The 57,239-nt window shown below is 71.0% G+C and carries 51 protein-coding genes (1 of these 51 cut by a window edge); 26 read left to right on the plus strand and 25 right to left on the minus strand.

Going from position 1 to position 57,239, the window contains the following annotated elements; genetic code table 11:
• Positions 1-163 precede the first annotated feature (163 nt).
• Complete coding sequence (locus ACFU9P_RS06065; RefSeq protein WP_384077992.1) at positions 164-1,666, minus strand: helix-turn-helix domain-containing protein; 1,503 nt, start codon at positions 1,664-1,666, stop codon at positions 164-166.
• Positions 1,667-1,782: 116 nt separating this feature from the next.
• On the opposite strand from ACFU9P_RS06065, the gene ACFU9P_RS06070 reads away from it, so the two are divergent.
• Entirely contained in the window at positions 1,783-3,474 is a 1,692-nt protein-coding gene (locus tag ACFU9P_RS06070; protein WP_384077993.1) for a DUF6350 family protein, read from the plus strand.
• 68 nt (positions 3,475-3,542) lie between these two features.
• Here the strand turns inward: ACFU9P_RS06070 and ACFU9P_RS06075 are convergent, their stop codons facing one another.
• On the minus strand, positions 3,543-4,682 hold the full coding sequence (locus ACFU9P_RS06075; RefSeq protein ID WP_384077994.1) for a hypothetical protein: 1,140 nt from the start codon (positions 4,680-4,682) through the stop codon (positions 3,543-3,545).
• Positions 4,683-5,088: 406 nt separating this feature from the next.
• On the opposite strand from ACFU9P_RS06075, the gene purN reads away from it, so the two are divergent.
• Positions 5,089-5,688 carry a phosphoribosylglycinamide formyltransferase gene (gene purN, locus ACFU9P_RS06080; protein WP_384078365.1) on the plus strand — a complete coding sequence of 200 codons (600 nt, stop codon included), beginning with the start codon at positions 5,089-5,091 and terminating at the stop codon, positions 5,686-5,688.
• A complete protein-coding gene (gene purH, locus ACFU9P_RS06085) occupies positions 5,685-7,313 on the plus strand; it encodes a bifunctional phosphoribosylaminoimidazolecarboxamide formyltransferase/IMP cyclohydrolase (protein ID WP_384077995.1) in 1,629 nt (542 codons plus the stop codon). Before purN ends, purH begins: the two co-directional genes overlap by 4 nt.
• Positions 7,314-7,445: 132 nt before the next feature.
• Here the strand turns inward: purH and ACFU9P_RS06090 are convergent, their stop codons facing one another.
• Entirely contained in the window at positions 7,446-8,033 is a 588-nt protein-coding gene (locus ACFU9P_RS06090; RefSeq protein ID WP_384077996.1) for a hypothetical protein, read from the minus strand.
• 287 nt (positions 8,034-8,320) lie between these two features.
• On the opposite strand from ACFU9P_RS06090, the gene ACFU9P_RS06095 reads away from it, so the two are divergent.
• The 9 genes from ACFU9P_RS06095 to ACFU9P_RS06135 all read left to right on the plus strand — a co-directional run bounded on the left by ACFU9P_RS06095 (position 8,321) and on the right by ACFU9P_RS06135 (position 18,494).
• Positions 8,321-9,184, plus strand: a complete 864-nt coding sequence (locus ACFU9P_RS06095; protein WP_376379941.1) for a bifunctional methylenetetrahydrofolate dehydrogenase/methenyltetrahydrofolate cyclohydrolase — start codon at positions 8,321-8,323, stop codon at positions 9,182-9,184.
• A 29-nt stretch (positions 9,185-9,213) separates the two neighbouring features.
• Positions 9,214-10,122 (plus strand): DUF3017 domain-containing protein, encoded by a 909-nt coding sequence (locus ACFU9P_RS06100; protein WP_384077997.1) that lies wholly within the window; start codon positions 9,214-9,216, stop codon positions 10,120-10,122.
• Positions 10,123-10,521: 399 nt separating this feature from the next.
• Positions 10,522-11,295: a peptidoglycan-binding protein gene (locus ACFU9P_RS06105; protein WP_384077998.1), complete on the plus strand. Its 774-nt coding sequence runs from the start codon at positions 10,522-10,524 to the stop codon at positions 11,293-11,295.
• Complete coding sequence (locus ACFU9P_RS06110) at positions 11,292-12,200, plus strand: helix-turn-helix domain-containing protein (RefSeq protein ID WP_384077999.1); 909 nt, start codon at positions 11,292-11,294, stop codon at positions 12,198-12,200. The genes ACFU9P_RS06105 and ACFU9P_RS06110 overlap by 4 nt, the downstream gene beginning before the upstream one ends.
• Before the next feature lie 364 nt (positions 12,201-12,564).
• A complete protein-coding gene (locus ACFU9P_RS06115) occupies positions 12,565-13,824 on the plus strand; it encodes a helix-turn-helix domain-containing protein (RefSeq protein ID WP_384078000.1) in 1,260 nt (419 codons plus the stop codon).
• Positions 13,825-14,087: 263 nt separating this feature from the next.
• A complete protein-coding gene (locus ACFU9P_RS06120; protein ID WP_376379926.1) occupies positions 14,088-15,077 on the plus strand; it encodes a malate dehydrogenase in 990 nt (329 codons plus the stop codon).
• Between the two features lie 227 nt (positions 15,078-15,304).
• Positions 15,305-17,113 carry a hypothetical protein gene (locus tag ACFU9P_RS06125; RefSeq protein ID WP_384078001.1) on the plus strand — a complete coding sequence of 603 codons (1,809 nt, stop codon included), beginning with the start codon at positions 15,305-15,307 and terminating at the stop codon, positions 17,111-17,113.
• Positions 17,100-17,525, plus strand: a complete 426-nt coding sequence (locus ACFU9P_RS06130) for a hypothetical protein (protein WP_376379920.1) — start codon at positions 17,100-17,102, stop codon at positions 17,523-17,525. Before ACFU9P_RS06125 ends, ACFU9P_RS06130 begins: the two co-directional genes overlap by 14 nt.
• 3 nt (positions 17,526-17,528) lie before the next feature.
• Complete coding sequence (locus tag ACFU9P_RS06135) at positions 17,529-18,494, plus strand: hypothetical protein (protein ID WP_384078002.1); 966 nt, start codon at positions 17,529-17,531, stop codon at positions 18,492-18,494.
• Positions 18,495-18,533: 39 nt separating this feature from the next.
• Here ACFU9P_RS06135 and ACFU9P_RS06140 read toward each other — a convergent pair whose 3' ends face one another.
• Positions 18,534-19,043 (minus strand): carboxymuconolactone decarboxylase family protein, encoded by a 510-nt coding sequence (locus tag ACFU9P_RS06140; RefSeq protein WP_384078003.1) that lies wholly within the window; start codon positions 19,041-19,043, stop codon positions 18,534-18,536.
• A gap of 47 nt (positions 19,044-19,090) precedes the next feature.
• On the opposite strand from ACFU9P_RS06140, the gene ACFU9P_RS06145 reads away from it, so the two are divergent.
• From ACFU9P_RS06145 to ACFU9P_RS06160, 4 genes are all read left to right on the plus strand, one after another.
• Positions 19,091-20,551 (plus strand): PLP-dependent aminotransferase family protein, encoded by a 1,461-nt coding sequence (locus ACFU9P_RS06145; protein WP_384078004.1) that lies wholly within the window; start codon positions 19,091-19,093, stop codon positions 20,549-20,551.
• Between the two features lie 137 nt (positions 20,552-20,688).
• Entirely contained in the window at positions 20,689-21,078 is a 390-nt protein-coding gene (locus ACFU9P_RS06150) for a VOC family protein (RefSeq protein WP_376379908.1), read from the plus strand.
• A 107-nt stretch (positions 21,079-21,185) separates the two neighbouring features.
• A complete protein-coding gene (locus ACFU9P_RS06155) occupies positions 21,186-21,470 on the plus strand; it encodes a hypothetical protein (RefSeq protein ID WP_376379905.1) in 285 nt (94 codons plus the stop codon).
• A 39-nt stretch (positions 21,471-21,509) separates the two neighbouring features.
• A complete protein-coding gene (locus ACFU9P_RS06160; protein ID WP_384078005.1) occupies positions 21,510-22,691 on the plus strand; it encodes a glutathionylspermidine synthase family protein in 1,182 nt (393 codons plus the stop codon).
• 98 nt (positions 22,692-22,789) lie between these two features.
• Here the strand turns inward: ACFU9P_RS06160 and rocD are convergent, their stop codons facing one another.
• Complete coding sequence (gene rocD, locus ACFU9P_RS06165) at positions 22,790-23,998, minus strand: ornithine--oxo-acid transaminase (protein ID WP_376379899.1); 1,209 nt, start codon at positions 23,996-23,998, stop codon at positions 22,790-22,792.
• A 211-nt stretch (positions 23,999-24,209) separates the two neighbouring features.
• On the opposite strand from rocD, the gene trpS reads away from it, so the two are divergent.
• Positions 24,210-25,223, plus strand: a complete 1,014-nt coding sequence (gene trpS, locus ACFU9P_RS06170; protein WP_376379897.1) for a tryptophan--tRNA ligase — start codon at positions 24,210-24,212, stop codon at positions 25,221-25,223.
• Between the two features lie 312 nt (positions 25,224-25,535).
• On the plus strand, positions 25,536-26,126 hold the full coding sequence (locus ACFU9P_RS06175; protein WP_384078006.1) for a 2'-5' RNA ligase family protein: 591 nt from the start codon (positions 25,536-25,538) through the stop codon (positions 26,124-26,126).
• A gap of 51 nt (positions 26,127-26,177) precedes the next feature.
• Here the strand turns inward: ACFU9P_RS06175 and ACFU9P_RS06180 are convergent, their stop codons facing one another.
• Positions 26,178-26,933: a decaprenylphospho-beta-D-erythro-pentofuranosid-2-ulose 2-reductase gene (locus ACFU9P_RS06180; protein ID WP_384078007.1), complete on the minus strand. Its 756-nt coding sequence runs from the start codon at positions 26,931-26,933 to the stop codon at positions 26,178-26,180.
• A 62-nt stretch (positions 26,934-26,995) separates the two neighbouring features.
• A complete protein-coding gene (locus ACFU9P_RS06185) occupies positions 26,996-28,426 on the minus strand; it encodes an FAD-binding protein (protein ID WP_384078008.1) in 1,431 nt (476 codons plus the stop codon).
• A gap of 134 nt (positions 28,427-28,560) precedes the next feature.
• Here ACFU9P_RS06185 and ACFU9P_RS06190 point away from each other — a divergent pair, with 134 nt between their 5' ends.
• A complete protein-coding gene (locus tag ACFU9P_RS06190; protein WP_376379885.1) occupies positions 28,561-29,577 on the plus strand; it encodes a YihY/virulence factor BrkB family protein in 1,017 nt (338 codons plus the stop codon).
• On the opposite strand, the gene ACFU9P_RS06195 is transcribed toward ACFU9P_RS06190, so the two are convergent.
• Positions 29,525-30,832, minus strand: coding sequence for a D-alanyl-D-alanine carboxypeptidase family protein (locus ACFU9P_RS06195; protein ID WP_384078009.1), 1,308 nt, complete (start codon positions 30,830-30,832; stop codon positions 29,525-29,527). The two genes, ACFU9P_RS06190 and ACFU9P_RS06195, sit on opposite strands and share 53 nt — an antisense overlap.
• A 238-nt stretch (positions 30,833-31,070) precedes the next feature.
• Between ACFU9P_RS06195 and ACFU9P_RS06200 the strand changes: the two genes are divergently transcribed.
• From ACFU9P_RS06200 to ACFU9P_RS06210, 3 genes are all read left to right on the plus strand, one after another.
• Positions 31,071-31,319: an SCO4848 family membrane protein gene (locus ACFU9P_RS06200; RefSeq protein ID WP_046501654.1), complete on the plus strand. Its 249-nt coding sequence runs from the start codon at positions 31,071-31,073 to the stop codon at positions 31,317-31,319.
• Between the two features lie 104 nt (positions 31,320-31,423).
• Positions 31,424-32,746, plus strand: a complete 1,323-nt coding sequence (locus ACFU9P_RS06205) for a metallophosphoesterase (RefSeq protein WP_384078010.1) — start codon at positions 31,424-31,426, stop codon at positions 32,744-32,746.
• Positions 32,747-32,940: 194 nt separating this feature from the next.
• Positions 32,941-34,491 (plus strand): ABC transporter substrate-binding protein, encoded by a 1,551-nt coding sequence (locus ACFU9P_RS06210; RefSeq protein WP_376379875.1) that lies wholly within the window; start codon positions 32,941-32,943, stop codon positions 34,489-34,491.
• Between the two features lie 22 nt (positions 34,492-34,513).
• Here the strand turns inward: ACFU9P_RS06210 and ACFU9P_RS06215 are convergent, their stop codons facing one another.
• Together ACFU9P_RS06215 and ACFU9P_RS06220 are read right to left on the minus strand one after the other, a co-directional pair.
• A complete protein-coding gene (locus ACFU9P_RS06215; protein WP_384078366.1) occupies positions 34,514-36,064 on the minus strand; it encodes a sensor histidine kinase in 1,551 nt (516 codons plus the stop codon).
• Between the two features lie 17 nt (positions 36,065-36,081).
• Entirely contained in the window at positions 36,082-36,789 is a 708-nt protein-coding gene (locus tag ACFU9P_RS06220; protein WP_384078011.1) for a response regulator transcription factor, read from the minus strand.
• A 186-nt stretch (positions 36,790-36,975) separates the two neighbouring features.
• On the opposite strand from ACFU9P_RS06220, the gene ACFU9P_RS06225 reads away from it, so the two are divergent.
• A complete protein-coding gene (locus ACFU9P_RS06225; RefSeq protein WP_384078012.1) occupies positions 36,976-37,380 on the plus strand; it encodes a carboxypeptidase-like regulatory domain-containing protein in 405 nt (134 codons plus the stop codon).
• Between the two features lie 13 nt (positions 37,381-37,393).
• Here the strand turns inward: ACFU9P_RS06225 and ACFU9P_RS06230 are convergent, their stop codons facing one another.
• The 7 genes from ACFU9P_RS06230 to ACFU9P_RS06260 all read right to left on the minus strand — a co-directional run bounded on the left by ACFU9P_RS06230 (position 37,394) and on the right by ACFU9P_RS06260 (position 43,313).
• Positions 37,394-38,167: a TetR/AcrR family transcriptional regulator gene (locus tag ACFU9P_RS06230; RefSeq protein ID WP_384078367.1), complete on the minus strand. Its 774-nt coding sequence runs from the start codon at positions 38,165-38,167 to the stop codon at positions 37,394-37,396.
• A 70-nt stretch (positions 38,168-38,237) separates the two neighbouring features.
• Complete coding sequence (locus ACFU9P_RS06235) at positions 38,238-38,837, minus strand: hypothetical protein (RefSeq protein ID WP_384078013.1); 600 nt, start codon at positions 38,835-38,837, stop codon at positions 38,238-38,240.
• Between the two features lie 117 nt (positions 38,838-38,954).
• A complete protein-coding gene (locus ACFU9P_RS06240) occupies positions 38,955-39,713 on the minus strand; it encodes a succinate dehydrogenase iron-sulfur subunit (RefSeq protein ID WP_376379863.1) in 759 nt (252 codons plus the stop codon).
• Entirely contained in the window at positions 39,713-41,467 is a 1,755-nt protein-coding gene (sdhA, locus tag ACFU9P_RS06245; protein ID WP_384078014.1) for a succinate dehydrogenase flavoprotein subunit, read from the minus strand. Before sdhA ends, ACFU9P_RS06240 begins: the two co-directional genes overlap by 1 nt.
• A gap of 22 nt (positions 41,468-41,489) precedes the next feature.
• The gene (locus tag ACFU9P_RS06250; RefSeq protein WP_376379857.1) at positions 41,490-41,984 is read right to left on the minus strand and encodes a succinate dehydrogenase hydrophobic membrane anchor subunit; all 495 of its coding nucleotides are present in this window, start codon (positions 41,982-41,984) and stop codon (positions 41,490-41,492) included.
• A gap of 10 nt (positions 41,985-41,994) precedes the next feature.
• The gene (sdhC, locus tag ACFU9P_RS06255) at positions 41,995-42,375 is read right to left on the minus strand and encodes a succinate dehydrogenase, cytochrome b556 subunit (protein ID WP_079124857.1); all 381 of its coding nucleotides are present in this window, start codon (positions 42,373-42,375) and stop codon (positions 41,995-41,997) included.
• Positions 42,376-42,545: 170 nt separating this feature from the next.
• Positions 42,546-43,313 (minus strand): 2-oxo-4-hydroxy-4-carboxy-5-ureidoimidazoline decarboxylase, encoded by a 768-nt coding sequence (locus ACFU9P_RS06260; protein ID WP_384078015.1) that lies wholly within the window; start codon positions 43,311-43,313, stop codon positions 42,546-42,548.
• Positions 43,314-43,516: 203 nt separating this feature from the next.
• On the opposite strand from ACFU9P_RS06260, the gene ACFU9P_RS06265 reads away from it, so the two are divergent.
• A complete protein-coding gene (locus tag ACFU9P_RS06265; RefSeq protein ID WP_376379850.1) occupies positions 43,517-45,118 on the plus strand; it encodes a glycoside hydrolase family 20 protein in 1,602 nt (533 codons plus the stop codon).
• 242 nt (positions 45,119-45,360) lie between these two features.
• Complete coding sequence (locus tag ACFU9P_RS06270; RefSeq protein WP_384078016.1) at positions 45,361-46,005, plus strand: hypothetical protein; 645 nt, start codon at positions 45,361-45,363, stop codon at positions 46,003-46,005.
• A 155-nt stretch (positions 46,006-46,160) separates the two neighbouring features.
• On the opposite strand, the gene ACFU9P_RS06275 is transcribed toward ACFU9P_RS06270, so the two are convergent.
• From ACFU9P_RS06275 to ACFU9P_RS06310, 8 genes are all read right to left on the minus strand, one after another.
• Positions 46,161-48,272 (minus strand): ArnT family glycosyltransferase, encoded by a 2,112-nt coding sequence (locus ACFU9P_RS06275; RefSeq protein WP_384078017.1) that lies wholly within the window; start codon positions 48,270-48,272, stop codon positions 46,161-46,163.
• Positions 48,269-49,678, minus strand: coding sequence for a glycosyltransferase (locus tag ACFU9P_RS06280; protein ID WP_384078018.1), 1,410 nt, complete (start codon positions 49,676-49,678; stop codon positions 48,269-48,271). Before ACFU9P_RS06280 ends, ACFU9P_RS06275 begins: the two co-directional genes overlap by 4 nt.
• A gap of 56 nt (positions 49,679-49,734) precedes the next feature.
• Positions 49,735-51,342 (minus strand): sensor histidine kinase, encoded by a 1,608-nt coding sequence (locus ACFU9P_RS06285; protein ID WP_384078019.1) that lies wholly within the window; start codon positions 51,340-51,342, stop codon positions 49,735-49,737.
• 101 nt (positions 51,343-51,443) lie between these two features.
• Positions 51,444-52,181: a response regulator transcription factor gene (locus ACFU9P_RS06290; protein ID WP_384078020.1), complete on the minus strand. Its 738-nt coding sequence runs from the start codon at positions 52,179-52,181 to the stop codon at positions 51,444-51,446.
• Between the two features lie 166 nt (positions 52,182-52,347).
• Positions 52,348-52,998, minus strand: a complete 651-nt coding sequence (locus ACFU9P_RS06295; protein WP_384078021.1) for a response regulator — start codon at positions 52,996-52,998, stop codon at positions 52,348-52,350.
• Positions 52,995-54,248, minus strand: coding sequence for a sensor histidine kinase (locus tag ACFU9P_RS06300; RefSeq protein ID WP_384078022.1), 1,254 nt, complete (start codon positions 54,246-54,248; stop codon positions 52,995-52,997). The genes ACFU9P_RS06295 and ACFU9P_RS06300 overlap by 4 nt, the downstream gene beginning before the upstream one ends.
• A 282-nt stretch (positions 54,249-54,530) precedes the next feature.
• The gene (locus tag ACFU9P_RS06305; protein WP_384078023.1) at positions 54,531-55,295 is read right to left on the minus strand and encodes an ABC transporter permease; all 765 of its coding nucleotides are present in this window, start codon (positions 55,293-55,295) and stop codon (positions 54,531-54,533) included.
• Positions 55,296-55,357: 62 nt separating this feature from the next.
• Positions 55,358-56,296, minus strand: a complete 939-nt coding sequence (locus ACFU9P_RS06310) for an ABC transporter ATP-binding protein (RefSeq protein WP_384078024.1) — start codon at positions 56,294-56,296, stop codon at positions 55,358-55,360.
• 676 nt (positions 56,297-56,972) lie between these two features.
• On the opposite strand from ACFU9P_RS06310, the gene ACFU9P_RS06315 reads away from it, so the two are divergent.
• Positions 56,973-57,239: the start of an RNA polymerase sigma factor gene (locus ACFU9P_RS06315; protein WP_384078368.1), read on the plus strand. It continues 561 nt past the right edge of the window; 267 of the gene's 828 nt are visible here — the first part of the coding sequence; the start codon lies at positions 56,973-56,975; its stop codon lies beyond the right edge, outside the window.

Consider the following 57,239-nt stretch of genomic DNA (forward strand, 5'->3'; position numbering starts at 1 on the left):
TGTTTTCTTTTGTTGTGGTGGTTTTCTTTTTTTCCTCTTTTTTCTTTGTGGGGGGGGTGGTGTGCTCGTGTTCCTTTTTTTGGGTGGGGTCTCCCCCCCCCCCCGCGTCGCGGCCGGGTCGCAGGGCGATCGCAAGCCGGTCGCCGGAATGGTCAGACGTGGGTCAGAACGCCTCCGGTACGAGCCGGGGCGGCCCGTTCATCGGCTCCCCGCGGAGTTTGTCGCGCAGCTTCCGGTCCTCCTTGGACAGCCGCTCCGGGCCGCTGGGGACCGGGACATCGCCGATCTGCTCGCCCGGGGCGAGCGGCGGTTCGTACCGCGACGGAGCGGTGGCCAGGGTGAAGCTCGTCGCCCCCACGATCAGCGCGGTGAACGCGATGGCCGTCCGCGTCCAGAACCTGGCCCGGCGCTCGCAGCCCGTCCGTACGGAGCGGGGCGGCGCGATCGTCGGCGGGGTCACCACGCGGGTCAGCGCGCTCAGGGTCTCGTACAGCAGCGCGGTCTCGGCGAATGCGGGCACCTGCGCGGCGACCGCCTCGCGGGCGTGCGTCAGCCGGCTCGCGGTGGCCGGGGTGCTCGCCTCGATCTCGGCCGCGGTGTCCGGCAGATCGAGGCCGAGACCGTCGTAGAGCAGCAGGGCACGGCGGTACGACGGCGGCAGGGTCAGCAGCGCCTCGCGGAGCGCCCGCCCGCCCTCGGGGTCCCCTTCACTGGACATCGGCCGGGGCCGCTTGCGGTTGCGGCGGCGCATCCGGTGCCAGGGCGACAGGGCGTACTCATGGGCCGCGGCCCGGATCCAGCCCGCCGGGTCCCGGTCGACGGCGACCTCGGGCCAGCGCTGCCAGGCGAGCCGGAAGGCCCGCTCGACGGAGTCCTGGGAGAGGTCACGCCGTCCGGTCAGCAGGTATGCCTGGCAGACGAGGGAGGGGGCGTGGGACGCGTACAGGTCGTCGAAGGCCTGATCGGCGGTGCGCGGCGCGTTGTCCGGAGTCCCGGCGGCGGTGTCCGTGGTGTCCGTGGTGCCTGCGTCCGCTGCTGGATCGGCCCCGACAGGCGCAGGCCCAGGCCCAGGCGCAGAAGCAGCAGAAGAAGCGGGAGCGGGAGCCGGGGCAGGGGCGGCGGTGGCCCAGGGCGGCGGGGTCCGCGCGGGTGTCCGGGGCACCACCGGCGCCCTGGCCGTCACCCGGTCGCGGGACGGATCGAGCGACGGATTGACGGTCGGCCAGGGCGACCGTGAGGCCGGTGATGACGCCGGCGCTGACGGCGATGCCTGCGGAGGTCCGGCCCTTCTGCGGTTCTGCGGCGCGGACGTCGCCGATGCTGCTGAAGAGGTCGATGACGCCGCTGTTGATGTGCTCCGCTGCCGTGCGGCCGAGCGCTCCATGGCCGCCCGGCGCGCCGCCCGTTCGGTCTGTGCTTCCTTCTCCCGGAGCTCCGCGCCGAGGGCGGCCAGCAGCTTCGCGTAGATCTCCGCCTTGCGCCCGCGCGGAGTCGTACGGCCGGCCTCCCAGGAACGGATCGTCGCCCGTGACACCCCCACCGCCGTCGCGACCTGCTTCTCGGTCATCGACCTCGACTCCCGCAGTCTGCGGCGCTCCTTGGGAGGCGGCAGCGGCGGGACGTCGGAGGAGCCGTCCGCGGTGCTCTGCGTGGTGTTCTGCGTCATGAGGGACTCCCCGCAGCACGGGTCTGGACGAAAAAGCACATAAGACTATATTGGGCGACACGTCGAACATCCGCCTGTTACATGGATCAAGCGTGTGTCGTGGGCAGCATGGCGATGTGACCCAATTGACCGATCGCAGCGCGCCGTTGTCCTCGGCCTCGGCGGCGGAGCGCGGCAGGGCGGCCGCTCTGACCGTCTCGTTCCTCCGTGGGGCCATCGCCGCGGGCCTCGGGCTCGGCGGACTCGCCGTACTGGTGCTGGCGATGTGGATCATTTCGCCGTACCCCGAAAGCGGTGCCGGTGGCGCCCTGCGGGCCGCGGCGGCGCTGTGGCTGCTGGCCCATGGCACCGATCTGCTGCGCACGGACACCCTCTCCGGCGGTCCCGCGCCGCTCGGGGTGACCCCGCTGCTCCTGATGGCTCTGCCGCTCTGGCTGGTCCACCGGACCTCCAGGGACGCCCTCGAACCGGACGAGGGGCGGCCCCCGTTGACCGCGCCGGGTGTCGTGGCCACGGTGACCGGCGGCTATCTGCTGGTCGGTGCGGCGGCCGTGTTCCTGGTCGCGGGCTCCACCCTGAGCGCGCGCCCGGTGTGCGCGGCGCTCACCCTGCCCGTGGTGACGGTCGTGGCTGCGACGGCCGGGGCGTGGCGGGCGCGTGGCCGTCCGCGCGGTCCCCTGCCGGCCTGGCTGCCGGGAGCGGTACGGCGCGGACTCGGCCGGGTCGTCGGGGCGCCCGGAGTGCGGCGCGGGACGGCTCTCGCGCTGCGGGCCGGTGCCGGGTCGCTCCTGGTGCTGCTGGGCGGCGGTGCGCTGCTGGTGGGGATCTCGCTGGCCTGGCACGGAGAGGGGGCGTACGGCTCGTTCCTGCGGCTCGCCGTGGACTGGCCGGGGCGGTTCGCGCTGCTGCTGCTGGGGCTGGCGCTGGTGCCGAACGCCGCGGTGTGGGGCGCCGCGTACGGGCTGGGGCCGGGCTTCGCGCTCGGTACGGGTGCGACGGTCGCCCCGCTCGGGGCGGCGGGCGGTGACGTGTCGTCGGTCTTCACGCCGTTCGCCGCGGTGTCCGGCGGGGCCGGGCCGGGGCTGAACTGGGCCGTGGCGGTGGTGCCGGTGGCGGCGGCGGTGGCGCTGGCCTGGTTCACCGTACGGGTGGCCGCGCCGCCGTACACCACGAAGGAGGAGGCCTGGGGGGCGCGGGCGACTGCCCTGACCGCGGCGCTCGGCGGGGTGGTGTGCGGGGTGCTGGCGGCGGTGCTGGCGGCGGTGTCGGGCGGGCCGATGGGCACCGGGAAACTGACGGTCCTGGGGCCGGTGTGGTGGCTGACGGGCGCGGCGGCCCTGGCCTGGACGGTGGGTCTCGGCGTACCGGCGGCGCTGCTGCTACGGGCCCGGCGGCTGCGGGAGAGGGCCGTACCGGAAGCGGAGGAAGAGGCTCCGGAGCCCGCCGATATGGCGGAGGCGCGGCAGAGTTTCTGGCGGCGGCCGGCGCTGCGGCTCGGTGCCGGGGCCGTATCGGCGCCGTCCGGGGAGACGGCCGGCGGCCTGGACCTGCTGGTCGCGGACGCCGAAGCGGCCCAGCGGGAGAGGGAGAGGGAGGCGGATGCCGGTGAACCGTCGTTCGAGCCCTATGACTTCCTGCCCGACAAGGCCTGGCACGAGCGGGGTGCGCGGCAGACACGATGGGCGGCGGTCAAGCAGACGTCGGGCGGGCTGATGGCCGACTTCCCGGGCACGGGAACGCCGTCGGGGGCGCTCCCGGTGAAGAGGAGGAGCGGCCCCGACGGTTCGGACACGGACGCCGTTCCCTGACGGCGCTGATCCGTTGCTTCCCAGCGACGGCTATACCTGGACGCCACGGCTATTCCTTGACGCCGCAGCTATTCCTTCACGCCGAAGACCGGGATGAGCGAGCGCGGCAGTTCGTCGTTGCAGGAGAGCTGGCCCGTCTTGGTCAGGGCGTCGTTGAGGCAGGTGTAGTAGTCGCGGTAGACGAGCTGCACGGTGAAGGTCGCCGCCACGATCGCCAGCGCGATCCCGGCCGTCACCAGCCCGCTGACCGCCGCCGTGGTCTGCTGCCTGCTCGCCGCGGACGATGCAGCCGGGAAGGGCGCCCCGGCCGTGTGGCCCGGGACCGGCGCGCGCTGTGCCGCCGTACCGGACGGCGCATCGGGCGTGCTGGGCGTGGTACGGGAGGCCGCACTGGTGAGCGCCGGGTTCTGCCGGCTGTCGCGGCCGGCGCCGGGTGATGCGTCGGCCGGCTTGTTGCGCAGGGAGCTGACGCCCCAGTACAGCGCCAGCGAGCCGAGCAGCAGCGCGATCTCGGGGAAGTCGAAGAGCGCGAAGAAGAAGGCCCACATGCCGCCGAGCAGCGCGTAGCGGGCGCGGCGCTGGATCGGGTCGGTGGGGTCCCAGCGCAGTCCGCCGCCACGGCCGCCCTCGGGGCCGTCCTGGCCGCCGTCCCGCCCGTTGTTCTGTCCGTCCCGCCCGTTCTGGCCTCCGGGGCGGCTGCCGAAGCCGTCCGGGGAGCGGCCCGGCTGGCGGCTGCTCCACTGGCTGCCCCAGCCGCTCCGGTCGGAGCCGGACCCGCCGTCGCCCGTCCCGCCCTCGGGATGGCGGGGGCGCCACGGCTGGTCGGGCCTGCCCTCGGGCGGCGGCGCGAAGGGATTGTGGTCGGTGTCGGAGGAGCCGCCGGAGCCGGCCGAGCCGGAAGGCCCGCCTGATCCCGCCGTACCCGAGCCCGTACCCGTACTCGTACCGGCACCCGTTCCCGTACCGGAAGCCGGGCCTGTGCCCGAACCCGTATTCGCGCCGGAACCGGAGCCCCCGGCAGGGCCACCGGCCGGAGCCTGACCCTGCTCGGAGTCCGCGGATCCGGAAGCGCCCGCGGACCCCGCGGACCCCGACGGTCCCGGGGTCCCCGACGGCCCGGTGGAAGAGGACTGGCGTTCCCGCGGCAGCAGCACCGGCCCGGCGGGCGGCGGGAGGTGGGGTGCCGTGCGGCGGCGTCGGTCCTGCATCTGGTGAACGTCTTCCCCTCGGACCCATGGATTGTGGGGGTCTTGTCGCGAATGGCCCGCCCCGGAGACGGAAACCCTGTCCCCAGACGCTACCTCCCGGCTACGCCCCCGTCCCGTGGGGGCCGCTCGGTGTGCCGGTATCGTTGCTGACGGTCGGCTCCTTCGTAGAGTTCCCCGTAAGGGCGAATGTGATTCGTTCGTAGGACCCCACAAAGCCCCGCGGCCTTGTCGCAGCGCCGGCCACGCAGCCGGCCCCACCGCCGACTACACCGCCGCACGACCCCGCGAGGCTGTGCTCGCTCTCAGAAAGGCGCCCGCCGTGGCCTCCCCGCCCCCCGCCTCCGCACCTCGGTCCGCGGCCTCCCCGCCGTTCGTCTTCCGGCCCGCCGCGCCGGGTCCGGCCCGGATCGTGGTTCTGGTCTCCGGATCCGGTACGAACCTTCAGGCCCTGCTCGATGCCATCGGCGACGACCCGGCGGCCTTCGGGGCGCGGATCGTCGCGGTCGGCGCGGACCGCGGTGGCATCGCGGGCCTGGAGCGCGCCGAGCGGGCCGGGCTGCCCACCTTCGTCCGCAGGGTGAAGGACTACGGGTCGCGCGACGAGTGGGACACGGCGCTGGCCGGGGCGACCGCCGCGTACGCACCGGATCTGGTGGTCTCGGCCGGCTTCATGAAGATCGTGGGGAAGGAGTTCCTGGCGCGCTTCGGCGGCCGGGTCGTCAACACGCATCCCGCCCTGCTCCCCAGTTTCCCCGGTGCCCATGGCGTACGTGACGCGCTCGCGTACGGCGCGAAGGTCACCGGCTGCACCGTCCACTTCGTCGACGACGGCGTCGACACCGGCCCGATCATCGCGCAGGGCGTGGTCGAGGTGCGGGACGAGGACGTGGAAGACGCTCTCCATGAGCGCATCAAGGAAGTCGAGCGACGCCTGCTCGTCGAGGTCGTGGGGCGTCTGGCCCGACACGGCTACCGCATTGAGGGACGAAAGGTAACCATCCAGTGACCGCCGAAGGTACGAATCGGCCGACGCACCCGCCCACGACGGGCGACCGCCCTCAGCAGACGGCTCCGGCGGCCTCGGGGGCCCGCCCCCTCCGCAGGGCGCTGATCAGCGTCTACGACAAGACGGGTCTGGAAGAGCTGGCCCGCGGGCTGCACGAGGCGGGCGTCGCGCTCGTCTCGACCGGCTCCACCGCGGCGAGGATCGCCGCCGCCGGGGTGCCGGTCACCAAGGTCGAGGAGCTGACCGGCTTCCCCGAGTGCCTGGACGGCCGGGTCAAGACGCTGCACCCGCGCGTGCACGCCGGGATCCTCGCCGACCTCCGGCTCGACGCGCACCGCGCGCAACTCGCCGAGCTGGACATCGAGCCGTTCGACCTGGTCGTCGTGAACCTCTACCCGTTCCGCGAGACGGTCGCCTCGGGCGCGAGCGCCGACGAGTGCGTCGAGCAGATCGACATCGGCGGGCCCTCGATGGTCCGTGCCGCCGCCAAGAACCACCCGTCGGTGGCGGTCGTCACCAGCCCCGAGCGGTACGCGGACGTCCTCGGCGCCGTGCGGAACGGCGGGTTCGACCTGAACACCCGCAGGCGGCTGGCGGCGGAGGCCTTCCAGCACACCGCCGCGTACGACGTGGCCGTGGCGTCCTGGTTCGCGGACGACTACGCCGCCGCCGACGACTCGGGCTTCCCGGACTTCCTGGGCGCCACGTACACCCGGAAGAACGTGCTCCGCTACGGCGAGAACCCGCACCAGCCCGCCGCGCTCTACACCAGCGCCGAAGGCGGCCTGGCCGAGGCCGAGCAGCTCCACGGCAAGGAGATGTCGTACAACAACTACACGGACACGGACGCCGCGCGCCGTGCCGCGTACGACCACGCCGAGCCCTGTGTCGCGATCATCAAGCACGCCAATCCGTGCGGGATCGCGGTCGGCGCCGATGTGGCGGAGGCGCACCGCAAGGCGCACGCGTGCGACCCGCTGTCCGCGTTCGGCGGTGTGATCGCGGTCAACCGGCCGGTGTCGGTCGCGATGGCGGAGCAGGTCGCGGAGATCTTCACCGAGGTGATCGTCGCGCCCGGGTACGAGGACGGCGCGGTCGAGGTGCTCGCCCGCAAGAAGAACATCCGGGTGCTGCGGTGTCCTGAGGCTTCGGCCGGGACGGTCGAGGTCAAGCCCGTCGACGGCGGGGCGCTGCTCCAGGTCACCGACCGGCTCCAGGCCGACGGCGACGACCCGGCGAACTGGACGCTCGCGAGCGGCGAGCCGCTGTCCGGGGACGAACTGGCGGAGCTGGCCTTCGCCTGGCGCGCCTGCCGCGCGGTCAAGTCCAACGCGATCCTGCTCGCCAAGGGCGGCGCCTCGGTGGGCGTCGGCATGGGCCAGGTCAACCGCGTCGACTCCGCGAAGCTCGCGGTGGAGCGCGCGGGCGAGGAGCGCGCGCGGGGGGCGTACGCGGCGTCCGACGCGTTCTTCCCGTTCCCCGACGGGCTGGAGATCCTGCTGGAGGCAGGCGTCAAGGCGGTGGTGCAGCCGGGCGGTTCGGTCCGTGACGAGCAGGTCGTCGAGGCGGCGCGCAAGGCGGGCGCGACGATGTACTTCACGGGGACGCGGCACTTCTTCCACTGATTCCGCCGACCACTGGTGATACCGCCGACCACTGGTTCCACTGACGCCGAAGGCCGTGACACCCGCATCAGGAGAGCGGAGGTCACGGCCTTCTGCCGTGCGGGTCAGCAGTCGGTATGGATCAGCAGCCGGTCAGTAGCGCGGGCGCTGGAACCAGGCCGCGCCGTCCGACTTCGCGACGAATACGATGATCAGGATGCCCAGCGCCATGGTGACGATGCCCAGCGGCAGCGAGAGGATCCCGCCCAGCGTGGCGAACGAGCCGTAGACGATCGCGCAGACGCGGGTGGCGTTGCCGCCCGTGCTCATCTTCAGCGCCAGCAGGATCGAGAGCGCGGCGAAGATCAGCGTCACCACGGCGATGAACCCGACGATGCCCTTGCCGAAGTCGGCGAAGGTCTGGGCCTCGGCGCTGGTGGCGCCGGAGCTGTTGACCGCGTCGTCGATGGCGCCCATCGCGGCGAACGTCAGCAGCCCGCTGATGATCTGGAACGCGGAGATGACCCACAGCATCACCCGGGCCGCCTTCACACCGCCCGGCATCTCCATCTGGCCGCCGGGCGCGCCCGGGTAGCCGCCGTACGGCTGCTGGACCGGCGGGGCCTGCGGATAGCCGTAACCGGGCTGCTGGCCCGGCTGGCCCTGGGGATAGCCATAGCCTGGCTGACCGGGCTGCTGCCCCTGCTGGCCGTAGGGGTTGTTGGGATCGCCGAAGCTCATGGCGGGGTTCCTCCGTTGGTGTTGCTGGGGACGTACGGCCCAAGTAGGAGGAACTTCTCAAGACTGAGCGGACTGCCCCCCGACGCCGGCCGCGTACTGCGCGGCAATCGTGGTATCAACGTTCTATTTTGTCCAGTCACTTTGCGTGGGCGTTGTGCAAGTGCAACCTCCTGTCCCGGTCTCCTGTACCTCCTGTCCGGCCTCCGCGCGTGTGACGGGGGCCACGGGCGGGCCACCGGGCGGACTCGAATTGGTACCGGAGCCGGGTCATCCGCGAGGATGGAGTCATGACCGCCCAGATTCTCGATGGCAAGGCCACCGCAGCCGCGATCAAGTCCGACCTGACCGCCCGCGTGGCGGCCCTCAAGGAGCGGGGCATTACGCCCGGCCTGGGGACCCTGCTGGTCGGCGACGACCCGGGCAGCCGGTGGTACGTGAACGGAAAGCACCGCGACTGCGCGCAGGTCGGCATCGCCTCGATCCAGCGCGAACTCCCGGACACGGCCTCCCAGGAGGAGATCGAGTCGGTGGTCGCGGAGCTGAACGCCAACCCCGAGTGCACCGGTTACATCGTGCAACTGCCCCTGCCCAAGGGCATCGACACCAACCGCGTCCTGGAGCTGATGGACCCGGCCAAGGACGCGGACGGGCTGCACCCGATGAGCCTGGGGCGGCTGGTCCTGAACGAGACGGGCCCGCTGCCCTGCACTCCGTACGGCATCATCCAGCTCCTGCGCCACCACGGTGTCGCGATCGCGGGCGCGCATGTGGTGGTCGTGGGGCGCGGCATCACGGTCGGCCGGTCGATCCCGCTGCTGCTGACCCGTAAGTCCGAGAACGCGACGGTGACGCAGTGCCACACCGGCACCCGCGATCTGTCGGCGCAGCTCAGGCAGGCGGACATCATCGTGGCGGCGGCCGGGGTGCCGCACATCATCAAGCCCGAGGACGTGAAGCCGGGCGCGGCGGTGCTCGATGTGGGCGTGAGCCGCGACGAGAACGGCAAGATCGTCGGGGATGTGCACCCGGGGGTCGCGGAGGTCGCCGGATGGATCTCGCCCAACCCGGGCGGGGTCGGGCCGATGACCCGGGCGCAGCTCCTGGTCAATGTGGTCGAGGCGGCGGAACGCGCCGCCGCCGACGCGGGCTGAACCGTACGGTGACGCGGAAGGGAGCGGCCATGGGCACGGGTACAGGTACTGGTACGGATACGGGTACGGGGGACGCGGCCCGGCCGAAGCGCGGGGCGCGGGAGCGTACGGCCGAGGAGCCGGGCGGCCGGACCGCGGAGGCGCTGGAGCCGACGGCGACCGCGGCCGCGGCGACTGAGGCCGCGCCGGGCGAGGCGAAGGACGCGACTGCTGAGCGGGACGCGGGCGAGACGGTCGTTCCGGTGGCGGGGCTGGCCGGCGCGGACGCGGCCTCGGCCCCGGCCTCGGACCCGGTCCCGGACCCAGTCCCGGTCTCGGTCTCGGGCTCCGCGGAGAGTGGCAGCGATGCCGTGACCGATGCCGCCGTCACCGATGAGCCCGCGCACGAAGAAGCCCCGGCGGCGGTCGCGACGGAAGCCGCGCACGACGAGGCTTCTGTCGCGGTCGCGACGGCCGCCCCGGTCACCGGCGCTCAGGAGCACGAGCACGGCAAGGCGCCCGTCGCCACGGCCGTGGTCGCGCCCGCCGACGCTGCCGCCGAGGTCAGCCCGCGCTTCTCGGCGGTCACCCGGGACACCGCGCGCCCCGAGGGCGGCGGCCGGGCCGCCCCGGGCGACGCGTCCGCGCCGGTCCGTCAGTGGCCGCTGCTCAGCGTGCTCGGGACGATCGGCCTCGGGCTGCTGATCGTCGGCCTGCACCCCTTCGCCGAGGCGTTCCGGATCGGCACGATCCTCATCGGCCTCGCCCTGATCGGCGGCGCGCTGCTCCGCCGGGTGATGCCCTCCGTCGGCATGCTCGCCGTACGCTCGCGCTTCACCGACATGGCCACGTACGGCCTGCTGGGCATCGCGATCGTGATGCTCTCGCTCATGACGCAGCCCAAGCCGTGGCTGGAGATCCCGTTCCTGGAGGACGTGGTCCACTCCACCGTCCCGTAGCTCCACCGTCCCGTAAGGCGTGGCGATGGCCCGTACTCACCCCCGAGGAGTACGGGCCATCTTCCCCCGCCCGTCAGGCTGAGCCCGAAGGCGGCGCGGGGTGGACCGCGCCGCCCGGTGTGCACCACAGACTGTTCCGCGTCAGATCGGCCGGCCGCCAGGGACGCCCGCCGATCCGGGCGGTTGTGGGACGCGTACGGCGTGGACCTGCGGGGACGGTCCGTCCCGTGGGACGGCGTGGGACGGCGGGCGGTGCCGCAGGGGTGGTCGCCGCGCCGTACGGCCTGTCCTGAAGGCGGCGGACCGCGGTTCGACCCCGGAACTCTGTGTTCAGCGGTCGCCGTCCCGGGGAGAACCGGGCTGAAGTGTTGGAGCGACCCGATAGCGCATGAGGTGGACATGCCGCGTTGGAAAGAGCTTCCGTCGGGACTTCCGGAAAGGGAACGGCAACTCCTCGTCCAGTTGAGGCGGTTGAAGGACCGTTCCGGCTTCGGCCTGGCAGCCCTGTCGGCGAAGACGAGCTACAGCCGCTCCTCCTGGGAGCGGTATCTCAACGGCAAACAGCCGGTGCCCCGAGGGGCGGTGGAGGAGCTGGCGCGGGTGTGCGGCACGGATCCGACGCCGCTGCTCGTACTGCACGAGGTCGCACATGAGGCGGTTACGGAACGGCCGCCGGCGGCGAAGGAGGAGCCGGCCCGGTCCGCGGAGGCATTGCCGGCTCAGGGCGCCCCGGAGCCCCCGCCGCCCGATGACGAACCTGCCCGCGCCCGGCGGCTCGTCCCGCTGCGGTACGCGCTCGCCGGGGCCGGCCTCGCCGTGGCCGCGGGCTTCGGCGGGGGCCTGCTGCTGGCCCCGGACGGCGAGGACGCGGCGGCTCCGGCCGTACAGGCCTACGGCCCCGGCCGTACGTACGACTGCGTCGCCCAGCGCAAGGACGGCCTCGCCCACGCCGGGCACAGCCTCACCACCGACGCGCTCATCGACATCAACGGCAATGGGCGCGATGTCGTCGAGGCGCAGTGCCTGCTGCGGCGGCACGGCTTCGATCCGGGGGTGGTCGACGGGCTGTACGGTCCGGCCAGCAAGGAGGCGGTACGGAAGTTCCAGGCCGCCCGCCAACTGGTCGAGGACGGCATCGTCGGGCCTGACACCTGGGCGGAGTTACGGCGGTGAGCGCGGCCGGCGCGCCGTCGTCGGGGGCCGCGGAGGGGGAGCGGCTGGCGGCGGAGCTGCGGGTGCTGCGGGAGCGTACGGGGCTGAGCCTGGTGGCGCTCGCCGAGCGCACGCCGTACAGCAAGTCCTCCTGGCAGCGCTATCTCAACGGCACGCAACCGCTGCCGAGACAGGCGGTCGAGGCGCTCTGCGCACTGGCGGACGAGCCCGCCGCGCGGCTGCTGATGCTGTGGGAACTGGCCGACGCGAGCTGGAGCGGCCGGGCCGGGACGGCGGCTGCGGCGGGAGCCACCGACGGCGGCGCGGGTACGGATTCGCTGTCGCGGGCCGGGTCGGCCGTGTCCGTACGGCTCCCTGCCGCCGACCCCGTACAACAGCCGCCCCCGGCACGGCCGTTCTTCCGTCAACGCCGCTTCGGTCTGGCGCTTGCCGCCGCCGCGGTGGTGGCCCTCGCGGCGGTACTCGCCGGAGCCGGGCTGTCGCGGGACGGCGGCGGCGACGACCGGAGGCACGACGCCGCGGACGCGACCTGGATCCAGGCCTCGCCGAAGATGCCGGGGTGCACGGGCGCGGGCTGCGAGGGCCGGAACCCCTCGGTCATGGGCTGTGGCGGCCACGGGATGGTCAGCACTGTCAACTCCCTGACCACGGCGGGCGGTCAGCGGCTGGAGCTGCGGTACGGGAAGCACTGCCGCGCGATCTGGGTACGGGCGAGCCGGCTGCGCCCGGGGGACCGGGTCGTCCTGACCGTACCCGGCGCGAAAACGGCCCGGTTGACCGCGACTCAGCAGGATGTCGGGCGGTATGTCTCGACTCCCATGACCGGGGCGGGCCTGCTGGCGGACGCGCGGGTGTGTCTGCGGCCCGGTGACGGCGGGAGCGAGGAGTGCTTCGGGAAGCGGTGACCGGGAAGCCGCGAGAAGAGGTGAACGGCGTCCGTCCTCTCCCCCGATGGAGGACGGGCGCCGCCCACGCACATCAGGCTCATGGACGCGGTAGGTGGGTTCAAGGGTTGCCTGTTGCCTGATGCACGGAGGTGACCATTCCGGCATGGTGTGATCGGCGCGCAACGGATGCGAGACTTGAAGCACCGTTCGGCAGAGGGGGCGTGCGGGGGGAGCGCGATACTGCGTCCAATGCCTCTGTGCGCCGCCGGATCAGGAACTGGCATCCTGGGCCCGCGCATCCCTCTGGATAGCCGGCGGGCCGGGGGACGGCGGCACGGGGCGGGCAGATTCAGGCACGTGCGGGGGGACAAGGGGAAGGCGAATGCCTCGTTGGAAGGCGCTACCGGAGGAACTCGATCCGGAAGTCAAGGAGTTCGCGAGCCAGCTCCGCAGGCTCGTGGACCGCAGCGGTCTGAGCATCGCGGCGGTCGCCGACCGCACGGGCTACAGCAGAACGTCCTGGGAGCGCTACCTCAACGGCCGGCTGCTGGCCCCCAAGGGCGCGATCGTCGCACTGGCGGACGTCACGGGCACGAACCCGATGCACCTCACGACGATGTGGGAACTGGCGGAACGCGCGTGGAGCCGCGCGGAGATGCGCCACGACATGACGATGGAAGCGATACGCATCGTGGAGGCGCGCGAGGCGCTGGCCGCGACAGGGGAGACGCCGGTGGTGGGCGGCCCCGGGACGCGGGGCCGGCCGGACGGGCCCGGAGGCGCCGGTGCGCCCGCGGGGCCCGGGGGACGCGGCGCGCCGGGACGGCCCGCCGGCCCGGGTGGCCCTGGCGGCCCTGGCGGACCTGAGGGGGCCGGGGGCCCAGGGCGATCCGGCAGGCCGGGCGGCCCGGCGGGACCCGGTGGGTCTTGGGGGGCCAGGCAGCAGGATGGCGGGGCCGGGGGCGCCGGTTGGGGCGCTCGCCCCAATGGGCCCGCACGGCCCGGTGGGTCTGCCGGGCCGTACGGGGGGCCTCGTGGTGACGGGGCCACCATGGATCTCGGCCGGGGGCGGGGCGGGGTCGGCGTACCGCCCGGGCCCGGGCCCGGATCCGCGCCTGGGCCTGGGCCTGCGCCCCGGCGGTCGCGGCGGAAAGCGGTTGTCTTTGTGGGCGGGATCGTCGGTGCGCTGCTCGTCATCGCCGGTGCGGTGCTGCTGACCGACATCGGCGGGGACGGCGACGCGGCGCCCGCCGCCAAGTCCCCTTCCCCCTCGCCGTCCACGAGCCGCCCTGTCCTGCCGGCGGGAGTGAAGTGCGCCGGTGACGACTGTTCGGGGCAGGACCCCGAGGCGATGGGGTGCGGCGGGACCTTGGCCAAGACGGTCTCCAGCGTCACGGTCGGTACGGCGCTGATCGAGGTGCGCCACAGTCAGACGTGCGGGGCGGCGTGGGCCCGGATAACCCAGGCCGCCGCGGGGGACGAGGTACGGATCACTCCGAGCGAGGGCAAGGCGGAGGCCGCGGCGGTGGAGGCGGCGGCGGTCAACGCGTATACGCCGATGGTGGCGGTTCCGGCCGGGGTGACCACGCAGGCGTGCGCGACCCTGACGACAGGCGAAACGGGCTGCACCGAGGCGCAGTGACGCGCCCCGCCCGGCGCCGGGCTTCGTCCTCAATCGCCGGACGGGCTCAATCTTCCGGTCACCCGGCACCGGGGCCGGCCGTTCCGTACTCAAACGCCGGACGGGCTGGAATGGCCTGCCCGGCGTCGGGCGCCCCTCCTCCGGGGCACGACCCGCCGGTCGGATAGCCTGGCCGGTGGATGTCTCTTCACGTCAAGATTCGCGCGGAGATGTCCCGCACCAGGGGCAGGGACCCCCACCGCCAGCGTCTTACGGAGATCACCATGACCCGTACTCCCGTGAATGTCACCGTCACCGGCGCGGCCGGCCAGATCGGCTACGCGTTGCTCTTCCGCATCGCCTCCGGCCAGCTCCTCGGCGCGGACGTGCCGGTCAAGCTGCGTCTCCTGGAGATCCCGCAGGGACTCAAGGCGGCGGAAGGCACCGCGATGGAGCTGGACGACTGCGCGTTCCCGCTGCTCCGGGGCATTGAGATCACCGACGACCCGAACACCGCCTTCGACGGCGCCAGCGTCGCCCTGCTCGTCGGCGCCCGCCCCCGCACCAAGGGCATGGAGCGCGGTGAGCTGCTCTCCGCCAACGGCGGCATCTTCAAGCCCCAGGGCAAGGCCATCAACGACCACGCCGCGGACGACATCAAGGTCCTCGTCGTCGGCAACCCGGCCAACACCAACGCGCTGATCGCCCAGGCCGCCGCCCCCGACGTACCGGCCGAGCGCTTCACCGCGATGACCCGCCTCGACCACAACCGCGCCATCTCGCAGCTCGCCGCGAAGACCGGCGCCGCCGTCTCCGACATCAAGCGTCTGACGATCTGGGGCAACCACTCCGCCACCCAGTACCCGGACATCTTCCACGCGGAGATCGCCGGCAAGAACGCCGCGGAGACCGTCAACGACGAGACCTGGCTGGCCGACACCTTCATCCCGACCGTCGCCAAGCGCGGCGCCGCGATCATCGAGGCCCGGGGCGCGTCCTCGGCCGCCTCCGCCGCCAACGCCGCCGTCGACCACATCCACACCTGGGTCAACGGCACTGCCGAGGGCGACTGGACCTCCATGGGCATCCCGTCGGACGGTTCGTACGGTGTGCCGGAGGGCCTGATCTCGTCCTTCCCGGTCACCGCCAAGGACGGCGCGTACGAGATCGTCCAGGGCCTGGAGATCAACGACTTCTCGCGCACCCGTATCGACGCCTCCGTACGCGAGCTCCAGGAGGAGCGCGACGCGGTGCGCGCGCTGGGCCTGATCTGACGGTCCCGGAGTCCGAAGCCCGAAGAGGTACGAACACCGGAACACCGTAGAGCTGCGAACACCGGAACGCCTCCGACACCCGTCGGAGGCGTTCCGTCGTACAGCAAGTGAAAAGACGTGTGCGCGGTGTTGTGGGGATGCCCTACGATGCGTGTTTCATCGCTGTCAACTCCCAGTCGGACAAGGGGAGTTGACTCTGCTGACTCTTGCGGCACACGGGGGACTCATTGACCGGGATCGCTATGGAGCCCGCCGCGAGTGAGGCGTGCCGGCTGCTCTGCGCCGGAGTGCACATGGACAGAGGCTTCCGGGACGCCGTCCTCGACGAGCTGTACATCCACGAGGAGCGTTTCATCGCTCCCTCGACCGGCTTCGACGCGGCCCGGGTGCTCGCGCACGCCGTGCGTGCCCGCCGTACCGAACTGGCCTGGAGCGCCGGCATGCTGGCGCTCTGGATCGTCGCCGTCCCGCTCACCGACTGGGTTCTGCTGCTGTTCGTCTTTCCGTGTCTGCTGCTCGCGATCGCACCGTGGATCAGAGGCCGTGGGTCCGGTACGCCGTGGTACCGCAAGCTGGCGGCGCTCGTGGTTCGCTGGTACGGGCGGCTCATGCTGGCGGTCGTCATCGTGAGCCTGTTGATCTCGATGGCGGACGGCCTTTCCGGCGGATCCGACGAATACAACGGGTCTGCCGGGTCCGACGCGTTCGCCGGGGACACATCGAGCGGGACGGTACTGGACACCGGCACACTGGTTCCCGGCATCCTGGACGTCCCGGGCAGCGCCGACGCTCTCGCGGATCCCGGCCGGGCCTGGACGGCCGTGTTCCTGTTGCTGCTGATCGCCGTCGGAGTGGGCCTGCGGCGCGGACAGTTCGCCCGGGTGATGACCAACGAACTCTCCGAGCACCGTTTTCCCGTGGTCTCCTCCGATCCCGCCGAACTGGCCACCGGCGGCCGTCTTCAGCGGCTGAGCGCCCGGATCCGGGCCGAGCAGCACGCGCCTCTGGTGATGTACCACTCGGCGAATCCGTTCCTGGGCGTCGGAGAGCCGTTCCGGCCCTGGACGCTCGCCGTCGAACTGCGCCCTCGCAAGGACCGGCAGATCGGTGAGGACGGTACGGAGGGCAAGGATGGTACGGAAGGCAAGGGCGGTACGGAAGGCAAGGGCGGTACGGGCAGCGGGCCGGTGCCGATCGACAACGGCGAGGTCCTGCGCCAGATCGTGCCGCTGCTGGAGGCCCTGCGCGTGCCCTCCCCGCACGGCTCTCCGGAGGCCGCGGCGGCCGTACGCGACCGGCTGCGCGAGCTGCGCGTCGACGAGTGCGTCTTCCTTCCGGTCGACGGGCTCAGACAGCGGGACGGAGCGCCGTACGACGCCGAGAGTTTCGCCCGGCACCGCGCCGACTCCGTCGAGGAGGGAGGCGAGGCACGGCGCCACTTCCTCCGTATCAGGGTGGGCGGATGGCACGAGGAACTGGTCGTCACCGTCTTCGTACGGGTGCACACCCAGGGCGGCATGCTGATGCTGGAGGTCGCTCCGCATGTGCTGCTGCCCGTACGGCGACAGTTCCGTGAGGCGGACCGGCTGGCGCACCAGTATCTGAACAACTCCTGGTTCGGCAGGGCCGTCTGGGCCCTGACGCACACGCCGGGATCGATCGGGCAGACGCTCCTCACCCTGGGCCGGTCCGCCGTTGTGGAGTGGCGGCGGCTCGGCGGCGGATACGGCGGCACGCTGCCGGCCGGGCCCGCGGTCTCCATCCGTGAACTCGGCTCCGACAGCGAGGCCTCGCTCTTCCAGGAGATGGATGTGAGCCGGTACCTCAAGAGCGTGGAGGACCGGGTGGCGGGCGGAGTGCGGCACGCGCTGTACGAAGCGGGCTGGCAGACGGCCGAGTTCGAACAGAAGATCATCAACGTCACCAACGGCGGAGTCTTCATCGAGTCCGCGCAGAACAGCGCCATCGGCATCGGCGATCACAACACGATCGACAACCGCAACGAGGCAGCGGGAGGCAGCAATGGCGGCAACTGACGAGGGCGGTCAGGCGCGTCGGACACAGCCGGCGGAGCCGACGGAGCCGACGCGTCCGGCGGTGCGGATCGGCTCGGTGAGCGGCAGCGCGATCAGCATCGGTGACCACAACACCGTCACCAACACCAATACCGGTGGCGCGGGACAGGTGAGCGATCCGGCCCAGGCGGAGCTGCTGGCGGCGGTACGGGCGCTGCGTGAGGACCTGGCGCGTTTCGTAGCGACGGACGGCACCGCCGTGCTCGACGCCGAACTCGTCGCGGCCGAGGAGGAGATCACCACGGCCGGCGCGGCGGGTCCCGGCAGGCTGGCCCGTCTCCGGGACGCGCTGGCGCTGACGGGCGGTGTCGTCGGGACGCTCGCGTCCGGAGTCGCGGTCGGCCAGGCCGTCGGCGCGCTGCTGGGCGGCTGACGGATGGCCGGGAACAGGCCGCACTGGAATGCCGAGACCCAGCGGTGGGAGAGCGGCGGCGCGCCGTTGGCGTACGTTCCGCCGCCGCCTCCGTTGCCGCTGTTCGCGCCGTACGACCAGGGTCTGGGGCATGCGCAGGCCGACATCTGGAAGGAGGGCGCCGGACAGACGGATGCTGAGCAGACGGACTTCGTTCAGACCGGCCCGGTTGGCTCGTACGGTCGTTTCCTGGGCCGGGGATCACGCCGTATGCCGCTCGTGGTGATCGCCGTCGCGGCCGTGCTGGGCGCGGGCGCTGTGGCCGTCTGGATCACCTTGGGCCGGGACGGCTCCGAGGACGGCTCGGCCGCGCGACCGGGCGCCACCGTCTCCGAGTCCGCGTACCCGTCGGACTCCTCGGACTCCTCCGACTCCCCGGGCTCCTCGGCGTCCTCCACCGACGCCGGGACCGACACTCCCACGGACGGTCCCGGCGCCACCGACGTGACCGATGATCCCTCCGCCGGCGTTCTGCCGCCCGGCTTCCGGGTGGCCGAGGATCCCAAGGGCTTCACCATCGCCGTACCCGAAGGCTGGGAGCGGAGCTCGCGCAGCAACGGCGTCTTCTACACGACGAGCGACGAGAGCAGCCTGATCCAGGTCTTCGCGATCTCGGAGGAGAACATGACATCGCTGGATCTGGTCCGGCAGTCGTCGGCGGATCTCGCGGCGAGGAACAAGGGCTATACGGAGGTCGGCGTCGGCACGGTCGTCGGCGGCGACGAGAATCCGGCCGGTGACGCCGCCGAACTGGTCTACTCGTACGACAGCGACAAGGCCGGAGGCCGCCGCGAGGTCATCGAGCGGGTCTTCACCGCGACCGACGGCGGGCAGTACGCGGTGCTGGTGGCCGTTCCCGCGGGCGAGGTGGCGGATCTGCGGCAACTGCTGGGCACGGTCCTGGAACCTTTCGAGCCCGGCTGGAGCTGACAGGCGGCTCCGACGCGGCGCCGGACAGGGCCTGGGCGGTCAGTGCGCGAACTGCCCCGGCGTGTAGTGGCCGGGCACCAGCCGTGCCGACACCCCGAACCGGTTCCACGCGTTGATCACCGTGATCGCGGCGATCAGATGCGCCAGCTCCGTCTCGTCGAAGTGCGCCGCTGCCTTCCCGTACACCTCGTCCGGCACGAACCCGTCGGTCAGCACCGTGACCGCCTCGGTCAGCTCGATCGCCGCCAGCTCCTTCTCCGTGTAGAAGTGCTTCGACTCCTCCCACGCGCTGAGCTGGATGATCCGCTCCGTCGACTCGCCGGCCGCCAGCGCGTCCTTGGTGTGCATGTCGAGGCAGAACGCGCAGTGGTTGAGCTGGGAGGCGCGGATCTTGACCAGTTCGAGCAGGGTCGGGTCGACGCCCTTCCGGGCCGCCGCGTCCAGCCGGACCATGGCCTTGTAGACCTCGGGGGCCAGCTTGGCCATGTCGAGGCGGGGGGAGTGCTCGGGGGCGTAGGTCTTCGTCTCGTTCACTGATTGCGTCGTCATACGTACGACGCTACGCGCCCGGTGGCACAGGCGTATGGTCCATTTCCATGACGGATTCATGGGCCAATTCCCCGGCGGGTCCGGCGCCGGACAGCGGCCTCGGCACCGATCTCCACCTGGAGCTTCGCGCCTCCGCGCCCGGCGGGCCCGCACCCCACGGCCCCGGTCTGCGCGCCGGACTCATGGACGCCCTGCGCGAAGCCGTCCGTACGGGCAGACTCGCGCCCGGCACCCGGCTGCCGTCCTCCCGCTCGCTCGCCGCCGACCTGGGCGTGGCCCGTAACACCGTGGCCGACGCGTACGCCGAACTGGTCGCCGAGGGATGGCTCACCGCCCGGCAGGGCTCCGGTACGCGGGTGGCCGCGCGGTCCGCGCCGCGCAGGCCCGTGCCCGCGCCGCCCCGGACCCGGCCGGTTCACCGGAGGCCCGCGTACAGCCTGCTGCCCGGCTCCCCCGACCTCGCCGCGTTCCCGCGTGCGCAGTGGCTCGCGGCCGCCCGCCGCGCGCTGACGGCCGCGCCGCACGAGGCGTTCGGGCTCGGCGACCCGCTCGGCCGGATCGAACTCCGTACCGTACTCGCCGACTATCTGGCCCGGGCCCGTGGCGTGTACGCGGCGCCGGAGCGGATCGTCGTCTGCTCCGGCTTCATTCACGGGCTGGCGCTGATGGCGCAGGTGCTCGGCGCGCGGCGGGTCCGGGCCGTGGCCGTCGAGTCGTACGGTCTCGACTTCCACTGGGACGTACTGACCCGGGCGGGCATACGGACCCCCGCGCTCCCGCTGGACGCGCTCGGTACCCGTACCGAAGAGCTGGCCGAGGTGGACGGCGTCGGCGCCGTCCTGCTGACCGCCGCGCACCAGTACCCCATGGGCATGGCGCTCCACCCCGACCGGCGCGCGGCGGCGGTCGACTGGGCGCGCGGTACGGGCGGGATCGTCCTGGAGGACGACTACGACGGGGAGTTCCGCTACGACCGGCAGCCCGTGGGCGCGCTCCAGGGACTCGATCCCGAGCGGGTGGTGTACCTCGGCACGGCCGGCAAGTCCCTGGCGCCCGGGCTGCGGATGGGGTGGATGGTGCTGCCCGAGGAGCTGGTGGGGGAGGTACGGAAGGCGAAGGGCCCGCTGGACTGGGCGTCGAGCACGCTGGACCAGCTCACGCTCGCGGAGTTCATCGCCTCGGGCGCGTACGACCGGCATGTCCGCTCCATGCGGCTGCACTACCGGCGCCGCCGCGACCAGCTCGTGGCGGCGGTGACCGAGCGGGCGCCGGGGATCCGGGTGACCGGGATCGCGGCCGGACTGCACGCCGTCGTCGAACTCCCGCCGGGCACCGAGCGGTCCGTCGTCGAGGCTGCGGCCCGGCAGGGGCTCGCGCTGTACGGCATGAGCCGCTTCCGGCATCCGTCGGTGCCGCGTGACCGGGACGCGCTGGTCGTCGGGTACGCCGCGCCGCCGGACAGCGCGTGGACGGGCGCGCTGGAGGCGCTGTGCCGGGCGCTTCCGTGACGGTCCTGTCCACTCCCGGCGAGGTCGACAGCCCCCCGGGCCCCGAATTAGGCTGATCACTACGGCATCGCGTGTCGGTCACCGTCCGGGTGAGGCATGGAGGTGCCCGTGAGTTTGCCTTACGGAGGCATTCCACAGTGTCGATCCAGTTGAACCACACCATCATTCACGCCCGGGACAACCGGGAATCCGCCGAGTTCCTGGCGCATATCCTCGACCTTCCGGTCGGAGCCGAGTGGGGCCCCTTCGTCCCCGTCGAGCTGAGCAACGGCGTCACCCTGGACTTCGCGTCCATACCGCCCGAGTCGATCGTCCCGCAGCACTACGCCTTCCTGGTGAGTGAGGCCGACTTCGACGGGATCTTCCGGCGGATCCAGGACCGGGGCGTCACCTTCTACGCCGATCCGCACCGCCGGCATCCCGGCGAGATCAACCACAACGACGGCGGACGCGGCGTGTACTTCATGGACCCGGTGGGCCACGCCATGGAAGCGATCACCCGCCCGTACGGCGGCGGCGAGAGCTAGCAAGGAGCCGGCCGAGAACCGGCGCTGACCCTGAGGGGGCGGGGCTTTCCCCGCCCCCTTAGGCTTGCGGGCGCGGAAGCGGTACGTAAACGGGGGGTGGGCGGCGCATGACTGCGACGCGGCGGAGGCTGAGATCGAGCACGGTCGTGCTCGGCGGCATGGGAATCCTGGCGCTCACGATCACATCCTGTGGCTCGGAGCCGGACAAGCGGTGCGCCGACCGGGCCACCGGGAAGACCCTGCCGAGTTCCCGGTGCGAGAGCGGTGGCGGTGGCTCGTACTACTACGGCGGATCCAGCAAGCAGGGCAAGGTCCAGGACGGCAGCTTCGACAAGTCCGCTGTGGACCGCGGCGGTTTCGGCTGCTCAAGCTCCGGCTCGGGCGGCGGCTGACGGGCGCCGGAGCCTGTCAAAAGCCCTGGTGATCCCCAGATGAAACGTCACTGCATCGACCCCCGCCCCAACTGGCAGCAGACCGTCGAGGAACAGGGTGTCGTCTATCCGCTCACCCGCTATCCGGACGGCTCGCTGCGTCCGTACTGGGACGAGAGCGCCTACTACACCTTCACCCTGCCCGAGGTGGAGGCCCTGGAAGAGGTCGTCGAGGAGCTGCACGCGCTCTGTCTGGGCGCCGCCGCGCACATTGTCGAGCAGAATCGGTTCGCCGATCTGGGGATCACCGACCCCGGACTCACGGCCCTGGTCGCCGAGTCCTGGCGGCGCCGCGCCGAACTGCCGTCCGTCTACGGCCGGTTCGATCTGCGGTACGACGGCACGGGCCCGGCGAAGATGCTGGAGTACAACGCCGACACCCCCACCTCGCTGGTCGAGGCCGCGAGCGCGCAGTGGTTCTGGATGGAGGACCGGTTCCCCGACGGCGACCAGTGGAACTCCCTCCACGAACGGCTCGTCGCCGCCTGGAAACGGCAGTCCGCCCTGCTCCCGCCGGGTCCCGTGCACTTCGTCCACTCCGACGGGGACGAGCTGGGCGAGGACCTGATGACCGTCGCGTATCTGCGGGAGACCGCCGAACAGGCGGGCCTCGCGACCGAGGCGCTCTCCGTCGAACAGATCGGCTGGGACCGGCTCTCCGGCCGCTTCGTCGACGACCGGCTGCGCTTCATACGGAGCTGCTTCAAGCTCTATCCGTGGGAGTGGCTGGCCACCGACCGGTTCGGACCGTACGTACGGGACACCCTCGACAACGGCGGCGGCACCGGCACCACCTGCTGGATCGAGCCCGCCTGGAAGATGCTGCTGTCCAACAAGGCGCTGCTCGCGATCCTCTGGGAACTCCACCCCGGCCACCCGAATCTCCTCCCCGCGTATCTCGACGGCCCCCGCGAACTCGCCGCCGCCCGCGGCTATGTCGCCAAGCCGCTGCTGGGCCGCGAGGGCGCGGGAGTGACCGTCCATGAGGCCGGCGGTGCGCCGGTGGTACGGGACGAGGCCTGCTGCTATCAGGAGCTGGCCCCGCTGCCCGACTTCGACGGCAACCGTGTGGTGCTCGGCGCGTGGGTTGTCGAGGACGAGGCGGCGGGGCTGGGCATCCGGGAGTCGGCGGGCCTGGTCACGGACGAGTACGCGCGCTTCCTCCCGCACGTCATCCTCTGAGCCCGACCGGCCGGCCCGTCATCCCTGAGCCCGGCCAGCCAGCTCACCGGCCGACCGGCCTCCGGCCCACCAGCACCGGACCCCACCGGCCCCGGCCGTCAGCCGTCCGCCAGCACCGCCCGCAACTGGTCCAGCCCCCAGTCCAGGTCCTCCTTGCTGATCACCAGCGGCGGAGCGATCCGGATCGTCGAGCCGTGCGTGTCCTTCACCAGCACCCCCCGGTCCATCAGCCGCTCCGAGATCTCCCGGCCCGTCCCCCGCGACGGCACGATGTCCACCCCGGCCCACAGCCCCCGGCCCCGTACCGCCTCCACGGCGCCGCCGCCCACCAGCAGCCCCAGCTCATGGTGGAGATGGTCGCCCAGCTCCGCCGCGCGCTGCTGGAACTCGCCGGTCCGCAGCATCGCGATGACCTCCAGCGCCACCGCGCAGGCCAGCGGATTGCCGCCGAAGGTCGAACCGTGCTCGCCCGGGCGGTACACCCCGAGCACCGCCGCCGACGACACCACGGCCGACACCGGCACCACCCCGCCGCCCAGCGCCTTGCCGAGGATGTACATGTCCGGGACGACGCCCTCGTGCTCGCACGCGAAGGTCCTGCCGGTCCTGCCGAGACCCGACTGGATCTCGTCCGCGATGAACAGCACCTCACGCGCCCGGGTCATCTCCCGTACCCCCGCGAGATACCCGGCCGGCGGGACCAGCACCCCGGCCTCGCCCTGGATCGGCTCCAGCAGCACGGCCACGGTGTTCTCGGTCATCGCCGCGTCCAGCGCGGTGAGATCCCCGTACGGCACGATCTCGAAGCCGGGCGTGTACGGTCCGTAGTCCGCGCGTGCCTCGCTGTCGGTGGAGAAGCTGACGATCGTGGTCGTACGGCCGTGGAAGTTGTTGGCCGCGACGATGATCTTGGCCATCCCGTCCGGTACGCCCTTGACCCGGTACCCCCATTTCCTGGCGGTCTTCACGGCGGTCTCCACCGCCTCCGCCCCGGTGTTCATGGGCAGCACCATCTCCATGCCGCACAGCTCGGCGAGCCGCGTACAGAACTCCGCGAACCGGTCGTGGTGGAACGCCCGGGAGGTCAGGGTCACCCGCTCCAGCTGCGCCTTGGCGGCGTCGATGAGCCTTCTGTTGCCATGTCCGAAGTTGAGCGCCGAGTATCCGGCGAGCATGTCGAGGAAGCGCCGCCCCTCGATATCCGTCATCCACGCGCCGTCCGCCGAGGCGACGACGACGGGCAGCGGATGGTAGTTGTGCGCACTGTGGGCCTCCGCCGAGGCGATGGCGCTCTCCGTTGTCGACACGGACTCTCCGATCGGTCGGGACAAGTTGTCCGGCGTGGGCGGGGCGATGCCCCACTTTCTATCGTCGCTCACAGGGTGGATGAAGAAACCTTGCTCCCGGCGTGCCCCGGCTGAACAGGCCCTACGTCGAGATGTCCGCCCGCCGACCGGAATCCCGGAGCCCCGGAGATCCGTTCCCGAGCTGTCGGTCACACCTGAGAGAATGGTGGACATGGCCTCAGAAAGCCCACGCGCGCTCTCCGGAATCCAGCCCACCGCCGGCTCGTTCCATCTCGGGAACTACCTCGGTGCGGTGCGCCAGTATGTGGCGCTGCAAGACACCCACGACGCGTTCTACATGGTCGTGGACCTGCACGCGATCACGGTGCCCCAGGATCCCGCCGAGCTGCGCGCCAATACGCGCCTCGCCGCCGCCCAGCTCCTTGCCGCCGGTCTGGATCCGCGGCGCTGCACGCTCTTCGTCCAGAGCCATGTCCCCGAACACGCCCAGCTCGCCTGGGTGATGAACTGCATCACCGGTTTCGGCGAGGCCTCGCGGATGACGCAGTTCAAGGACAAGTCGGCGAAGCAGGGCGCGGACCGTGCCACGGTCGGCCTCTTCACGTACCCGATCCTCCAGGTCGCGGACATCCTGCTCTACCAGGCCAACGCCGTGCCGGTCGGTGAGGACCAGCGTCAGCACGTCGAGCTGACCCGCGATCTCGCCGAGCGGTTCAACGCCCGCTTCGGACCGACGTTCACGGTCCCGGCGCCGTACATCGTCAAGGAGGTCGCGAAGATCTACGACCTCCAGGACCCGACGGTCAAGATGAGCAAGTCGGCGTCCACGCCCAAGGGCCTGGTCAATCTGCTGGACGAGCCGAAGACCACCGCGAAGAAGATCAAGAGCGCGGTCACCGACACCGGTACGGAGATCCGCTTCGACACCGAGGCTAAGCCGGGTGTCAGCAATCTGCTCACGATCTACTCCACCCTCACGGACACGCCCGTCGCGGAGCTGGAGGAGAAGTACACCGGCAAGGGGTACGGCGCGCTGAAGACGGACCTGGCGGATGTCATGGTCGACTTCGTCACCCCGTTCAGGACCCGCACCCAGGAGTATCTGGACGATCCGGAGACGCTGGACTCGATCCTGGCCGAGGGCGCGGAGAAGGCCCGGGCCGTGGCCGCCGAGACCCTCGCGCAGACGTACGACAGAGTCGGTTTCCTGCCCGCCAAGCACTGAGACCGCCCGCCCGGCACCCGGTCCGGACCCCGGCAGGCGCCGGGGTCCGGACCCCGGCGGCGCGCCGCTTTCGCACGGACGGCGGCTCCGTCCGTCGGTCGGCGTAGGCGCGGGGGCGAGCGCTGGCCAGTCGGCCGGTGCGACCGTCACACTGGCGGACGGCGGCCCCACCGGATCACCGCCCGGCAGCACCACCTGTCCGAGCCGCCCGAGCCGCCCGAGCCACCAGAGCCACCCGCCAGATCAGCGCCAGACCCGCCAGACCCGCCTGACCCACCCGACACGGACGACACACGGACTGAGGAGAACGACGTGGGGACCGTAACGCTCGGCGTTTCGATCGCGGTCCCGGAGCCGTACGGCAGCCTGATCCAGGAGCGGCGTGCGGGCTTCGGTGATCCCGCCGCGCACGGCATCCCCACCCATGTCACCCTGCTGCCGCCCACCGAGGTCGACGACTCGGCGCTCCCGGCGATCGAGGCCCATCTCGCCTCGGTCGCGTCGGCGGGCCGGCCCTTCCCGATGCGCCTGTCCGGTACGGGTACGTTCCGGCCGCTCTCCCCGGTCGTCTTCATCCAGGTCGTGGAGGGCGCGGCGGCGTGCACCTGGCTCCAGAAACGGGTCAGGGACAGCTCGGGCCCGCTCGTCCGCGAGCTGCAGTTCCCTTACCACCCGCATGTGACGGTGGCGCACGGCATCGCCGAGGACGCGATGGACCGGGCGTACGAGGAGCTGTCGGAGTACGCGGCGGCCTGGAGCTGCACCTCCTTCGCGCTGTACGAGCAGGGCGCCGACGGGGTGTGGCGGAAGCTGCACGAGTACATGTTCGGGGGCGACGACGACGGCTCGGACGTGCCGTGCCAGATCACCCCCGCCGACCGGCCCGCCTCGCTGAGCCCCTGAACCTGCCCGGGGGAACCTGCCTGGGGCTCACGGACCCCGGGGCTCACGACCTCAGACCGGCAGCCTGCGGAACACCGGACGCGGAAGATGCCGCAGCGCCGACATCACCGGCCGCAGCGCCCCCGGCACCCACACCGTCTCCGAGCGCCGCCGCAGCCCCAGTTCGATCGCCGCCGCCACCGCCTCGGGCGTGGTGGCCAGCGGGGTCTCCGGCCGCCCGGCCGTCCTCGGAGACCGTACGAAGCCCGGCCGTACGATCATGACCTGCACCCCCGTGCCCAGCATGGCGTCCCCCAGCCCCTGGGCGAACGCGTCCAGGCCCGCCTTGCTCGACCCGTAGATGAAGTCCGTACGGCGGGCGCGCTCACCGGCCACCGACGACAGCACCACCAGCGAGCCGTGCCCCTGGATCTGCAACGCGCCCGCGCACACCAGTCCGGCCGAGACCGCGCCGGTGTAATTGGTCTGCGCGACGCGCACCGCCGCGGGCGGATCCGCCTCGTCGTGCGCCTGGTCGCCCAGGATCCCGAAGGCGAGCAGCACCATGTCGATGTCGCCCTCCGTGAAGACCTTGCCGAGGACCTCGGTGTGCGAGCCGGGGTCCAGGGCGTCGAAGGGGACGGTACGGACCTCCGCGCCCAGCGTGCGCAGTCTGTCGGCGGCGGTGTCCAGGGCGGGGGAGGGGCGGCCGGCCAGCCAGACCGTACGGGTACGGCGGGCGATCAGCCGGCGCGCGGTGGCGAGCCCGATCTCCGAGGTGCCGCCGAGGATGAGCAGGGACTGCGGGATGCCGAAGGCGTCCTTCATGGTGATCGCTCCTTGTAAGGGTGAGGGGCACGCGGGCTGGGGCTCTTACGGACGGGCCCGCGCTACAGATCCAGCCGCCGCGACAGGTCCGAGGTGAAGACGGCACCCGGATCCAGCGCGGCCCGCAGCGCCCGGAACTCGGCCAGCTTCGGATACATCGCGGCCAGCAGCTCCGGCCGCAGCCGCGCGTCCTTCGCGAGATTGACCCGCCCGCCGGCCGCCGCGACATCCTCGTCCAGCTCGTCCAGGAACGACCCCGCGCCGGTCAGCCCCGCGGGCAGGTCCAGGGCCAGCGCCCAGCCGGCCGCCGGGAACGACAGCCACCCCGGGTCCCCCTCACCGAACCGTTTCAGTACGGCGAGGAAGGACGGGAAGCCCCGGCGCGCCACCCGCTCCACGATCCGGCGCAGCGCCTCCTCCTGCCCGTCGCCGACGACGAACTGGTACTGGACGAAGCCCTGCCGCCCGTAGATCCGGTTCCAGCGCGGCACCCCGTCCAGCGGATGGAAGAAGGCGGAGAGGCGCTGCAGTTCACCGGTGCGCCGCCGGGGAGCCCCGCGGTACCAGACCTCGTTGAGCAGCCCGACCGCCGCGCGCCCGAGCAGCCCCGACGGCAGATGGGCGGGCGTGGCCGGGAGCCGGGCGGGACGGAAGGCGAGCGGCCGGCGCCGGGCGCGCGCCGGGAGTGTGTCCAGCGCGTCCAGCGGCGCGTGTTCCGCGCGCATCAGGACCGAGCGCCCCAGCGCGCCGCCGCGCGCCAGCAGATCGATCCGGGCGACGGCGTACCGGTACGGGCGGCCGGTCGCCGGGTTGGCCGCGGTGAGCCGGGCGAGCAGATCGTCCAGGTCCGTGGCGCGCTCGGTGTCGACGGTCATCAGCGAGGTCGCGACCGGGTGCAGCCGTACGGTCGCCGACAGGACCACCCCCGTCAGCCCCAGCCCGCCCGCGGTCGCGTCGAACAGCGGGGTGCCGGGCAGGACCGTACGGATCTCGCCGTCGGCGGTCAGCAGCTCCAGCGACAGCACATGGCGGGCGAAGGACCCCGACACCTGGTGGTTCCCGCCGTGGATGTCGCCGCCGATCGCCCCGCCGACCGTGACGTACCGGGTTCCGGGCGTCACCGGTACGAACCAGCCGAGCGGTACGAGCACCTCCATCAGCCGGTGCAGGCTCACCCCCGCGTCGCACGCGACGACACCGCCGTCCGCGTCGATCGCGTGGATCCGGTCCAGGGCGGTCATGTCGAGCACGGAGCCGCCGGCGTTCTGCGCCGCGTCGCCGTACGCCCGGCCGAGTCCGCGGGCGATGGAACCGCGTGGCCCGGCACCGCGTACGGCCTCGGCGGTCTCCTCGTACGAACGGGGGCGCACCAGCAGGGCCGTGGTCGGCGCGGTCCGGCCCCAGCCGGTCAGCGAGACATAGGGGTCGTACGGGTCGTGAGGGTCGTACGGATCGTGCACCGCGTCGGCCGCGGTGCCGGTGTCGGCAGGCATGATGGTGACCGTATCGCCCAATACGCCATTCTTTGTCACCTTTCATTCCGTGCCCGTATGAATGGGTGGCCCGTACGAATGGGCGGCCGGGGGCGCCCGACGCTCCTTCACCGATCCCGGGGTAGGTGTCCACCATGGACTGGCTCAAAAGAATCCCGGTGATCGGTCCGTTGGCCGCCCCGCTCGTGGACCGGCTGGTACGGACGCATCTGTGGCGTTCGTACGAGACGCTCGACCGGGTCCACTGGACACGGCTGGCCGCCGCCATCACCTTCACCAGCTTTGTGGCGCTGTTCCCGCTGATCACGGTGGGCGCGGCGATCGGTGCCGCGCTGCTGAGCCGGGGTCAGCTCGACCGGGTCAGGGCGAGCCTGGAGGAGCAGGTCCCCGGGATCTCCGGCCAGCTCGACATCAACGGTCTGGTGGCCAACGCAGGGACGGTCGGGGTGGTGGCCGCCGCGCTGCTGCTGCTCACCGGGATCGGCTGGATCGGTTCGATGCGGGACTGCCTGCGGGCCGTCTGGGAGCTGGACAAGGCCGACGAGGGCAATCCGTTCGTCCTCAAGGCCAAGGACGCGGTGGTGCTGCTCGGTCTCGGCGCCGTCGGCCTGGGCTCGCTCGGCGCCTCCACCTTCGGCTCCACGGCCATCGGCTGGACCGCCGCCAGACTGGGCATTCCCGAGGGCGGCGCGGGCGGAGTGGTGCTCCAGATCGCCGCGCTGCTGGTGGCGGTCGCGGCCGACTTCCTGATCCTGCTGTACGTCCTGACGCTGCTGCCCCAGGTGCAGCCGCCGCGCCACCGGCTCGTCGTCGCCGCGCTCATCGGCGCCGTCGGCTTCGAACTGCTCAAGCTGCTGATCGGCGGCTACATCAGGGGCGTGGCGGCGAAGAGTGTGTACGGCGCGTTCGGGGTGCCGGTGGCGCTGCTGCTGTGGATCAACTTCACTGCGAAACTGCTGCTGTTCTGCGCCGCCTGGACGGCGACCCCGGACCGGGAGCCACTGGCCCGTGAACCGGCCGGAGACGGTGGCGACGGTGACGGTGGCGCGGGCGGCCCGGGTGCCTCGGCCGGCTCGGCCGGCGACCGCTGCGCCGGTGCTACTCGCGCGGACGCCGTCGTACGAGATCGGGGAGCGGCCAGCGCCGGTTGACCACATACACTCCGCCCGCCAGCAGGATCAGCGCCCCGCCGGTGACCGCGAGCGCGGTTCCTATGCCTCCCGTACCCCCGCTGTTCGCGGCGGCGAGCGGGGTGGGCCGGGTCTTGCCGCCCGTACCGACCCCCACCGAGGTCGGGTTGGGTGAGGCCTTCGTCGCGGCCGACTTCGGCGGCACCAGCACACCGACCGGCTTCACCTTGCCGGCCGCCGCGAAGCCCCAGTCCAGCAGCCGGCTCGTCTCCTGGTAGACCGCCTGGCCCTCATGGGAGGACGGGTTCATGACAGTCACCAGCAGCACCTTGCCGTTCCGCTCGGCGACACCGGTGAAGGTCGCGCCCGCGTGGGTGGTGTTGCCGTTCTTCACGCCCGCGATGCCCTTGTACGGGGCGATGCCCGGGGCGCCGGTCAGCAGCCGGTTGGTGTTCTGGATCTCGAAGAACTCCCGCTTGGGCAGGCCCTTCTCCGGCTTCGGCTTCACGGCCTTCTTCGGCTTCTCGCCCTCCTCCGGCTTGGGCGGCTTGATCGGCTCGCCGGGGAACTTGGCCGTCGCGGTCGCGGCGTACTCGCGGAAGTCCTTCTTCTGGAGGCCGGAGCGGGCGATCAGGGTGAGGTCGTACGCGCTGGAGACCTGGCCCGGCTCGTCGTAACCGTCCGGCGAGACGACATGCGTGTCGAGTGCCTGAAGCTCGTCGGCGTGCGCCTGCATGTCCTTGACGGTCTTCGGGACTCCGTCGTTCATGGCCGCGAGCACATGGACCGCGTCGTTCCCGGAGCGCAGGAACACCCCCAGCCACAGATCGTGGACGGTGTAGCTGAGGTTCTCCTTGACCCCGACCAGGCTGCTGCCCTCGCCGACCGGCTCCAGCTCGACCGGTTTCACCTTGTGCGACTGGTTCTTGGGGAACTTGGGCAGCAGGGTGTCCGCGAAGAGCATCTTGAGGGTCGAGGCCGGAGCCAGCCGCCAGTGGGCGTTGTGCGAGGCCAGTACGTCGCCGGTCTCCGCGTCCGCCACGATCCAGGACCGGCCGCTCAGCTTCTTGGGCAGTACCGGGGCGCCCTTGCCGAGATCCACCTGGGTGCCCGCCTTGCCGAGCCTGGCCCCGCCGACGGTCGACATCTTGGCGGGCGGCCGGGGCTCGGAGTCCGGCCCCTCGGCCTTCCTGATCGCCGACGCCGGCGCGGCGGTCAGAAGCGGCAACAACGCGGCAGCGGTGACCGTCAGCGCGGTCTTTTTCAGAGCAGACACGTTCGAAAACGTACAGGGGGTCGACAATGTTTCCGACACCGGCGGGGTGAACCGCCGCCCCCTCCGCCGGACCGGGTCAACTTTCTGCGCGGCGCCGCGGTCCGACCGTACGTCCGACGGACCATCGGAGGGTATGGACGACAGGTGTTCGGATTTCGCGGCGGGTTTCAGAGCGGATTCCGTGGCGGCCTCAGTACCCCGCCGCCGCCCCCCGGCGGGCTGCGGCGATACTGAATCCATGAAGCTCAGCCGCCCCGTCTCCTGGTTCCTGCTCGCGTTCGGGGTGTGGAGCTGGTTCATCTGGATCACTTTCGTCAAGAACCTGTGGCAGGACGGGAGTGGACTGGCGTTCGATGACGCCGGTGACCCCACGGGGTATTTCTGGGTGCACTTGCTGCTCGCCATCGTGTCCTTCCTCCTGGGGACGGCCGTGGGCGCGATCGGGTTCCGTGGTGTACGCGCGCTGAGGCGCGAACCGGCCGAATGAGCCGGCGGGACAAACCGGTCGGATGAGCCGGCCGGATGACGAGGCCGGGCAACCGGGTCGGACAGACCGCACAACACATACAGACAGGGATAGGGGGACCGTTCGTGGTCGTCGTGGTCGTTCTGGGGGTGCTCGCCGCCGTCGCGGTGGTCGTCGCGGCGCACTGGTACGTGTGGCGGCGCCTGGTGCGCGACACGACGGAGGGGCGAGGTACGGCTCGCGTACTCGGCACCGCGGCCATTGTCGTACTGCCGTTACTGTCCTTCGCCGCGGTGGCCGTGGGACGGTCCGGGACTCCGTTCCGTCTTCAGCAGATCGTGGCATGGCCCGGCTACTTGTGGCTCGCGCTGCTGCTCTATCTGGTGCTGGCCCTGCTGGTCGGTGAGGCGGTACGGCCCCTGGTCCGCCGGCTGACGGACCGCAAGGACAGCGACGTCCGCGAGGAGGCGGGGCCCGCGACCGCCGAGACCGCCGAATCGGCACAGCCGCTGGTCACCGCGGGCGCGGCGGCCCGTACGGCGTCTCCCGCGACCGCGAGCGGGTCCATAGCCGAGGCCGGCACCGGCGCGGACGGTCCGGCCCCCCGGCCCGCCGCCACGACCCCCTCCCGCAGGCTCTTCGTCTCCCGGATCGTCGGCGGCGCCGCCGCGACCGCCGCCCTCACCACGGTCGGCTACGGCACCTATGGCGTCCTGCGCGGCCCCCGCCTCAAGCGGGTCACCGTACCGCTCGCCAAGCTGCCGCGGTCCGCGCACGGTTTCCGTATCGCCGTCGTCAGCGACATCCATCTCGGCCCGATCCTGGGCCGCGCCCACACCCAGCGCATCGTCGACACGATCAACTCCGCCCGGCCCGATCTGATCGCCGTCGTCGGTGACCTGGTCGACGGCAGCGTCGAGGATCTCGGGCCTGCCGCCGAGCCGCTCGCGGGCCTGGAGGCACCGCACGGCGCGTTCTTCGTCACCGGCAACCACGAGTACTTCTCGGGCGCCGCCGCCTGGATCGACCATGTACGCGAACTGGGGCTGCGGCCCCTGGAGAACGAGCGCGTGGAGATCCCCGGCTTCGATCTCGCCGGGGTCAACGACATCGCGGGCGAGAGCGAGGGCTCTGGCCCCGACTTCGCCAAGGCGCTCGGTGACCGCGACCGGACGAGAACCTCCGTACTCCTCGCCCACCAGCCCGTCGTGATCGACGACGCCGTACGCCAGGGGGTCGACCTCCAGCTCTCCGGGCACACCCACGGCGGCCAGCTCTGGCCCGGCAACTACCTGGCGGAGCTGGCCAATCCGACCGTGGCGGGCCTGGAGCGGTACGGCGACACCCAGCTCTATGTCTCGCGCGGCGCGGGCGCCTGGGGCCCGCCGGTCCGCGTCGGCGCCCCCTCCGACATCACTCTCGTACAGCTCGCCTCGCGCCAGGCGTAACGCACCTCAAGGGGCACCGAAAGGGGCACTGGACAGGGCCGGTCCCGGCCCTGTCCAGTGCCCCTTTTTCCGGCTTACATGACGGTAATCCGACTGTTGCCCGCGAGAGCCGGGATTTCCCTTCCGCAGGTCTTTGGCTTGTGGTTGGGTGAGCGCCATCACGGTCAGGGGTGGGCGTGACAGAGGGGCGCGGCATGCGGACTGTTCGTCTGCGGATACTGATCATTTGTCTTGTGCTGGCGGCCGCCGGGGTGGGCGGCTGGCAGCTGCTCCCGTCCGACCGGGCCGAGCAGCTGCCGATCACGGTCGGGACGACGGACGTCGTCACATCGCTCGATCCGGCGGGCGCCTACGACGCGGGCTCCTGGGCGCTGTTCAGCAATGTCTACCAGTCCCTGCTCACGTTCAAACCGAGTTCCATCACGCCCGTTCCCGACGCGGCGCGCACCTGCGACTTCGTCGGTACGGAACTGCGCACCTACCGCTGCGAGGTACGGGACGATCTCCGCTTCCCGAGCGGGCGCAAGGTCACCGGCGCCGATGTGAAGTTCTCCTTCGACCGGGTGCTGGCGATCAAGGCGGATGTCGGTCCGCAGTCCCTGTTCACCACCCTCAAGTCGGTGGTGGCGCAGGGCCAGACCGTCACCTTCAACCTCGGTTCGCGGGACGCGACCTTCCCGCTGAAGGTCGCCACCGGAGCCGGTTCGATCGTCGACCGCACCCGCTACCCGGCGACTTCGCTGCGCCAGGGCGACGAGGCCGACGGCTCGGGCCCGTACATCCTCACGTCGTACACCCCCGGCGCGCGGGCGCATCTCGTGCCCAACTCCGCGTACCGGGGCGCGGTCGAGACCGGAGGCCCGGTCGATGTCCGCTACTTCAAGACCTCGGACGATCTGGCGGCCGCCTGGAAGGCCCATACCGTCGATGTGACGCACCGTCAGCTTCCGCCGGAGCTGATCGCGGGACTGGACGCGAGCCAGGACGACATCCGGGTCAACGAGGCCGAGAGCGCCGCGATCCGCAATCTCGTCTTCAATGTGCGCGACGGATCACCGATGGCAGACACCGCGGTACGCAAGGCCGTCGCCGCGGTCGTCGACCGCGCCAGTATCGCCACCGGCGTCTACGACTCGACCGTCGATCCGCTCTACTCGCTGATCCCGCAGGGCATCACCTCGCACACCACGCCCTTCTTCGACTCGTACCCGCAGCCGGACCGTGAGCGGGCGAAGAAGCTCCTGTCGGACGCGGGGGTGGAGACGCCCGTACAGTTCACGCTCGCGTACGCGCAGGGCGGGTCGGCCGCGCAAGAGGCGGCGGAGCTGCGGAAACAGCTCGAAGCCACCGGGCTGTTCCGGGTGAAGACCGTCGAGCGCGAGTGGACGGAGTTCCAGAAGGGCTACTCTGCCGGGCAGTTCGACGCGTACTGCGTGAGCTGGCTGCCGGACTTCCCGGACCCCGACAACTTCGTGCAGCCGCTGGTCGGCCGCGACTCGACCCTCCACAACGGCTACTCCAGCGAGCGCGTCGACCAGTTGATCGAGTCCACGCAGCAGTACAGCGAACGGGCCCGTGCCTCGGCGGACTTCAAGACGCTCCAGCGGGTGGTCGCGCAGGATGTGCCGGTGCTGCCGCTGTGGCAGAAGAAGAACTATGTGCTCAGCACCGAGGACATCACGGGCTCGCAGTACCTCTCGGACGGTACGGGGCTGTGGCGGCTGTGGGCGCTGGGCCGGCTCTGACTCCCGCTGCTCTGTAGCGGCTCTACGGTGACGAGCGCGGCGGCGACAGCGGCAGCGTCACCGTGACCGCCAGGCCCGCGCCCGGTGCGGTCTTCACGGCGACCTCGCCGCCGTGCGAGGCCACCACCGCCTGCACGATGGACATCCCGAGCCCGCTGCCTCCGGTGCTGGCGGCGCCTTCTCCCGTACCGTTTTTGCCCGCCGTACCGCCCGTACCGTTTCCGCCCGCGGCACCGCCTCCGCCCGTCACACGGAAGAAGCGGTCGAAGATACGGTCCGCGTCGGCGCACTCCATCCCGGGACCCCGGTCCGCGACCCGCAGCCGTACCTCACCGCCCTCCGAGCGGGTCAGCTGCACCGCCACCGGCGCCGCCACCGGAGTGTGCACCCGTACGTTCGTCAGCAGGTTCCCGATGACCTGCCGCAGCCCGGACTCGTCGCCCTGGACGAGCATCGTCCCGTCCGCCGCCACCTCGACCGTACGGTCCGGCTGCTGGGCCCGCAGATCGTCCGCCGCGTCCCGTACCAGCCTGCTCAAGTCCACCGGCCGCAGCCGCAGTTCGGGCCGCTGGTCCAGCCGGGCCAGGGTCAGCAGTTCGTCGACGAGCCGCCCCATCCGGTCCGCCTCCGCGTTCATCCGGGCCATCGCCCGCTCGCGCTCCGCCGCCCCGCGCAGCATCCCCCGGTCGTAGAGCTGGAGATAGCCCCGGATCGCGGCCAGCGGGGTGCGCAGCTCGTGCGAGGCGTCCGCGACGAACCGGCGGAGCTGGGCCGCGCTGCGCTCCCGCGTCATATGCGCCGACTCGACCTGCTGGAGCATGGCGTTGAGCGCGAGCCGGAGCTGTTCGGTCTCCGCGACACTGTCGTGGCGGCCCGGTATCCGCCGGGTCAGATCGCCCTCGGCGATGGCGGACGCGGTCTCCACCATGTCCTCCAGCGGGCGCAGCGTACGGCTCGCGCCCATCAGGGTGATCATCGCGAGCAGCACCAGCAGCAGGGTCCCGGACGCCAGATCCAGTTTGAGCGCGCGTTGCAGGCTCTTGTGCACGGTCCTGGTGGACTTCGCGAGCAGCACCACCGAGCCGTCGCGGAGCTGCGCGGCCGTCATCCGGTACGGCTCACCCTGTACGTCCACATCGCGCGCGGTGTCGTAACGGGCCGCCGCCACCGGGTCCTCGACCGCCGCCGCCAGCGCCCGCTGGCGCTCGCTCGGCGGGATCCCGATGAGGGACAGCACCCTGCCCGAGCGGTCGACGGCCACAAAGACCGTGTCGGGCTTGGGCAGGGTGCTCGCCCCCGAGGCGCCGGGCGCGAGGATGTCCCGTACCGCCGCGAGCGCGCTCAGGGACTCCATCTGCTTCACGGTGATCCCGGTGCGCTGGAACCCTTCGCGGGAGCCGGTCAGTTCGGCGTCGATGGAGCCGAGGAGGTAGTGGCGCAGCCCGAAGAGGCTGACACCGGTCGCGATGGTGATCCCCAGGGCGAGCAGCAGCACATTGACGAGGGTGAGCCGGGTCCGCAGCGAATCCCCGCGGCTGCCGCGCCACGTGAGCCACGCGCGGAACCGGTGGATCCAACGATACGGGCTGCTCACGCCGGGCTCGCCAGGCCGTACCCCACACCGCGCCGGGTGGTGATCAACGGCGGCCCCAGCGGGTCGAGTTTGCGCCGCAGATAGCTGATGTACGTCTCCACGACCGTCGACTCGGCGGCGTGCTCGTACCGCCAGACGTGCCGCAGCAGCTCCTCCTTGCTCACCACCGAACCGGCGTTGCGCACCAGGAAGCGCAGCAGCGCGTACTCGGTCGGCGTGAGGTCCACGGCCCGGCCCGCCCTGCGTACGGTGTACGTCGCCTCGTCCAGCTCCAGATCCGCGTACCGCAGCGGCGGGCGGGCCGGCAGCCGGTCGGCCGGCCGGGTCCGGCGCAGTACGGCCCGGATCCTGGCGATCACCTCGTCCACGTTGAACGGCTTGGTGATGTAGTCGTCGCCCAGCGACAGCCCGCCCACGATCTCCGCGGGCGCGTCCCGTGCGGTGAGGAAGACCACCGCCGTCTCCGGGTGGGACGCGCGCAGTTGGCGCCCGATCTCCCGGCCGTCGCCGTCGGGCAGCATCACATCGAGCAGCGCCGCGTCGGGGCGTCTGCGCCGTACCGCCTCCGCGGCCTCCCGCACGCTCGACGCGGACACCACCTCGAAGCGGTGGTAGCGCAGGGCGATGGCGAGGACATCCGCGATGCTCGGCTCGTCCTCGACGACCAGCACGGTCGCCGCCGCCGTCGAGTCCCTGTCCGTCATGGCCCCATCCGTCATGGCCCCAGTATCCGCAACGGTCCCGCGCCCGGTCGCGGCCGGGCGCTTGGGAGTTCCCTGTGAGTCGGCCCCGGGTGCCCGCGCCGCGCCCTTCCACGGACCGATCCTGGGATCCGGCCGGGGGAACGAGCGGACGGACGGACCCGGGGGACCGGGAGAGGGGCGGACACCGTGGAGGCATGGGCACGCAAGGGAACGGTACGGCTGCCGGGCTGGCTGGACAGGAGGCTTCCCCGCGTCGCGACGGAGCCGCGCGAGAAGGCGTCCGAACCCGCCCCGGTCCCTTCCACCGGCCCGGTCCACGCGACGGTGGTGCACGGTTTCGTGCGCTCGACCGAGGGCGACCCGATCGGCTCGGCGACCCTCACCCTGCTCACCCCGGCCGGCCACCAGCTCGACCGGGTGGAGTCCCTGGCCGACGGCTCCTACATCCTCGCGGCCCCGGCAGCAGGCCCGTATCTGCTCCTGACCACCTCACCCGGCTACGAGCCCTGGACCCGCCGCATCACCATCGGCCCCGAGGCAACGGTCCACGACCTGACCCTGACGGAGGAGACGGTGGACGCGGTCAACTGAGGCCCCAGGCCGGTCAGTCGGTCTCGGGCTCCGGCTGGGACCTGGTCTTTCGCGAGGCCGCCGCCTCCGCCATGCCCGGGAGGAAGTCCGTGAACAGTTCGTGCACTTCGCGTACGAGCGGACGCAGCGCGCGGAAGCGGGAGAGCGCGACGCCGCGGGCGGTCAGGCGGGCGCCGCGTTCGGCGAGGCGGCGGCTGCGGTTGCTGTTCTCGGAGCGGTCGAAGACCCAGTAGAGGACCAGGCCCATCTGGGAGAGCCACATCAACTCGGGGAGTATGCCGGTCAGCTCGTCGGCGACCTTCGCCTTCGACCCGGCCAGTGCCTCGCGGTGGACGGCGATGGCCGCGTCCCTGGCGTGTTCCGACTCCGGGGAGAAGGGACTCAGCGGGCTCTCCGGGTCCGCCGCGTTCTTGAAGAACTGCGCGGCGAACTCGTGGTAGGGCGCCGCGATGTCGAGCCAGACCTTCAGCACGCCCGCCATGCGCGCTTCGAGATCGGTCTCCCGGTCCAGTACGGGCCGGACCGCCACCCGGTGTTCGGCGGCGATCCGGTCGTAGAAGCCCTGGACGAGGTGTTCCTTGGACGAGAAGTAGTAGTACGCGTTCCCGACGGAGACCCGGGCCTCCTGGGCGATGGCCCGCATCGTCGTCCTGTCGTAACCGCGCTCCTGGAAGAGCCGCAGCGCGGTTTCGAGGATGAGCGTGCGGGTCTGTTCGCTCTTGGGGGCCGGGGCCCGGGCGGTCCTGACCGGCTTGGCGGCCCTCCCGTCCCGCTGCGGATCCTTCACGGCGTTCTCGTCCTTCACCCGCCCGAGCCTAATGCGGCCCGCCGGTCACCTCGCACGCCCCGTCGCGGGCCTACATGGTGCTCAGTGAACGGGCGTAGTTGATCTGGCCCATGACCATCTGGAAGGCGGACGGGTTGGTCGCCGGGATCATCGTCGAGTGGTGCTTGCCGCCGCTGGTCACCGAGACCTGGATGAAGCCCGTCGTCGTCTTCTCCTTCATCAGCAGGAAGAGCAGACCGATCAGGCAGAAGAGGAAGAACACGATCGCCAGCACGATCGCGTACGCCGGGATCTTCTCCTCCGTACGGGACAAGTCCGTGGCGTTCCACACCGCGCCCTTGAGCGGGAGCGTGCCCGACGGGGTCACGATCGAGTCGCTCAGCACGGTGATGTCGCCTATCGACACCAGGGGTGCGCCGCCGCCCGTCGGCACGGGGTACGGGGCGCCCGACTGCGGATAGCCGTAGCCCGGCGCGGGGGTGGCCCCGGGGGCGGGGTAGGCGTAGCCGGGCGGCGGGGTCGTCGCGCCCGGCGGGCCGTCGATGAGCGTGGGGTTGGGGAAGTCGTACTCCGGTGTGCCCGGCGCAGGTGTCGGAGCCGCTCCCGGGCCCGGCTGCTGCGGCGGCCCCCATTGATATTCCCCGTCCGCGTACGGATTCGGCTGGCTCATTTCTCCCCGCTTCCCGTGGTCCCGAATGCGCCTCCGATCCTGGCACACGAAGGGCCCGCTTCTGTATGGACTTGCCTACAGAAACGGGCCCTCGGGCCGGACGGTACGGACGTACGGTCAGAAGCGGCGCGTGATCAGCGCCCGCTTGACCTCCTGGATCGCCTTGGTCACCTCGATACCGCGCGGACACGCGTCCGTGCAGTTGAACGTCGTACGGCAACGCCACACGCCGTCCTTGTCGTTGAGGATCTCCAGCCGCTGCTCCGCCGCCTCGTCGCGCGAGTCGAAGATGAAGCGGTGCGCGTTCACGATCGCCGCCGGGCCGAAGTACTGCCCGTCGTTCCAGAAGACCGGGCACGACGATGTGCACGCCGCGCACAGAATGCACTTGGTGGTGTCGTCGAAACGCTCACGGTCCTCGGCGGACTGGAGGCGCTCCCGCGTCGGCTCGTTGCCGCTGGTGACCAGGAACGGCATCACGTCGCGGTACGCCTGGAAGAACGGCTCCATGTCCACGATCAGGTCCTTCTGGACCGTGAGCCCCTTTATCGGCTCGACCGTGATCGGCTTCGCCGGATTGATGTCCTTGATCAGCGTCTTGCACGCCAGCCGGTTGCGCCCGTTGATCCGCATCGCGTCCGAGCCGCAGATGCCGTGCGCGCAGGAGCGCCGGAAGGTGAGCGAGCCGTCCAGCTCCCACTTGATCTTGTGGAGGCCGTCGAGCACCCGCTCCTTGGGGTCGATGTCGATCCGGAAGTCCTGCCACTGGGCCTCGTCCGAGACCTCGGGGTTGAAGCGGCGGATCCGGAAGGTGACCGTGATGTACGGGGAGGCGGCGGACTCCGCCTCGACCTTGTCCAGTACGGGGGTAGCCATCAGTACTTACGCTCCATCGGCTGGTAGCGGGTCTGGACGACCGGCTTGTAGTCGAGACGGATGGACTCGTTGCCGTCGTCGCCGACCTCGCGGTACGCCATGGTGTGGCGCATGAAGTTCACGTCGTCACGGTTGGGGTAGTCCTCGCGGTAGTGACCGCCACGGGACTCCTTGCGGGCGAGCGCGGACACGGCCATCACCTCGGCCAGATCGAGCAGATTGCCCAGCTCGATCGCCTCCAGCAGATCCGTGTTGAAGCGCCGGCCCTTGTCCTGCACGGACACGTTCAGATAGCGCTCGCGCAGCTCGCCGATCTTCTCGACCGCGGTCTTGATCGTCTGCTCCGTACGGAACACCATCACATTGGCGTCCATGCACTCCTGGAGCTCCAGGCGCAGCGCGGCGACCCGCTCCTTGCCGGTGGACGCGCGCAACCGCTCGACCTGGGCCTCGACCCGCTCGGCCGGGTTCTCGGGCAGCTCGACGAAGTCGTGCTTCGTGGCGTACTCGGCGGCGGCGATACCGGACCTGCGGCCGAACACATTGATGTCCAGCAGCGAGTTGGTGCCCAGCCGGTTGGCGCCGTGCACCGATACGCAGGCCACCTCGCCGGCCGCGTACAGCCCCGGCACGACCGTCGTGTTGTCGGCGAGGACCTCGCCCTCGACATTGGTCGGGATGCCGCCCATCGCGTAGTGCGCGGTCGGCTGGATCGGGATCGGGTCGGTGTACGGCTCGATGCCCAGGTAGGTCCGCGCGAACTCGGTGATGTCGGGCAGCTTGGCGTCGAGCTGCTCCGGCGGCAGATGCGTGAGGTCCAGATAGACATGGTCGCCCTCGGGACCGCAGCCGCGGCCCTCGCGGATCTCCGTGTAGATGGACCGGGAGACGACATCGCGGGAGGCGAGGTCCTTCATGACGGGCGCGTACTTCTCCATGAAGCGCTCACCGTCCTTGTTGCGCAGGATGCCGCCCTCGCCGCGGGCGCCCTCGGTGAGCAGGATGCCCATGCGCCAGATGCCCGTCGGGTGGAACTGGAAGAACTCCATGTCCTCCAGCGGCAGTCCGCGCCGGAAGCAGGCGGCCTGCCCGTCCCCGGTCAGGGTGTGCGCGTTCGAGGTCACCTTGAAGAACTTGCCGGTGCCGCCCGAGGCGTAGATCACCGACTTCGCCTGGAACACATGGATCTCGCCGGTGGCCAGCTCGTACGCGACGACACCCGCCGACTTCTTGACGCCGTCGACCTCGGTGATGAGCTGGTCGAGGACATAGAACTCGTTGAAGAACTCCACGCCCTCCTTCACACAGTTCTGGTACAGCGTCTGGAGGATCATGTGGCCGGTGCGGTCCGCCGCGTAGCAGGACCGGCGGACCGGGGCCTCGCCGTGGTTGCGGGAGTGGCCGCCGAAGCGGCGCTGGTCGATGGTGCCGTCCGGGGTCCGGTTGAACGGCAGGCCCATCTTCTCCAGGTCGAGGACCGCGTCGATGGCCTCCTTCGCCAGGATCTCGGCGGCGTCCTGGTCGACCAGGTAGTCACCGCCCTTGACCGTGTCGAAGGTGTGCCACTCCCAGTTGTCCTCCTCCACATTGGCGAGCGCGGCGGCCATACCGCCCTGCGCGGCGCCCGTGTGGGACCGGGTCGGGTAGAGCTTGGTCAGCACCGCGGTACGGCTGCGCTTGGTCGACTCGATGGCCGCGCGCATACCGGCGCCGCCGGCGCCGACGATGACGGTGTCGTACTTGTGGATCTTCATGAGAGTCTCGTCAGCCCCGGCTTTAGCGGATGTTCGGGTCGAAGGTGAAGATCACCAGCGAGCCGAGAAGGATGGTGAACACCGTGGCGGTGTACAGCAGGCCCTTGAGCCACAGGCGCGTCGCGGCGCGCTCCGCGTAGTCGTTGATGACCGTACGGAGACCGTTGCCGCCGTGCAGCATCGCCAGCCACAGCATCAGCAGATCCCACACCTGCCAGAACGGCGAGGCCCAGCGGCCGGCCACAAAGGCGAAGCCGATCTTGGACACCCCGCCGTCCAGTACGAGCTGGATGATCAGATGGCCGATGACCAGCACGACCAGTACGACACCGGAGAGCCGCATGAAGAGCCAGGCGGCCATCTCGAAGTTGCCGCGGGTCGACTTCGGGGTCTTGCCGGTCCGCTTGCGCGGGGCCTCGATGAGGGGCGCCGGGAAGTCGGCGTCGTAGAGGCTCTCGCCCTCGACAGGACCGATCGCGGAGGTCGTCGTCTCGGCGACGGTGTTGTTGGTAGACATGGGCGGACTCTCAGCTCCCGAAGACTTGGCGCGCGGCGTGGCCGAGCACGGGGTAGAGGGCGCCCACCATCAGGACGAGCCAGATACCCACGGCGGTCCAGAGCATCTGCTTCTGGTAGCGCGGGCCCTTGGACCAGAAGTCCACGGCGATGACGCGCAGGCCGTTGAGCGCGTGGAAGAGGATTGCGGCCACAAGGCCGTACTCGAGCAGCGCGACGACCGGGTTCTTGTAGGTCGCTACGACATCGTCGTAGGCCTCGGGGGAGACACGGACGAGAGCGGTGTCCAGCACGTGTACGAACAGGAAGAAGAAGATGAGGACGCCGGTGACTCGATGAGCCACCCAGGACCACATTCCTTCCCGGCCGCGGTACAGCGTTCCAGCCGGCACGGAAAAACCCTCCGGGAGCGGTGATCGGGGAGCCGGCCGCCATCTTCTACTCAATAAGCACAGTGGTGTCGGTCGCGCCCGGCCGGGTACGGTCCACCGGCCCCGGCCATGGTAGCCACGAGCGGCGGGTTCCTCCGCCCGGGGGCCCTTAGGTGTGATCAAACAGGCAATCAAACGGCCACGGACGGGCTATCGGGCCTGCCCGGATGCCCGGAGCCCCAGGGCCCGCACCCCGGGTGGCCCAGGGGACCGGCGTATCTGGATTCATTATGTCCGGTTTCGTGGTATCCGGGTCCGTCCGCCTCGTCTTCGTACGGCGCGATGAGGTCTCCGTACGGAGTGACGAGGTCTCCGTGCGGCGCGATGAGGCGGGCGATACGGGCGCGGGCCAGGCGGCGCAGCTCGTCGGCGGCGACGGCCCGCTCGTGGTCGGGCTCGTGGGAGAGCCGGGCGTGGATGTCCGCGAGCACCTCGTCGAGACGCTCCTCGGGCCGGTGGCCGTCGAGGCTGATCACAAAAGCGTGCCCGAAGCTGCTCTCGTACGCGGCGTGCGCGGCGCGCAGGGCGGTACGGGCGGCGGGCGGGGCGCTGCGCGGCGGCCCCGAGGACGACTCGTCGGCGAGCGCCTCGGTGAGATCGGCCTGCGAGAGGTCGTAGCTGGCCTCGTCGGCGGCGGCCAGCAGGGCGTCGAGATCGGGGTACGGGCGGTGCGCGGCGACCCGCTGCGCCCACCGGCGGCTGCCGCAGCAGGTGAGCAGCGCGGCTTCGGCGGCGAGCGGCGCGGCGGTGTTGAAACGGTGGAGGCCGTTCGGGTGGCCGGCGTGGGATGCGCTGGACAGCGTGGGCTCCCCGGTGAGGTGGCTGGGCCGGGAGGGGCGGATGCGTCGTAACGCTATCGACGCGCCGGGGGGTACGTCCGACGGATGCGCGATTTTCACCCGGATGGGAGAGTTTCCCCGCGCGGGATGGACGGCGGCATGGGACCTTCGCCGTAAGTGCGCCACACTTTCGGGCCTTTGGGCGGCGCACACGGCCCGCTTCTGGAGGTTTCGGAGTGATGCGAATATCCCGGGGAACGCGGACGGCCGGCTCGACGGCCACGCGGACGGGCGGTGCGGTGGCGACTCGTACCGTCGGCGCCATGGCCACTCGTACCGTCGGCGCGGCGGTCGCGATGGCCGCCGTCGCTTCGATGTCGGCGTGCGGCTCCGGGGGAGGGGGCGCGGGTTCGCCGGACGAGTCGAAGTCCCTGTCCGCCTCCGCCGCCGCGGACTCCTCCGCGCGGGCCGCGCCCTCGCCCACGGGGACGTTCCCGCTCTCCTCGGCGCCGCGCACCATCCCCTCCGTACGGAAGCACGAGGCCGCCCGCGGCCCCGGCTGGAAGCCCTCCTCCGGCAGCGGGGTCGTCATAGCGCGCGGCAGCGAGGGCCTGGCCGACGAGGGGCAGCTCCTTTCGAAGGAGCTGAAGATCGCCTACCGCGGTACGGCCGCGGCCCGCGCGGGCGATGTGGAGCTGGCGCTCGCCGGCGGCGGCGCGGCCGAGTCGTACACCCTCGACACCAGCGGCGGCCGGGTGCGGATCACCGGGCCCGACGAGGCCGGGGTGTTCTACGGCACCCGTACCCTCAAGCAGTCGGTGCGCGCGGACGGGAAGATGCCGGAGGGCGTCGTACGGGACGCCCCCGACCGTCCGCAGCGCGGCCTCAACCTCGACATCGCGCGCAAGTACTACACCCCGGGCTGGATCGAGGACCGGCTGCGCGAGATGGCGGACCTCAAGCTCAATATGCTCGGGCTGCACTTCTCGGACGACCAGGGTTTCCGTATCGAGTCCACCACCCACCCCGAGATCGTCTCCAAGCAGCATCTCTCCAAGGCCGAGGTCCGCCGGATCCTGGCGCTCGCCGACCGGCTCCACATCACGGTCGTCCCCGAGATCGACTCCCCGGGACACCTTGGCGCGGTGCTCGCCGTGTACCCCTCGCTCCAGCTCCGCAATGTCGACGGCGTGCCGACGAAGGGCGCGATCGACATCTCGCAGGACGCTTCGGCGAAGCTCATCGACGAGCTGCTGCGCGAGTTCGCCGGGCTCTTCAAGGGCCGGTACTGGCATCTCGGCGGCGACGAGTACCAGGCGCTGGTGGTCTCCGACCCCGAGGCCTCGTATCCGAAACTGGCCGAACTCGCGGTCAAGAAGTACGGCGGCAAGGGCCGGATCCAGGACCTGACGACGGCCTGGACGAACGACCGGGCCGCGGCGCTGCGCCCGTTCAAGCGCACCCCCAAGGTCTGGAACGACGGGGTCTTCCGGGACGGAGTCGTCCAGGCGGACAAGGACCTGGAGATCGAGTACTGGACGGGCCGCGAGACCGGGGCGCGCCCGCCTGTGGAGTATCTCGACGAGGGCCGCCCGCTGGTGAACCTCAACGACGAGTACCTGTACTACGTGCTCGGCCAGCCCAACAACTTCGTCTATCCGACCGGGCAGCGGATCTACGAGCAGTGGACCCCGCTGGTGCTGCGCGGGACGAGGCCGGTCGACGGGAAGTGGTCGAAGCAGATCCTCGGCGGGCGGCTCGCGATCTGGGGCGACTTCCCCAACGCCCAGACCCAGGACCAGGTGGCGCGGGGGATCCGGCTGCCGCTGGCCGCGGTCGCGCAGAAGGTCTGGAACCCGGCGAAGCCGTCGCTGAACTGGAGCGGGTTCACGGCGCTGGCGGCGAAGGTGGGCGGGCCGGCCTGACGTCGTGTCAGGACTCGGCGCGGCGGGGCTCGGTGTCGCGGCCGGAATCGTTCGGCGCGGCGCTGTCCTCGGGCTTCCCAACAGGCTCGAGGTTCAGTGCGTACCGGACTTAACGTACGTACCGGCGCTCCGGAAGCCCGTAGCGGGTGATCTACGCGCGGTGATCAAGTGACGTATTCCAGCCGCCCGGCGCAGTAGTGAGTGGTCAGTACTCAGTACTGCGTCCGCGACGGGAGACGTGAATGAGCCTGGTGAAGCTGATCGCACAAGCGGATGAGCGCGGGTTGGCCGCGAGCGGACTCGCCTGTCTGGACCGCTGCCTTCCGCTGCTCGTGGAGGACACCGAGGTGCTGCGCCCGCTGTGGGCGGGCGTCGTGGCCGGCGAGCGCGACTGGCCGGGGCGGCTGGAGGCGTCGACGCGGGCGCTGGACGCGGCCGTCGAGGCGGAGCCCTTCGCCGGTGCCGCCGAGGTGTCGGTCGACGAGGCCGCCGCGCTCGTACGGTCCATGCTCGGCGCCGCGCCCCCGGAGTGGGCGGCCGGACCGCTGCGCGACTGGGCCGACGCCTGCTCCCTCGCCGCGCTGGACATCCACCACCGGTTCGACTCGGCCGGCGAGAGCGGCACCCCCGAGGCCGCCGAGCGGCTGGCCCGGGCCCGCGAGGACACCGCCGCGGTGGCGGACGCCGTCGACGGCGCGGAGGGTACGGACGGTGTCGGCCCGCTGGTCGCCGGCGAACTCCGGCGCCAGATAAGAATCCTGGAGATCCTCGCCGAGCCGGGCGCCGGCACCGGCGCCGCCGGCGTGCGCCAGGTCATGGACCTGTCGACCGAGGGACAGCGGGTGCTGCGCGCGGTGGTCTCGCGGCGCGCGAGGGCCCGGAGCTGAGGCCGCGGTCCCGGCCTCCGGCGATTCGTACCCCTGGACAGGCATTTTGTTGAAGGGAGTGCGTGGAAACTGGTCCGGTCGTGTATGGACTTGCGGTGTGGCGCACGGCACTCGTCCTCCGTACGCCACACAGCACCGTCCTTTCTTCGCGTCTGCTACTTCTGTGCGGTGAGGTCGTAGAGGGTCGTACCGTTCACGGTGACTTTCTTGAACGTGGCGTCCACCCAGGTCAGGAGTTCAGTGCTGTTCTCACCGCCGGGGCCTCCGCCGCGGCTTCCCGCCAGAGCGGCCTCGACGCCTCCCTTGAGGGCCTCCTCCGGACCTGCGAGGAAGTAGTGGATCTCGCCGTCGGCGACGTACTGCTTGAACTGCGCGAGCGTCGGGGACGGGTCGCTGCCGTTGAAGCCGCCGATCGACATCACCGGCTCCTCGGCGGCGAGTTGGTTGCTCGCCGCGATCTGTGAGCCGATGGTGGCGGCGACCCAGGTGTAGTCGCCGGCGTCCTTTCGCAACGTGGCGATCAGTTCGGAGGGAACGGCCGGGCCATCGAGCAGTCCCCCGCGGTTTCCGCCACGGGTCTGACCGCCCGCACGAGCGGCGCCCTGCTGGGCCCCGCCCCCCAGCGCTCCGTCACGCTGAGTCCCACCGGCGCGGGCGGCCTCCGCCTGAGCGGCCGCACCTTGCATGCGCATCCCGCCCCCACCGCCGCCTCGTGCCACGGCCGGGCCCGCGGTGACGATCGAGCCCGTGTGCGGGGCGTTGACGGTGGTGAAGGTGTAGGCGAGCGGCGCCGCGAGGGAGGCGGCGACCGCCAGCGCGACGGCGCCCACCGTGAGCCGGGGCGCGAGCGTACGCAGCCGTCCATCGCGCCCGATCCGGCCCAGGCCCGTCAGCCCCAGGCCCGCGATCAGCCCGCCGACGAGTACGGCCCAGCGCAGCCAGGGCAGATAGTCGGGCGTGCGCCCGAGCAGGACGAACGCCCAGACCGACGTCCCGGCCACCGTCACGCCGAGCGCCGCCGACGCGAGAAGCCCGGCCCGCTCCTGCCACAGCATCGTGACGCCCATGCCGACCAGGGCGGCGATGTACGGCGCGAGAGCCACCGTGTAGTACTCGTGGAAGATCCCCGCCATGAAGCTGAAGACCCCGGCGGTCATCAGCAGTGCCCCGCCCCAGAGCAGGAACGCCGCCCGGGCGGCGTCGGTCCGCCCGGCCCGCCGGGTCAGCACCAGGCCGACGACGAACAGGAACAGCGCGGCGGGCAGGAGCCAGGAGATCTGACCGCCGACGCTGTCGCTGAACATTCGGCCGAGCCCCGTCTCGCCACCACCCCGGCCACCGCCGCCGACGCTGCCGGCTTCCTCGCCGTTGATGCGGCCGAGTCCGTTGTAGCCGAAGGTGAGTTCGAGGAAGGAGTTGTTCTGCGAGCCGCCGATGTACGGGCGGGAGTCGGCGGGCCACAGCTCCACGATCGCGACCCACCATCCGCCGCCGACCACCAACGCCAGTGCGGCGGCGCCCAGTTGACCGGCCCTGCGGCGCAGGGACGTCGGCGCGCACACCGCGTACACGAGCGCGAGCGGCGGCAGGATCAGGAACGCCTGGAGCGTCTTCGTCAGGAACGCGAAGCCCATCGCGACCCCCGCCCACACCAGCCAGCGTGTCCGCGCGCCTTCGAGCGCGCGCAGCACGCAGTACACGCTGACGGTCATCAACAACGCCAGCAGCGCGTCGGGGTTGTTGAAGCGGAACATCAGCGCGGCGACCGGCGTGAGCGCGAGCACGCCCGCCGCGAGCAGCCCGGCGGCGGCGCTGAAGTGGCGGCGGACGGCGGCGTACAGGACGGCGATCGTGCCGACGCCCATCAGCGCCTCGGGGACGAGGATCTGCCAGGAGCCGAGGCCGAACAGCCGTACGGACAGGGCCATCGGCCACAGCGCGGCCGGGGGCTTGTCGACGGTGATGGAGTTCGCCGCGTCCGACGAGCCGAAGAAGAACGCCTTCCAGCTCTCCCCGCCGGCCTGAACGGCCGCCGAGTAGAAGGAGTTGGCGTAACCGGATTCTCCCAGAGTCCAGAGGTTGACCGCCAGCGCCGCCAGCAGCAGGGCGAGGAAGGCCGGGCGCACCCACGGCGCGTCCTCGGGCCTGCCCAGGCGCAGCCGTACCAGAAGATCGCCGGGGGCGGTGCGCCACGTGCCTGACCGGGGCGTGCGGTGGCGGAGACCCGGGGCCACCGCTGGTGCGCCGGGGTCGAGGGGCTGAGTCATGAAGCGTTCCGTTCCTGAGCGGAGGCGGGACCGAAGCCGGAAGCGGTGTCCGCAGGGTGAGCCGGCGTGCTGTCCCTGGATGAGGCGGCCTTGAGGTGTCGGTCGCCGCCGCGCCGGTCGGGGAAGACCCAGGCGCGGAAGAGGAGGAACCGCAGCACCGTCGCCGCGAGGTTCGCGCAGACCAGCACGGCCAGCTCGGTGGCGTGCGCCGGGTTGCCGGAGGCGGCGTCGAGGGCGGCCAGCGATCCGCTGGTCAGCGCGAGACCGATCCCGAAGACGACGAGGCCCTGCGCCTGGTGCCTTACGGCGCGCTCCCGGCCCCGTACTCCGAACGTCAGCCGTCGGTTGGCCGCGGTGTTGGCGACCGCCGACACCAACAGCGCGGCGGCGTTGGCCGCCTGGGACCCGGCGGCCGTACGGAAAAGGGTGTACAGCAACAGGTAGAACAGCGTGGACAGCGCTCCGACCACACAGAAGCCGACCAGTTGGCGGGCCAGCCCGCGCGGCACGCCGCTGATCCCCCGGTCCCGCGGGTCGTCCCCGAACGGCCGCGCCAGCCGGTCCAGCGGCAGCGCGCCGACCGCGAGCGCACGCCCGATCCGCCACACGCCCTTCAGGTCGTCCACCGCCGTACTCACGATGTGCACGCGGCTGTCCGGGTCGTCGACCCAGTCCACCGGCACCTCGTGGATCCGCAGCCCGGCCCGCTCCGCGAGCACCAGCATCTCGGTGTCGAAGAACCACCCGGTGTCCTCGACCATCGGCAGCAGCCGCCGCGCGACCTCGCCGCGTATCGCCTTGAAGCCGCACTGCGCGTCGCTGAAGCGCGTGGAGAGCGACGACTTGAGGATCAGGTTGTACACGCGGGAGATGAACTCCCGCTTCGGGCCGCGCACGACGCGCGACGAACGCGCCAGCCGTGAGCCGATCGCCAGGTCCGAATGCCCCGAGATCAGCGGCGCGACGAGCGGCAGGAGCGCGTTGAGGTCGGTGGACAGGTCCACGTCCATGTACGCGAGGACGGGGGAGTCGGAGTGCGACCACACGTTACGCAGCGCCCGCCCCCGCCCCTTCTCCTCCAGCCGGTACGTGGTGACCTCGGGCATCGACGCCGCGAGACGGGCCGCCACGGCGGGCGTGCGGTCGGTGCTGGCGTTGTCGGCGACGGTGATCCGGAAGCGGTAGGGGAACGTACGGGCGAGATGGCCGTGGAGCCGGCGTACGCACGGCTCCAGATCCCGCTCCTCGTTGTAGACGGGAATCACCACATCAAGCACAGGAGGGGGACTGGTGCTGCCAGACACGTCGACAAGTAAGTGCTGTCGAGCGGGAAGGGGGGCATTTGGGTCGGAGGCGCCGAGGGCGGGACCAGGGGAGGTGGGGCCGCTGGGGCTGTCGGTTCGCATACGGCCGACATTCGGCGGTCAACCTGTTGTCGCAGTGTGCTGAGGCTGTGATCCGGCTATGAGTTCGCGGCTCCCTCAAGAGAGTCGCACGCACCGGGGAGCCGGACGGTGAAGACGGTGCGGCTCCCGGGCTCGCTCCGTACGTGGACCTCGCCGCCGTGCGCGGTGACGACGGCCTGCACGATCGCGAGGCCGAGACCGGCGGAGTCGGCCCCCCGGCCCGCCGAGTTCGCCGAGCCCGCCGGGTCCGCGGCACGGGAGCGGGACGCGTCGCCGCGCGCGAAACGTTCGAAGACCCGAGGCAGGAGTGCGGGCGGGATGCCGGGCCCGTCGTCCGCCACATCCATCAGCACGTACGGCTCAGGGCCCCCGGCGAACGTGCGCACGCGCGCCGTGACGGTCGTCCCCGGCGGGGTGTGCGTCCGGGCGTTGGCCAGCAGGTTCACCAGCACCTGATGGAGCCGGGGGCCGTCGCCGTACACGTGCGCGGGCTCGTCCGGCAGTTCCAGCCGCCAGTGGTGGTCCTGCCCGGCGGCCCTGGCGTCGGCGACCGCGTCCACGACGAGCGGGGAGAGGTCCGTCGTCTCGTACGCGAGCGGCCGTCCGGCGTCGAGCCGTGCCAGCAGCAGCAGATCGTCCACCAGCCCCGTCATCCGCTGCGCCTCGGCCTCGATCCGGCCGAGCGCGTGCCGGGTGTCGGGGCCGATCTCCTCCCGGCCGCGCCGGGTCAGTTCGGCGTACCCGCGGATGGAGGCGAGCGGTGTCCGCAGCTCATGGCTCGCGTCGGCGACGAAGCGCCGCACCCTCGTCTCGCTCTCCTGCCGCGCGGTGAGCGCCGAACCGACGTGCCCCAGCATCCGGTTGAGTGCGGCGCCGACCTGACCGACCTCGGTGCGCGGGTCGGCCTCGGTGTCCGGCAGCCGGGTCAGGGGCGCCACCTCGCCGCTGTGCAGGGGGAGTTCGGAGACCCGGGTGGCGGTCGTGGCGACGCGCCGCAACGGCCGCAGGGCCACCCCGACGAGCACCCCGCCCGCGATCCCGGCGGCGACGAGACCGGCGACGGTGACGGAGATCTCGACCACGATCAGGGTGGCGAGGGTGTCCTGGACGTCGCTGAGCGGGACTCCGACGAGGAAGGAGCCGTTGACGCCGTCGACGTACTCCGCGCGATAGTCGCCCAGGCCTGGGAGGGTAACGGTGTGCGGTTCGCCGTCGCGCGGGACGGCGGTCAGGGCGGCCGTCGCGGCGTCGGTCAGCAAGCGGCCGACCACACGCGGTCCGAGGGTGTCGGAGTTCTGCTGAGTACTGACCATGCCCACGCCGAGGCTGCCTTCGGAGCGGACATCACTGGTGTCCGATCCGGATCGCGCATCTTCAGGCACTTGTACGCCCACAGTGCCGATCGGCGCACCACCACCCGTGACAGCGCGCGCCGGGTCCCTGCCCTCCAGCAGCGGAACGTCGGACGACCCGTCCTCGGTGTCCTGTTCCAGAACCGTTTTCTGATCATCCACGGACCGGCCGGATCCGCGAGGATCGGCCGCCCGTTCGGCGACGGCGTGGAGCTGGGCGTCGAGTCGGTCGTACTGGTACGAGCGGAAGGCGATCGTCGTCACCGCGCCGATCACCGAGGCCACGATCGCGACGAGCGAGACCGCCGACACGACGAGGCGGGTACGCAGCGACCAGCGCTTCGGGGCCGTGCCGGCGGCCGCACGCGGGCGTCGGCCTCGAAATCGCCTGCACAGCCGTGCCGCCACCACGGCTACTCGCCCGGCTTGATCAGATACCCCGCCCCGCGCCGGGTGTGGATCATCGGCGGCCGGCCCGCGTCGATCTTCCGCCGCAGGTACGAGATGTACAGCTCCACCACGTTGGCCTTGCCGCCGAAGTCGTACGACCACACGCGGTCGAGGATCTGGGCCTTGCTCAGCACGCGCCGCGGGTTGCGCATCAGGAAGCGCAGCAGTTCGAACTCGGTCGACGTGAGATGGATCGATCTCCCGGCCCGGCTGACGTCGTGGCTGTCCTCGTCGAGCGTCAGGTCGCCCACGACCAGCGTCGATTCGCTTCGTACGGCGGCGGTGCCGGTGCGTCGTATCAGCCCGCGCAGGCGTGCCACGACCTCCTCCAGGCTGAAGGGCTTGGTGACGTAGTCGTCACCGCCTGCGGTGAGCCCGGCGATCCGGTCCTCCACGGCGTCCCTGGCGGTGAGGAAGAGGACGGGCACCTGCGGCAGCTCCTCGCGGAGCCGCCCGAGGACGGCGATGCCGTCCATGTCGGGCAGCATCACGTCCAGCACCACCGCGTCGGGCCGGAACTCGCGCGCCGAGCGCACGGCGCCCGCGCCGTCACGGGCGCTGCGGACGTCCCACCCCTCGTAGCGCAGGGTCATGGACATCAGCTCGGCGAGTGAGGCTTCGTCGTCCACGACAAGGACCCGGACGGTGCTGCCGTCCGGCTTGATCGTCTCGGAACGCCCCTGGCGCGAGGTCACCTTCATGACGCCCACTGTGCTGAGACCCCCTGTGAAAACCCTTGCGGCCACCTGTGAATTCGCCCTGGGGCCCGACCCGGGGCGCACGCGAGGGGATGATGTCCCGGTCCGGCAGGAATGGGTACCGGGCGCGGGCCTCGGCATGTTCCGGTGACGGGACTGCGGGCGGCAGTCAGCTGCGGGGGACGAGTCCGGCGTCGTAGGCGATGATGACGGCCTGGACGCGGTCCCTTGCGCCGATCCTTGCCAGGACTCGTCCGACGTGGGTCTTCACCGTGGACTCCGACAGGACGAGGCTCTCGGCGATTTCGGTGTTGTTCAGGCCACTGGCGACGGCGATGAGTACCTCGCGCTCGCGCCGGGTGAGTCCGGTGAGCCGGGGGTTCTCCGTTTCCTGTACGGCCCTGCTGGTGAGGTTCGACAGCATCCGGCGTGTGGTGGAGGGAGCGACGACGGCGTCGCCCGCTGCTACGGCCCTGATGCCGGCCAGGAGTTCCTCCGGCCGTGCGTCCTTCAGCAGGAAGCCGCTGGCTCCTGCCCGCAGGGCGCTGTAGGCGTACTCGTCGAAGTCGAAGGTGGTGAGGACCAGGACCCGTGAGCGGCCTCCTTCGCTCGTGATGCGGCGGGTGGCTTCGATGCCGTCGATGCCCGGCATGCGGATGTCCATCAGGACGACATCGGGGCGTAGTTTCGCTGCCTGGCGGACGGCCTCGATACCGTTTTCGGCCTCGCCCACGACGCTGGTGTTGGGGGTGCCGTCGAGCAGCATGCGGAAGCCGAGCCGCTGCAGTGGCTGATCGTCGGCGATCAGGACTGTGGTCACTGGGGTCCTTGAGGGTTCAGTGGGAAGACGGCATGTACGAACCACCCTCCGCGGCCGGTCGGACCGGCTTCGGCTGTCCCGCCGGCGAGGTGAGCTCGTTCACGGATACTGATGAGTCCCAGCCGATCGTGGCCACCGGGCGACGGAGTGCTCGGGCCGGTGTCCTCGACCAGCACATCCACGCTGTCTTCCGCTGTCCGCAGCCTTACGGTGACCGTGGTCGCGGAGGAAGAATGCTTGAGGATGTTGGTCAGGGCTTCCTGAACGATTCGGTAGACGGCGAGCTGGATTCCGGGTGTGAGCTCGGCGTGGTTTCCGGTGCTTTCAAAAACGACGTGGGGCCCCGAGACACGGACACGTTCCAGAAGTGATGAGAGTTCGGTGAGGCCGGGCTGGGGCACGAAGTCGGGGCTGCCGAGATCCGCGTCCTGGCGGAGCGCCTGAAGGGTGCGCCGGAGCTCACTCAGAGCCTGCCGGGCGGTATCGGCGATATGGCTCAGTGCCAGCGCGGCCTGCTGCGGCTGGCGCGTGGCGATGCTGGACGCCCCGTCCGCCAGGCCGGTGATGACGGCAAGGTGATGACCGACGATGTCGTGCATATCGCGTGACACCCGCGCGCGTTCTGCCGCGGTGGCGAGCTGGATACGCTGCTCTCGTTCCCTGACAAGCTGCCCGGCGCGCTCGGAGAGGAAAGTGACTTGTTGCTGCCGAGCCCGGGCAGCCACGGCCAGTGCAATGGACGCCGCCATGGCACAGCCCAGGAAGAACAGCCCCAGCCCCCGTTCTTCTATCAGCGGCGGCAGCAGGAACGCAGCGGAGACAAGGGATCCTGCCGCCGTCAGTGAGGCATAGGTGGCCCGTTTCGGAGCGCTGTAACGACACACACTGTAAAGGCAGACGAGGACACTCAGATCGCTGCGCAGAGCGACGAGTTGGGACACCTGCACCAGGCAGGCGGCGAGCACCACGGCGAATACGGTGAGGGGCATGATGCGGCGCCAGAGCAGAGGCACCGCCTGTGCCAGAACAGTCAGGATGATCAGCTCGGAGGGTGCGTCATGGGTGCCGAACATGTCCTGCTCGTGGCCCGGGCGGAGAAGGCCGACGAATCCCACCACGGCCACCAGCATGGTGAGGGCGAGATCCATGATGCGCTGCCACCAAGGATTTCCCTTTCCCGCCGCCAGAAGTTCGGCAAGGGGGAACAGTGCGCCACCGTGCGGCTTGGAGCGGCGAGGGTCTGTGGTCACCTGCTGTTCCGTTCCCGGTGCGCCCGTGGATTTGGCAATTGCTGGGACAGCCCCTACTGCCACCGACTGGTATCGCATGCGTATCGCTTCCGTTGTCAGCACTGCTGAGGTCTCGTGCCCGGTGGACCCCACGATTCCACTCACGATCCAATCGGTCGCGGTCCACCGGGCCCGAGCCCTGAATCAGTCCTTTGCGCCCTCGCACAGGCGACTGAGGACCAACATTGTTTCCCGTACACGGGGTGATGTCTTCCGTGTCATCGCGCCCGCTCGGACGGGCACCTACACATCGCTGCGCTTGAGCCGGTAGGCGGCCGCGGCCATGGCCAGCGCCACCCAGGCGGTGAAGACCGCCAGCCCCGCGCTCGGGCTCAGGGTGCTGCTGTCATGGCTGAGCGCGAAGATCGCGCCTCCCGCGTTCGAGGGCAGATAGGGGGTGACATCCTCTGCCAGATCGGCCGGGAGGATGTCGGTCAGCACGGGCAGCAGCATGAGGGAGACCACGACGGCCGCCACTCCGCCGGCCACGGAGCGGATCAACGCCCCCAGCGCCACTCCGATGACCACGACGAGCGCGAAGTAGAGCCCCGCTCCCAGAAGAGCGCGCAGGACACCGTCGTCCGAGAGGCTGCCGGCGATCTCGGTGCCGGCCAGCGCACTCTGGCCGGCGAGGAAAGACGCCACCGCTGCGGCCGTCGCACCGACGAAGACCACCACTGCACTGACCGTGGCCTTCGAATACAGCACGGGCAGACGCCTGGGAACAGCCACCATGGTCGAGCGGATCGTTCCGGTGGAGTACTCCCCAGCGGTAAGGAGCACTCCGAGAATGCCGATGGCGAGCTGCGCGAAGCCCTGGCCGCCGAGAGCCACTCCCACCGCGTCGGAGGAGCTTCCGCCGAAGCGAGAGCCCCCGCCTCTTTCGGGGTCGTAGCGCGAGGCGCTCATCATCCCGAAGCCGGTCAGAAGAACCATGGACACGACGAGTGTGAGCCAGGGGGAGCGCAGAGACCAGAACTTGGCCCACTCCGCACGCAACACCCTCATGGTGGTCACGCGATGGCCTGGACGACGCCGCGAAGTCGGCGGAGCCATGAGAAGGGACTGGGTCACGGGTGGCTCCTGGTGGACGCTGCGACGGGCGCGCCGGCGTGGTAGTCGACAGAATCCTCGGTCAGCGCCATGAAAGCTTCCTCCAGTGACGCCGATTGAGGGATGAGCGCATGGAGGGTGATGCCGTTACGGGCGGCGGCCTCGCCGATGGAGCGGGCCGGCAGGCCCCTGACCGTGAGGTCCTGGGATCCGGGTTCGCCGGTCACGCTCACACCCGGAATGGCGATCACCTCGCGGAGCCGTCCGGGGTCGGAACAGGTCACCGTGACGATGCCCTCATCCGCCTGCGCCACGAATTCGGAAACGGTGGTGTCCGCGAGCAGCCGCCCTCGCCCGATGATGATGAGGTTCGTCGCGGTCAGGGCCATCTCTCCCATCAGATGCGAAGAGATCAGCACCGTTCGTCCCTCATCGGCCAGACCTCTCAGCAGATGACGAATCCACAGAACACCTTCGGGATCCAGCCCGTTGACGGGCTCATCAAGGACCACGATCTGCGGATCTCCGAGAAGTGCGGACGCCACGCCCAGACGTTGCCCCATGCCGAGAGAGAATCCCCCCACCTTCTTGTGGGCGACGGCAGTCAGCCCGGCGAGTTCGATGACGTCGTCCACTCGGCGCCGCGAGATACCGTGGGTGAGGGAAAGCGCGCGCAGGTGAGCGAACGCGGTCATGCCGGGGTGGACGGACTTGGCCTCCAGCAAGGACCCGATCTCCTGCAAAGGGGAGGCATGCTTCGCATAAGCCTTCCCGTTGACGAGTGCACGGCCGCTTGTTGGAGCGTCGAGGCCGACTATGAGACGCATTGTCGTTGATTTACCGGCACCGTTGGGACCGAGGAAGCCGGTCACGACACCAGGCTTGACGGTGAAGTCAAGACAGTCCACCGCTGTTTTGTCACCGTAACGTTTGACGAGCTGTTGGATTTCTATCATGGACGCTCCTGGCTCCCTGAACACCGTGTTGGTGCCCGCACGGGAACAACGCTAGGGGCCCTTCCCGCCGTATCGCTCGTACCGGAGACCCGGTTCAACCGCTCCGACTGGTACTCCGGTATTGCTCTGCGGATCGGCCGTTCCGAGGATTCTGTGCCGTCTCATGAGGAAAACAAAAGAGCTGTCCAGGAAATGAGGCCGAAGCTTCAGCCGGCGGGTGGCGGAGCACCGGGCAAAGGCTTGGAGGTCTCCGCGACTGTGAGGCATCACTCACCGGGCTGCACCGTGGCCCAGTACGGCAAGCGCCGGGTCGAGGGGGCCCGCAAGTCGGCGGCCGGGGCGGCTGAGCGCATTGGGCTGGGGAAGCTCGCATGACGCGCTGGCCACGGTGGTGGTCGGCGCCCCAGATACCCGCAGGTCAGAGCAGGGGCAGATGGGAGGACGACCGGGGCCGCCACCCCCCACAGGAGAGGCCCCGGTCGCCGTCCGCGGAGCCGCAGTACGGCCCCGTACTCATGACAGCGCCGTGGATGCGTTTTCTGTCACACCGCATAACGTCAGTAAGTCGTTGCAGGTTGTACAAGTCATGGACGCGGGGGCGCGAAAGCCGTAGCGTTCAGGAACGCGTGGGGCGGCGCGGCAGTGACCAGCCGCGATTTCAGGACAGGTTGTGGGAGTGCTGGGGGACGACGCGGAGCTGACCGCCGCGGTGCTCGCGGCACAGGACGGGGACGAGGACGCCTTCCGTACTGTGTACCGCGCCGTGCACCCGCGGCTGCTCGGCTATCTACGGACACTCGTCGGCGAGCCGGACGCCGAGGACGTGGCCTCCGAGGCATGGCTCCAGATCGCCCGTGACCTCGCCCGTTTCACCGGGGACGCCGACCGGTTCCGCGGCTGGGCCGCCCGGATAGCCCGTAACCGCGCGCTCGACCACATACGG

The organism is Streptomyces sp. NPDC057617 (assembly GCF_042800555.1).
Lineage (GTDB): Bacteria > Actinomycetota > Actinomycetes > Streptomycetales > Streptomycetaceae > Streptomyces.

Coding starts and splice junctions, on each gene's coding strand:
- ACFU9P_RS06185 (WP_384078008.1), bottom strand. CDS start 28,426: ATGCCTGCCGACACCGGCACCGCGGCCGACGCGGTGCACGATCCGTAC.
- ACFU9P_RS06130 (WP_376379920.1), top strand. CDS start 17,100: ATGGCGGCAACTGACGAGGGCGGTCAGGCGCGTCGGACACAGCCGGCG.
- ACFU9P_RS06310 (WP_384078024.1), bottom strand. CDS start 56,296: ATGATAGAAATCCAACAGCTCGTCAAACGTTACGGTGACAAAACAGCG.
- ACFU9P_RS06190 (WP_376379885.1), top strand. CDS start 28,561: ATGGACTGGCTCAAAAGAATCCCGGTGATCGGTCCGTTGGCCGCCCCG.
- ACFU9P_RS06075 (WP_384077994.1), bottom strand. CDS start 4,682: ATGCAGGACCGACGCCGCCGCACGGCACCCCACCTCCCGCCGCCCGCC.
- ACFU9P_RS06105 (WP_384077998.1), top strand. CDS start 10,522: ATGCCGCGTTGGAAAGAGCTTCCGTCGGGACTTCCGGAAAGGGAACGG.
- ACFU9P_RS06265 (WP_376379850.1), top strand. CDS start 43,517: ATGGCCACTCGTACCGTCGGCGCGGCGGTCGCGATGGCCGCCGTCGCT.
- ACFU9P_RS06200 (WP_046501654.1), top strand. CDS start 31,071: ATGAAGCTCAGCCGCCCCGTCTCCTGGTTCCTGCTCGCGTTCGGGGTG.
- ACFU9P_RS06220 (WP_384078011.1), bottom strand. CDS start 36,789: ATGACGGACAGGGACTCGACGGCGGCGGCGACCGTGCTGGTCGTCGAG.
- ACFU9P_RS06270 (WP_384078016.1), top strand. CDS start 45,361: ATGAGCCTGGTGAAGCTGATCGCACAAGCGGATGAGCGCGGGTTGGCC.
- ACFU9P_RS06280 (WP_384078018.1), bottom strand. CDS start 49,678: ATGCGAACCGACAGCCCCAGCGGCCCCACCTCCCCTGGTCCCGCCCTC.
- ACFU9P_RS06145 (WP_384078004.1), top strand. CDS start 19,091: ATGACGGATTCATGGGCCAATTCCCCGGCGGGTCCGGCGCCGGACAGC.
- ACFU9P_RS06160 (WP_384078005.1), top strand. CDS start 21,510: ATGAAACGTCACTGCATCGACCCCCGCCCCAACTGGCAGCAGACCGTC.
- ACFU9P_RS06305 (WP_384078023.1), bottom strand. CDS start 55,295: ATGAGGGTGTTGCGTGCGGAGTGGGCCAAGTTCTGGTCTCTGCGCTCC.
- ACFU9P_RS06235 (WP_384078013.1), bottom strand. CDS start 38,837: ATGAGCCAGCCGAATCCGTACGCGGACGGGGAATATCAATGGGGGCCG.
- ACFU9P_RS06095 (WP_376379941.1), top strand. CDS start 8,321: ATGACCGCCCAGATTCTCGATGGCAAGGCCACCGCAGCCGCGATCAAG.
- ACFU9P_RS06275 (WP_384078017.1), bottom strand. CDS start 48,272: ATGACTCAGCCCCTCGACCCCGGCGCACCAGCGGTGGCCCCGGGTCTC.
- ACFU9P_RS06120 (WP_376379926.1), top strand. CDS start 14,088: ATGACCCGTACTCCCGTGAATGTCACCGTCACCGGCGCGGCCGGCCAG.
- ACFU9P_RS06135 (WP_384078002.1), top strand. CDS start 17,529: ATGGCCGGGAACAGGCCGCACTGGAATGCCGAGACCCAGCGGTGGGAG.
- ACFU9P_RS06155 (WP_376379905.1), top strand. CDS start 21,186: ATGACTGCGACGCGGCGGAGGCTGAGATCGAGCACGGTCGTGCTCGGC.
- ACFU9P_RS06100 (WP_384077997.1), top strand. CDS start 9,214: ATGGGCACGGGTACAGGTACTGGTACGGATACGGGTACGGGGGACGCG.
- ACFU9P_RS06250 (WP_376379857.1), bottom strand. CDS start 41,984: ATGTCTACCAACAACACCGTCGCCGAGACGACGACCTCCGCGATCGGT.
- ACFU9P_RS06180 (WP_384078007.1), bottom strand. CDS start 26,933: ATGAAGGACGCCTTCGGCATCCCGCAGTCCCTGCTCATCCTCGGCGGC.
- ACFU9P_RS06240 (WP_376379863.1), bottom strand. CDS start 39,713: ATGGCTACCCCCGTACTGGACAAGGTCGAGGCGGAGTCCGCCGCCTCC.
- ACFU9P_RS06065 (WP_384077992.1), bottom strand. CDS start 1,666: ATGACGCAGAACACCACGCAGAGCACCGCGGACGGCTCCTCCGACGTC.
- sdhA (WP_384078014.1), bottom strand. CDS start 41,467: ATGAAGATCCACAAGTACGACACCGTCATCGTCGGCGCCGGCGGCGCC.
- ACFU9P_RS06290 (WP_384078020.1), bottom strand. CDS start 52,181: ATGAAGGTGACCTCGCGCCAGGGGCGTTCCGAGACGATCAAGCCGGAC.
- ACFU9P_RS06115 (WP_384078000.1), top strand. CDS start 12,565: ATGCCTCGTTGGAAGGCGCTACCGGAGGAACTCGATCCGGAAGTCAAG.
- ACFU9P_RS06210 (WP_376379875.1), top strand. CDS start 32,941: ATGCGGACTGTTCGTCTGCGGATACTGATCATTTGTCTTGTGCTGGCG.
- trpS (WP_376379897.1), top strand. CDS start 24,210: ATGGCCTCAGAAAGCCCACGCGCGCTCTCCGGAATCCAGCCCACCGCC.
- ACFU9P_RS06140 (WP_384078003.1), bottom strand. CDS start 19,043: ATGACGACGCAATCAGTGAACGAGACGAAGACCTACGCCCCCGAGCAC.
- ACFU9P_RS06090 (WP_384077996.1), bottom strand. CDS start 8,033: ATGAGCTTCGGCGATCCCAACAACCCCTACGGCCAGCAGGGGCAGCAG.